Annotated in this window: 62 protein-coding genes, 1 pseudogene and 1 riboswitch (1 of these 64 only partly in view); of the genes and pseudogenes, 27 read left to right on the top strand and 36 right to left on the bottom strand. The window is 72.9% G+C overall.

Annotated elements, in window-relative coordinates; all coding sequences use genetic code 11:
* From FB454_RS30885 to FB454_RS30875, 3 genes are all read left to right on the top strand, one after another.
* Nucleotides 1-1,135, top strand: the 3' portion of a protein-coding gene (locus FB454_RS30885) for a DUF2786 domain-containing protein (protein ID WP_071096985.1). Its footprint begins 56 nt before the window's first position; only the last 1,135 of its 1,191 coding nucleotides appear in the window; the start codon falls outside the window, past its left edge; the stop codon is at nt 1,133-1,135.
* Between the two features lie 101 nt (nt 1,136-1,236).
* Nucleotides 1,237-1,599, top strand: coding sequence for a YciI family protein (locus FB454_RS30880; protein WP_232236732.1), 363 nt, complete (start codon nt 1,237-1,239; stop codon nt 1,597-1,599).
* Complete coding sequence (locus tag FB454_RS30875; protein ID WP_013283790.1) at nt 1,596-2,855, top strand: RNA polymerase sigma factor; 1,260 nt, start codon at nt 1,596-1,598, stop codon at nt 2,853-2,855. Before FB454_RS30880 ends, FB454_RS30875 begins: the two co-directional genes overlap by 4 nt.
* 10 nt (nt 2,856-2,865) lie before the next feature.
* On the opposite strand, the gene FB454_RS30870 is transcribed toward FB454_RS30875, so the two are convergent.
* The 9 genes from FB454_RS30870 to FB454_RS30830 form a co-directional block, all read right to left on the bottom strand.
* Nucleotides 2,866-3,309: a hypothetical protein gene (locus tag FB454_RS30870; RefSeq protein WP_013283789.1), complete on the bottom strand. Its 444-nt coding sequence runs from the start codon at nt 3,307-3,309 to the stop codon at nt 2,866-2,868.
* A 15-nt stretch (nt 3,310-3,324) separates the two neighbouring features.
* On the bottom strand, nt 3,325-3,804 hold the full coding sequence (locus FB454_RS30865; protein WP_013283788.1) for an EndoU domain-containing protein: 480 nt from the start codon (nt 3,802-3,804) through the stop codon (nt 3,325-3,327).
* 36 nt (nt 3,805-3,840) lie between these two features.
* Complete coding sequence (locus FB454_RS30860; RefSeq protein WP_145755372.1) at nt 3,841-4,335, bottom strand: WXG100-like domain-containing protein; 495 nt, start codon at nt 4,333-4,335, stop codon at nt 3,841-3,843.
* A gap of 2 nt (nt 4,336-4,337) precedes the next feature.
* Nucleotides 4,338-4,661 carry a hypothetical protein gene (locus tag FB454_RS30855; RefSeq protein WP_013473788.1) on the bottom strand — a complete coding sequence of 108 codons (324 nt, stop codon included), beginning with the start codon at nt 4,659-4,661 and terminating at the stop codon, nt 4,338-4,340.
* Nucleotides 4,661-5,077 carry a YbaB/EbfC family nucleoid-associated protein gene (locus FB454_RS30850; RefSeq protein WP_145755371.1) on the bottom strand — a complete coding sequence of 139 codons (417 nt, stop codon included), beginning with the start codon at nt 5,075-5,077 and terminating at the stop codon, nt 4,661-4,663. Before FB454_RS30850 ends, FB454_RS30855 begins: the two co-directional genes overlap by 1 nt.
* A 175-nt stretch (nt 5,078-5,252) precedes the next feature.
* Entirely contained in the window at nt 5,253-5,426 is a 174-nt protein-coding gene (locus FB454_RS30845) for a CsbD family protein (protein WP_013283784.1), read from the bottom strand.
* 67 nt (nt 5,427-5,493) lie between these two features.
* The gene (locus FB454_RS30840; RefSeq protein WP_145824010.1) at nt 5,494-7,749 is read right to left on the bottom strand and encodes a heavy metal translocating P-type ATPase; all 2,256 of its coding nucleotides are present in this window, start codon (nt 7,747-7,749) and stop codon (nt 5,494-5,496) included.
* A 17-nt stretch (nt 7,750-7,766) separates the two neighbouring features.
* A complete protein-coding gene (locus FB454_RS30835; RefSeq protein WP_013283782.1) occupies nt 7,767-8,747 on the bottom strand; it encodes a hypothetical protein in 981 nt (326 codons plus the stop codon).
* Nucleotides 8,748-8,783: 36 nt separating this feature from the next.
* Entirely contained in the window at nt 8,784-8,990 is a 207-nt protein-coding gene (locus tag FB454_RS30830; protein WP_013283781.1) for a heavy-metal-associated domain-containing protein, read from the bottom strand.
* A gap of 80 nt (nt 8,991-9,070) precedes the next feature.
* On the opposite strand from FB454_RS30830, the gene FB454_RS30825 reads away from it, so the two are divergent.
* The 4 genes from FB454_RS30825 (at nt 9,071) to FB454_RS30810 (ending at nt 12,461) form a co-directional block, all read left to right on the top strand.
* Entirely contained in the window at nt 9,071-9,370 is a 300-nt protein-coding gene (locus FB454_RS30825) for a metal-sensitive transcriptional regulator (RefSeq protein ID WP_013283780.1), read from the top strand.
* Nucleotides 9,371-9,496: 126 nt separating this feature from the next.
* Nucleotides 9,497-9,706 (top strand): SHOCT domain-containing protein, encoded by a 210-nt coding sequence (locus FB454_RS30820; protein ID WP_013283779.1) that lies wholly within the window; start codon nt 9,497-9,499, stop codon nt 9,704-9,706.
* 162 nt (nt 9,707-9,868) lie between these two features.
* Complete coding sequence (locus FB454_RS30815; protein ID WP_013283778.1) at nt 9,869-11,143, top strand: YibE/F family protein; 1,275 nt, start codon at nt 9,869-9,871, stop codon at nt 11,141-11,143.
* 154 nt (nt 11,144-11,297) lie between these two features.
* Nucleotides 11,298-11,428: riboswitch (cyclic di-AMP (ydaO/yuaA leader) on the top strand.
* Nucleotides 11,429-11,432: 4 nt separating this feature from the next.
* On the top strand, nt 11,433-12,461 hold the full coding sequence (locus FB454_RS30810) for a coiled-coil domain-containing protein (protein ID WP_013283777.1): 1,029 nt from the start codon (nt 11,433-11,435) through the stop codon (nt 12,459-12,461).
* Nucleotides 12,462-12,520: 59 nt separating this feature from the next.
* On the opposite strand, the gene FB454_RS30805 is transcribed toward FB454_RS30810, so the two are convergent.
* On the bottom strand, nt 12,521-13,174 hold the full coding sequence (locus tag FB454_RS30805) for a carbonic anhydrase (RefSeq protein ID WP_013283776.1): 654 nt from the start codon (nt 13,172-13,174) through the stop codon (nt 12,521-12,523).
* A 167-nt stretch (nt 13,175-13,341) separates the two neighbouring features.
* Here FB454_RS30805 and FB454_RS30800 point away from each other — a divergent pair, with 167 nt between their 5' ends.
* Nucleotides 13,342-13,683: a helix-turn-helix transcriptional regulator gene (locus tag FB454_RS30800; RefSeq protein WP_013283775.1), complete on the top strand. Its 342-nt coding sequence runs from the start codon at nt 13,342-13,344 to the stop codon at nt 13,681-13,683.
* Nucleotides 13,684-13,739: 56 nt separating this feature from the next.
* The gene (gene mycP, locus FB454_RS30795) at nt 13,740-14,978 is read left to right on the top strand and encodes a type VII secretion-associated serine protease mycosin (RefSeq protein ID WP_235437571.1); all 1,239 of its coding nucleotides are present in this window, start codon (nt 13,740-13,742) and stop codon (nt 14,976-14,978) included.
* A 61-nt stretch (nt 14,979-15,039) separates the two neighbouring features.
* Here the strand turns inward: mycP and FB454_RS30790 are convergent, their stop codons facing one another.
* The 7 genes from FB454_RS30790 to FB454_RS30760 all read right to left on the bottom strand — a co-directional run bounded on the left by FB454_RS30790 (nt 15,040) and on the right by FB454_RS30760 (nt 21,677).
* Nucleotides 15,040-15,321: a WXG100 family type VII secretion target gene (locus FB454_RS30790; RefSeq protein WP_013283773.1), complete on the bottom strand. Its 282-nt coding sequence runs from the start codon at nt 15,319-15,321 to the stop codon at nt 15,040-15,042.
* A 28-nt stretch (nt 15,322-15,349) separates the two neighbouring features.
* The gene (locus tag FB454_RS30785; RefSeq protein ID WP_013283772.1) at nt 15,350-15,658 is read right to left on the bottom strand and encodes a WXG100 family type VII secretion target; all 309 of its coding nucleotides are present in this window, start codon (nt 15,656-15,658) and stop codon (nt 15,350-15,352) included.
* Between the two features lie 214 nt (nt 15,659-15,872).
* A complete protein-coding gene (locus FB454_RS30780) occupies nt 15,873-16,142 on the bottom strand; it encodes a hypothetical protein (RefSeq protein WP_013283771.1) in 270 nt (89 codons plus the stop codon).
* Between the two features lie 12 nt (nt 16,143-16,154).
* Nucleotides 16,155-16,883, bottom strand: a complete 729-nt coding sequence (locus FB454_RS30775; RefSeq protein ID WP_013283770.1) for a hypothetical protein — start codon at nt 16,881-16,883, stop codon at nt 16,155-16,157.
* Between the two features lie 31 nt (nt 16,884-16,914).
* Nucleotides 16,915-17,208, bottom strand: a complete 294-nt coding sequence (locus FB454_RS30770; protein WP_013283769.1) for a hypothetical protein — start codon at nt 17,206-17,208, stop codon at nt 16,915-16,917.
* A gap of 18 nt (nt 17,209-17,226) precedes the next feature.
* Nucleotides 17,227-17,637: a YbaB/EbfC family nucleoid-associated protein gene (locus tag FB454_RS30765; protein WP_013283768.1), complete on the bottom strand. Its 411-nt coding sequence runs from the start codon at nt 17,635-17,637 to the stop codon at nt 17,227-17,229.
* Between the two features lie 74 nt (nt 17,638-17,711).
* Nucleotides 17,712-21,677, bottom strand: coding sequence for a type VII secretion protein EccC (locus FB454_RS30760; RefSeq protein ID WP_013283767.1), 3,966 nt, complete (start codon nt 21,675-21,677; stop codon nt 17,712-17,714).
* Nucleotides 21,678-21,846: 169 nt separating this feature from the next.
* Between FB454_RS30760 and eccD the strand changes: the two genes are divergently transcribed.
* Entirely contained in the window at nt 21,847-23,244 is a 1,398-nt protein-coding gene (gene eccD, locus FB454_RS30755) for a type VII secretion integral membrane protein EccD (RefSeq protein ID WP_013283766.1), read from the top strand.
* Here the strand turns inward: eccD and FB454_RS30750 are convergent.
* Nucleotides 23,228-24,400, bottom strand: coding sequence for a type VII secretion protein EccE (locus tag FB454_RS30750; protein ID WP_013283765.1), 1,173 nt, complete (start codon nt 24,398-24,400; stop codon nt 23,228-23,230). The two genes, eccD and FB454_RS30750, sit on opposite strands and share 17 nt — an antisense overlap.
* A 162-nt stretch (nt 24,401-24,562) precedes the next feature.
* On the opposite strand from FB454_RS30750, the gene eccB reads away from it, so the two are divergent.
* The 8 genes from eccB (at nt 24,563) to FB454_RS30710 (ending at nt 31,065) form a co-directional block, all read left to right on the top strand.
* Nucleotides 24,563-26,032: a type VII secretion protein EccB gene (gene eccB, locus FB454_RS30745; RefSeq protein WP_013283764.1), complete on the top strand. Its 1,470-nt coding sequence runs from the start codon at nt 24,563-24,565 to the stop codon at nt 26,030-26,032.
* Nucleotides 26,033-26,148: 116 nt separating this feature from the next.
* A complete protein-coding gene (locus FB454_RS30740) occupies nt 26,149-26,520 on the top strand; it encodes a hypothetical protein (RefSeq protein ID WP_013283763.1) in 372 nt (123 codons plus the stop codon).
* Nucleotides 26,513-27,799, top strand: a complete 1,287-nt coding sequence (locus FB454_RS30735) for a WXG100 family type VII secretion target (RefSeq protein ID WP_013283762.1) — start codon at nt 26,513-26,515, stop codon at nt 27,797-27,799. Before FB454_RS30740 ends, FB454_RS30735 begins: the two co-directional genes overlap by 8 nt.
* A gap of 160 nt (nt 27,800-27,959) precedes the next feature.
* Nucleotides 27,960-28,367 (top strand): hypothetical protein, encoded by a 408-nt coding sequence (locus FB454_RS30730; RefSeq protein WP_145824009.1) that lies wholly within the window; start codon nt 27,960-27,962, stop codon nt 28,365-28,367.
* 157 nt (nt 28,368-28,524) lie between these two features.
* Nucleotides 28,525-29,358, top strand: a complete 834-nt coding sequence (locus tag FB454_RS30725; protein WP_013283760.1) for a hypothetical protein — start codon at nt 28,525-28,527, stop codon at nt 29,356-29,358.
* Between the two features lie 170 nt (nt 29,359-29,528).
* The gene (locus tag FB454_RS30720; RefSeq protein ID WP_013283759.1) at nt 29,529-29,864 is read left to right on the top strand and encodes a YkvA family protein; all 336 of its coding nucleotides are present in this window, start codon (nt 29,529-29,531) and stop codon (nt 29,862-29,864) included.
* 29 nt (nt 29,865-29,893) lie between these two features.
* Nucleotides 29,894-30,307, top strand: a complete 414-nt coding sequence (locus tag FB454_RS30715) for a pyridoxamine 5'-phosphate oxidase family protein (RefSeq protein WP_030272890.1) — start codon at nt 29,894-29,896, stop codon at nt 30,305-30,307.
* Between the two features lie 146 nt (nt 30,308-30,453).
* Nucleotides 30,454-31,065 carry a C39 family peptidase gene (locus FB454_RS30710; RefSeq protein WP_145824008.1) on the top strand — a complete coding sequence of 204 codons (612 nt, stop codon included), beginning with the start codon at nt 30,454-30,456 and terminating at the stop codon, nt 31,063-31,065.
* A 98-nt stretch (nt 31,066-31,163) separates the two neighbouring features.
* On the opposite strand, the gene FB454_RS30705 is transcribed toward FB454_RS30710, so the two are convergent.
* The gene (locus FB454_RS30705; protein WP_013283756.1) at nt 31,164-31,346 is read right to left on the bottom strand and encodes an antitoxin; all 183 of its coding nucleotides are present in this window, start codon (nt 31,344-31,346) and stop codon (nt 31,164-31,166) included.
* A 130-nt stretch (nt 31,347-31,476) separates the two neighbouring features.
* Here FB454_RS30705 and FB454_RS30700 point away from each other — a divergent pair, with 130 nt between their 5' ends.
* Nucleotides 31,477-32,628 carry an AI-2E family transporter gene (locus FB454_RS30700; protein ID WP_071096997.1) on the top strand — a complete coding sequence of 384 codons (1,152 nt, stop codon included), beginning with the start codon at nt 31,477-31,479 and terminating at the stop codon, nt 32,626-32,628.
* A 12-nt stretch (nt 32,629-32,640) separates the two neighbouring features.
* Here FB454_RS30700 and FB454_RS30695 read toward each other — a convergent pair whose 3' ends face one another.
* Nucleotides 32,641-33,294 (bottom strand): dienelactone hydrolase family protein, encoded by a 654-nt coding sequence (locus FB454_RS30695; protein ID WP_030272895.1) that lies wholly within the window; start codon nt 33,292-33,294, stop codon nt 32,641-32,643.
* 409 nt (nt 33,295-33,703) lie between these two features.
* Between FB454_RS30695 and FB454_RS30690 the strand changes: the two genes are divergently transcribed.
* From FB454_RS30690 to FB454_RS30680, 3 genes are all read left to right on the top strand, one after another.
* A complete protein-coding gene (locus FB454_RS30690; protein ID WP_013283752.1) occupies nt 33,704-34,096 on the top strand; it encodes a MerR family transcriptional regulator in 393 nt (130 codons plus the stop codon).
* Nucleotides 34,066-34,413: a thioredoxin gene (trxA, locus tag FB454_RS30685; protein ID WP_013283751.1), complete on the top strand. Its 348-nt coding sequence runs from the start codon at nt 34,066-34,068 to the stop codon at nt 34,411-34,413. The genes FB454_RS30690 and trxA overlap by 31 nt, the downstream gene beginning before the upstream one ends.
* A gap of 101 nt (nt 34,414-34,514) precedes the next feature.
* Nucleotides 34,515-34,694 (top strand): hypothetical protein, encoded by a 180-nt coding sequence (locus tag FB454_RS30680; RefSeq protein WP_071097001.1) that lies wholly within the window; start codon nt 34,515-34,517, stop codon nt 34,692-34,694.
* A gap of 42 nt (nt 34,695-34,736) precedes the next feature.
* Here FB454_RS30680 and FB454_RS30675 read toward each other — a convergent pair whose 3' ends face one another.
* The 6 genes from FB454_RS30675 to FB454_RS30650 are packed head-to-tail and all read right to left on the bottom strand — an operon-like array spanning nt 34,737 to nt 40,801.
* The gene (locus tag FB454_RS30675; RefSeq protein WP_013473772.1) at nt 34,737-37,109 is read right to left on the bottom strand and encodes a glycoside hydrolase family 65 protein; all 2,373 of its coding nucleotides are present in this window, start codon (nt 37,107-37,109) and stop codon (nt 34,737-34,739) included.
* Complete coding sequence (locus FB454_RS30670) at nt 37,106-37,858, bottom strand: beta-phosphoglucomutase family hydrolase (protein ID WP_013283748.1); 753 nt, start codon at nt 37,856-37,858, stop codon at nt 37,106-37,108. The genes FB454_RS30675 and FB454_RS30670 overlap by 4 nt, the downstream gene beginning before the upstream one ends.
* A 47-nt stretch (nt 37,859-37,905) precedes the next feature.
* A complete protein-coding gene (locus FB454_RS30665) occupies nt 37,906-38,373 on the bottom strand; it encodes a DUF4442 domain-containing protein (RefSeq protein ID WP_013283747.1) in 468 nt (155 codons plus the stop codon).
* 48 nt (nt 38,374-38,421) lie between these two features.
* Nucleotides 38,422-39,486, bottom strand: a complete 1,065-nt coding sequence (locus tag FB454_RS30660; protein ID WP_013283746.1) for an ABC transporter permease — start codon at nt 39,484-39,486, stop codon at nt 38,422-38,424.
* Nucleotides 39,483-40,391: an ABC transporter ATP-binding protein gene (locus FB454_RS30655; protein WP_013283745.1), complete on the bottom strand. Its 909-nt coding sequence runs from the start codon at nt 40,389-40,391 to the stop codon at nt 39,483-39,485. The genes FB454_RS30660 and FB454_RS30655 overlap by 4 nt, the downstream gene beginning before the upstream one ends.
* Complete coding sequence (locus FB454_RS30650) at nt 40,388-40,801, bottom strand: GntR family transcriptional regulator (protein ID WP_013283744.1); 414 nt, start codon at nt 40,799-40,801, stop codon at nt 40,388-40,390. Before FB454_RS30650 ends, FB454_RS30655 begins: the two co-directional genes overlap by 4 nt.
* A gap of 109 nt (nt 40,802-40,910) precedes the next feature.
* Between FB454_RS30650 and FB454_RS30645 the strand changes: the two genes are divergently transcribed.
* Nucleotides 40,911-41,435, top strand: coding sequence for a hypothetical protein (locus FB454_RS30645; protein ID WP_013283743.1), 525 nt, complete (start codon nt 40,911-40,913; stop codon nt 41,433-41,435).
* Between the two features lie 84 nt (nt 41,436-41,519).
* On the opposite strand, the gene FB454_RS30640 is transcribed toward FB454_RS30645, so the two are convergent.
* Nucleotides 41,520-42,476 (bottom strand): sulfotransferase family protein, encoded by a 957-nt coding sequence (locus tag FB454_RS30640; RefSeq protein ID WP_083791300.1) that lies wholly within the window; start codon nt 42,474-42,476, stop codon nt 41,520-41,522.
* Here FB454_RS30640 and FB454_RS35565 point away from each other — a divergent pair.
* Together FB454_RS35565 and FB454_RS35560 are read left to right on the top strand one after the other, a co-directional pair.
* Nucleotides 42,475-43,179, top strand: a pseudogene (locus FB454_RS35565) (nucleoside/nucleotide kinase family protein); the annotation flags it as partial. The gene FB454_RS30640 and the pseudogene FB454_RS35565 overlap by 2 nt on opposite strands.
* A gap of 27 nt (nt 43,180-43,206) precedes the next feature.
* Nucleotides 43,207-43,587, top strand: a complete 381-nt coding sequence (locus tag FB454_RS35560) for a YybH family protein (protein ID WP_357237007.1) — start codon at nt 43,207-43,209, stop codon at nt 43,585-43,587.
* 12 nt (nt 43,588-43,599) lie between these two features.
* On the opposite strand, the gene FB454_RS30630 is transcribed toward FB454_RS35560, so the two are convergent.
* Genes FB454_RS30630 through FB454_RS30620 form a run of 3 tightly spaced genes read right to left on the bottom strand, consistent with a single transcriptional unit; the run spans nt 43,600 to nt 45,487 of the window.
* The gene (locus tag FB454_RS30630) at nt 43,600-44,511 is read right to left on the bottom strand and encodes an aminoglycoside phosphotransferase family protein (protein WP_145824006.1); all 912 of its coding nucleotides are present in this window, start codon (nt 44,509-44,511) and stop codon (nt 43,600-43,602) included.
* Nucleotides 44,508-44,696, bottom strand: a complete 189-nt coding sequence (locus FB454_RS30625; RefSeq protein WP_145824005.1) for a DUF397 domain-containing protein — start codon at nt 44,694-44,696, stop codon at nt 44,508-44,510. Before FB454_RS30625 ends, FB454_RS30630 begins: the two co-directional genes overlap by 4 nt.
* Entirely contained in the window at nt 44,687-45,487 is an 801-nt protein-coding gene (locus FB454_RS30620; protein WP_091332031.1) for a helix-turn-helix domain-containing protein, read from the bottom strand. Before FB454_RS30620 ends, FB454_RS30625 begins: the two co-directional genes overlap by 10 nt.
* A 157-nt stretch (nt 45,488-45,644) precedes the next feature.
* Between FB454_RS30620 and FB454_RS30615 the strand changes: the two genes are divergently transcribed.
* Entirely contained in the window at nt 45,645-45,914 is a 270-nt protein-coding gene (locus tag FB454_RS30615; protein ID WP_013283737.1) for a hypothetical protein, read from the top strand.
* Nucleotides 45,911-46,258, top strand: a complete 348-nt coding sequence (locus tag FB454_RS30610; RefSeq protein WP_145824004.1) for a hypothetical protein — start codon at nt 45,911-45,913, stop codon at nt 46,256-46,258. The genes FB454_RS30615 and FB454_RS30610 overlap by 4 nt, the downstream gene beginning before the upstream one ends.
* A 47-nt stretch (nt 46,259-46,305) precedes the next feature.
* On the opposite strand, the gene FB454_RS30605 is transcribed toward FB454_RS30610, so the two are convergent.
* From FB454_RS30605 to FB454_RS30580, 6 genes are all read right to left on the bottom strand, one after another.
* Nucleotides 46,306-47,619: an ABC transporter ATP-binding protein gene (locus tag FB454_RS30605; protein WP_145755364.1), complete on the bottom strand. Its 1,314-nt coding sequence runs from the start codon at nt 47,617-47,619 to the stop codon at nt 46,306-46,308.
* A gap of 157 nt (nt 47,620-47,776) precedes the next feature.
* A complete protein-coding gene (locus FB454_RS30600; RefSeq protein WP_013283734.1) occupies nt 47,777-49,960 on the bottom strand; it encodes a bifunctional glycosyltransferase/CDP-glycerol:glycerophosphate glycerophosphotransferase in 2,184 nt (727 codons plus the stop codon).
* Between the two features lie 16 nt (nt 49,961-49,976).
* A complete protein-coding gene (locus FB454_RS30595; protein WP_091330323.1) occupies nt 49,977-51,878 on the bottom strand; it encodes a DUF5941 domain-containing protein in 1,902 nt (633 codons plus the stop codon).
* Nucleotides 51,875-52,618 carry an ABC transporter ATP-binding protein gene (locus FB454_RS30590; protein WP_013283732.1) on the bottom strand — a complete coding sequence of 248 codons (744 nt, stop codon included), beginning with the start codon at nt 52,616-52,618 and terminating at the stop codon, nt 51,875-51,877. The genes FB454_RS30595 and FB454_RS30590 overlap by 4 nt, the downstream gene beginning before the upstream one ends.
* Nucleotides 52,619-53,446, bottom strand: a complete 828-nt coding sequence (locus tag FB454_RS30585; protein ID WP_013473754.1) for an ABC transporter permease — start codon at nt 53,444-53,446, stop codon at nt 52,619-52,621.
* 65 nt (nt 53,447-53,511) lie between these two features.
* A partial coding sequence (locus FB454_RS30580; RefSeq protein WP_186461695.1) for an L-serine ammonia-lyase, iron-sulfur-dependent, subunit alpha occupies nt 53,512-53,736 on the bottom strand: 225 nt, incomplete at its 5' end.

Here is a 53,736-nt window from a genome sequence, read left to right as displayed (position 1 = left end):
CGTACGCGAAGCCGAGCGAGCCCTCGACGGGCTCGTCGTGGCCGACGGCGCGGCGGTGGACGCGGCGCTGCTCGCCCGGCTCACGCGCGACGTGGGCCGGCTCTGGCCGCGGGGCTGGCAGCCCGCCGACCTGGACCGGCTCGCCACCCGGCGGCTCACGCCGCGCGGCGCCCGGCTGCTGCGCGACGTCATGGCCGCGCAGCGGCGCACCCTGCCCGCGCCGGTACCGGCCTGGTTCGACGACCAGCTCACCGACACGGGCGCCCGCTGGGACGACGACGCGGGCTGGCTGGACCGGCGCGCCGACGGGGACCGGATCACCGCGCTGCGGGACGCGGTCGACGCGGCCGTCCTGGTGGCGGGGCTTCCGCCGGTCGCGGCGCTCCGGCCGCCGCCCGGCTCGGCGGGCACCGCACTCGCCGCCGTGACACCGAGCGGTTCCCGGATGCTCGACCGGGTACGCGCACTGCTGGCGAAGGCCGAGTCGACCGGCTACCCGGCCGAGGCGGAGGCGTTCACCGCGAAGGCGCAGGAGCTGATGGCCCGGCACAGCATCGACGCGGCGCTGCTCGACGCCGGGGCCGAGCGGTCCGGCGGCCCGGGCGGCGTGCGGATCGGCGTCGACGCCCCGTACGCGGCCGCGAAGGCACTGCTGATCCAGGAGGTGGCGGCGGCGAACCGGTGCGAGTCGGTCTGGTCCGACGACCTGGGCTTCGCCACAGTGCTCGGTTTCCCGGCCGACCTGGCGGCGGTCGAACTGCTGCACACCTCGCTGCTCGTGCAGGCCACCGCCGCGATGCTGCGCGGCCGGGGCGAGCGCGGCAGGGCCGGCGGGCGGCGCACCAAGGGCTACGACGAGTCGTTCCTCAACGCGTTCGCGCTGCGCATCGGCGACCGGCTGCGGGAGGCGAGCGCGGCGGCGGCCGAGGAACTCGACGACGACCGGCTGCTGCCGGTGCTCGCGGCCCGCTCGGATGCCGTCCGGGAACGCGTCGACCAGCTCTTTCCGGGCACCACCCGGCACCGCCTCCAGGTGCGTGACGAGCAGGGCTGGGTCTCCGGCACCAGCGCCGCCGACCGGGCCTCGCTCGACCCGGGCCGCCCGGCACGCCGTCCGCTGCGCGGGGGCCGCTGACCTTTCCCGGGGGATGATGTCGGATCGGGCGGACCGGCTCCGACCCGTCTGCGAGGCGCCACCGCCGGTGGCCCGCACCCGAGGAGTGCACCGTGAAGTACATGCTGCTGATCTGGAACCGGCCCGGCTTCGTGGAGGAGCTGTCCGAGGCGGAACGCACAGCCGTCTTCGGTGAGGTCGACGAGATCATGAAGGAGCTGACCGAGTCCGGCGAGCTGGTCGGCGGCGAGGCGCTCGCTCACCCCTCGCAGACCCGTACGGCCCGTCCGGCCGCCAGTGGCGGCGTCGAGGTCACCGACGGGCCGTTCATGGAGAGCAAGGAGCAGTTCGCCGGCTACCTGACTGTCGACTGCGAGACCCCGGAGCGGGCCGCCGAGATCGCCGCGCGCTGGCCTGACGTACGGCACGGTTTCGGCGTACTGGAGGTGCGCGCGGTGATGGAACAGGCCGGGACGGAGATGTGACAGCAACTGTGGTCGAGGACCTGCTGCGTACGCTCGCGCCGCAGGTCCTCGGCGTGCTCGTCCGCCGCCACGGCCAGTTCTACGCCTGCGAGGACGCCGTGCAGGAGGCGCTGCTCGCCGCCGCCGTGCAGTGGCCGGAACAGGGCTTGCCGGACCGTCCCCGCTCCTGGCTGGTCACAGTCGCCACCCGGCGGCTCACCGACGAGTGGCGCAGCGAGCACGCCCGCCGGGAACGCGAGGTGGCGGTGGCGGTCCGGCAGCCCGCGTACGCGACTGTCGCCCCGCCCGCCGACGAAGATCCGCCCAGCGGGGACGACACGCTGCGGCTGCTGCTCCTCTGCTGCCATCCGGCGTTGCCCGTCAGCGGGCAGGTGGCGCTCACGCTGCGTGCCGTGGGCGGGTTGAGCACCGCCGAGATCGCCCGCGCGTACCTGGTGCCGGAGGCGACGATGAGCCAGCGGATCCGCAGGGCGAAGCAGCGGATCGAGGCGTCCGGTGCGCGTTTCACGCTGCCGTCCCCGGCGGACCGGGACGAACGGCTCGCTGCCGTGCTGCGGGTGCTCTACCTGGTCTTCAACGAGGGTTACACCGCGTCCAGCGGGGAGGCGCTGCACCGGGCCGAGCTGACCGGAGAGGCGATCCGGCTGACCCGGGAGCTGCGCCGGCTGCTCCCGGACGACGGCGAGGTGGCCGGGTTGCTGGCGCTGATGCTGCTCACCGACGCGCACCGGGCCGCCCGTACCGGGCCGGACGGTGAGCTGGTGCCGCTGGCGGAGCAGGACCGCAGCCGATGGGACCGGGACGCCGTCGCCGAGGGGGTGGCGTTGGTGACCGAGGCGCTCACCTGGTCGGCGCCGGGGCCGTACCAGGTGCAGGCGGCCATCGCCGCGGTCCACGCGGAGGCGCCCGCCGCCGAGGACACCGACTGGCGGCAGATCGTCGCGCTCTACCGGGTGCTCGCGCGGGTCGCGCCGAACCCGATGGTCACGCTCAACCAGGCCGTCGCCGTGGCCATGGTGGACGGTCCGCGTGCCGGGCTGTCGCTGCTGGCCACGCTCGACGCCGACGACCGGACCGCGGGCCACCACCGGCTCGCCGCCGTCCGCGCGCATCTGCTCGACATGGCCGGTGACCGTACGGAGGCCCGGGCCGCGTACCTGGCCGCCGCACGGGCCACCACGAGCCTGCCGGAGCGGCGTTATCTGGAGGTACGCGCCGCGCGCCTGGCCGGCGACAGCGGAGACCGGCCGGGCTGACCGGCGCGGATCAGAACAACCGTCCCCGGTACGGATGCGGCCGGCCCCACCGCTCCTCCCACTGGAGCAGTTCCGCCTGCCATCGCGGCAGGTCGGGCCGGTATTCGCGGATCAGTTCACGGTTCTCCGGGCGGCCGGCCAGGAACCGCCAGTAGGACTCGACCGCCTCGCGGGTCTCGTCCAGCGAGTAGCGGCCCCGCTCGTCCGCGACCCACTCGTTGACGAACTCGACGCCGGTGGGGGCGAAACTGACCTCGTACTTGTCGCTGTCCCACCCCTCGTCGAGCGGACGGCCGTTCGCCACGTCGTCGATCATCTGCAGGGCGTCCAGGCAGGCCGAGTAGGAGACGGAGACGTCGGTGATCAGCCACGCGCCGAGAGCCCGATAGCGCTGATCGGTCACGTTGAACAGCGGGAGCCGGTACTCATCGACGGAGAAACTGATGAACGCCAACGGAAGTCCTCTGGATCATGGGATGACGACCGGCCATCCGTGGGTGAAGCCGCCCGAGCCATTGTAGAAACCCTCGATCACCAGGCCCTTGTGAGTGCCACGCCACATGCTGGTGCCGGGTACCGGCTTCGCATTCTGGAAGGCGCCGGTGATGGCGTTGTCGACCTGGGCCGGCGTCCAGTCGTCGGGGAAGAACGAGCTTTCCCCGCCGTTGCCCTTCTTCGGCTTCCAGGCCCCGTGCGGAGGGTTCAGCGTCGGATCGAAGAACTCCGGTTTGGCGGTGTAGGCCCCGGTCTTGGGATCCTTGACGACACTGCCGGGCTGAAGCCGGCGACCGGGGAAGTCCTCACCGCCGGGCCGGTAGTGGTAGCCCGACCCCTTGGGCATGCCCGGCTTCACGTGGCCGCCCATCACGTGCTCGGTGAAGTGCGGGTTCATCCGGTCGGGCCGGTTACGCGTCTTCGTCCGCTTGAGAAAGCGCAAGGCGGCGCGCATCAACCGGCCGCCTGCTCTACCCCCGCCCATGTCACCTCACCCGTCGACGAGTTTCCAGAGGGCTTCCTGGACGAGGTTGCCGACGATGGTCCGGGCCAGCGCATGGAAGATCGGGATCTCCAGCAGCGAGGCGCCGAAGGTGACAGCCGCGGTGGCGATCGCCTGCGCGATCTGTATGGCCAGGATGACCAGTTGCACGATGACGGCGACCTTGAGGGCGAGCACGATCGCGCCGCAGATGATCAGCCCGGTCCCGGTCAGCACGGCTGCGGTGACGCCGTCGCGCAGGCTGTCGGCCGGGCTGTCCTCCTTGTTCCACCAGGTCTGGAACGCGGTGATGTCCTGGCCGGTGTGCTGGGTCCAGACCGTCGCCGCACCGGTGTTCGCCTCGGTGACCACGCCGGAGAGGGTGCCGGAGAACCCGATCCAGGCGTTGCCCATCTCGAAGAGTTTGGTCTCGTCCGCCTCGGGCCAGGTGTAGCCGAGTACGCCGAGCAGCGACCGCAGCTCGCCGGGTAGCTCCATGCCCATGCTCAGCCTCCCAGCTTCCGCCGCAGGCCGTCGAGGTTGCGGGTGATGGCCGCCTCGGTCTCGGCGTAGCGGACGGCCATCCTGCCGAGGTCGGCGCCGGCGGCGGCGATCTCGTCGAGCGCGCTGTCGAAGCACTCGAACGCGAACGCGGAGACCTCGTCGTGGGCGGCGCCGATCAGTGAGCCGATGTCGTCGGCCCCCCAGGGACGGCCGAAGCCGGCCAGCTCGGCCCGGAAGGCGGTCAACGCCGCACCGAACCGGGTGGCGACGCCGTCCAGCGCCGATCCGGAGGCACCCAGCCGCTCCGGATCGACCTCGACCGGCATCAGCGCCCGTCCTGGCGGGCGAGCCGGTCCTGGGCCTGCATCAGAGCGTCGGTGAACATGCTGAACTGGCGCCCCGCGTCGGCCTGGATGCGGCGCAGTTGCTCACCGAGCGAGCCCAGGTCGACCTCGCCGGGGGCGGTGGCGGCCTGCTCCCGCAGGTCGGCGAGCGCCGCGTTGACCGCAGCTTCGATCTCCTCGGCGAGGGCCTCGCTGGCCATCCGCATCACACGGGGGTCGAGCGTCAGCCCGGTGACCTGTCCGGGTGGGCCGACGGTGACCCGGATCAGGCCGTCTGCGGCCTCACCGACGCCTTCCGGCGGTGCCACCTGCTCGCCCGCATCGGTCTGCCGCTGGAGCGCGGCCATGGTTTCGGACAGCACCCGGCCGAAGCCGGACGGGTCGGCGGGATCGGCCATCGAGGAGCTCCTCCGCATTCGAGGTCGCCTCGCATCCTATGCACCGGAGCCGATCCCGGTGGTCCCGCCGGATCGATGTGGACGGTGGCATCCGCCACTCGGGATCGTCACCGTCCGTACACAGCACTCCGGGCCGGCCCGTGGGCCGACCCGGTGGCGTGTGTGCGTCGCGTACTCAGCTCTTGAAGGCGTCCTTGATCTTCTCGCCGGCCTGCTTGAGCTTGGCGCCCGCCTGGTCGTTGCGGCCCTCGGCCTCGAGGCGCTCGTTGTCGGTCGCCCGGCCGACGCCCTCCTTGACCTTGCCCGCGGTGTCCTGGGAAGCGTTGTCGATCTTGTCGTCCAGACCCATGATGACCTCCACTGATGCGGTTGCCTGACGACAACTGGTTACCCCGTCGGCCGTCGGCTCAATCCCCTCACCCGATCGGGCGGAAGCTCCGCAGCCGCAGGCTGTTGCCCACCACGAACACCGACGAGAACGCCATGGCCGCCCCGGCGAGCATCGGGTTGAGCAGTCCGGCCGCCGCCAGCGGCAGCGCCGCGACGTTGTAGGCGAACGCCCAGAACAGGTTGCCCTTGATGATCGCCAGCGTCCGCCGGGAGAGCCGGATGGCGTCCGCGGCGGCCATCAGGTCGCCCCGGACCAGCGTCAGGTCGGCCGCCTCGATGGCCGCGTCCGTGCCGGTGCCCATGGCCAGCCCGAGATCGGCCCGGGCCAGCGCGGCGGCGTCGTTCACCCCGTCGCCGACCATGGCGACCACGCGGCCCTCCCGCTGGAGCCGCTCGACCACGTCGACCTTGTCGGCGGGCAGCACCTCCGCGATCACCTCGTCGATGCCGACCTCGGCCGCCACCGCCTTCGCCACAGTGGTGTTGTCGCCGGTGAGCAGCACCGGCTTCAGGCCCAGCTCACGCAGCCGCGCGACAGCAGCCCGGCTGGTCGGCTTCACCGCGTCGGCCACCGCGAGCACGCCCCGGGCCCGCCCGTCCCAGCCGGCCAGGATCGCCGTCCGCCCGGCGGCCTCCGCGCCGGTCGCGGCCCGCTCGACCTCCTCGGGTACGTCGAGACCCCGCTCCCGCAGCAGCCGGGCCCGGCCGACCACCACGGTCCGGCCGTCGACGGTGCCGGTCACGCCCAGCCCTTCGGCGTTGGCGAACTCGCCGACCGGAGGCAGCGGTCCGGCCTCGGCCGCGGCTTCGGCGACGGCCCGCGCGATCGGGTGCTCGGAGGCGGCCTCCAGCGCACCGGCCACCCGGAGCAGTTCGTCGGCGTCCTCGCCGTCGGCGGGCAGCACCTCGGCCAGCGCCATCCGGCCGGTGGTGACGGTACCGGTCTTGTCCAGCACCACTGTGTCGACCCGGCGGGTGGACTCCAGCACCTCCGGCCCCTTGATCAGCACGCCGAGCTGCGCGCCCCGCCCGGTGCCGACGAGCAGCGCGGTCGGGGTGGCCAGGCCGAGCGCGCACGGGCAGGCGATGATCAGGACGGCCACCGCGGCGGTGAACGCGGCGGTCGGCCCGGAGCCGGTGCCGAGCCACCAGCCGAGCGTGCCGGCGGCCAGCGCGATCACGATCGGCACGAAGACGCCGGAGATCCGGTCGGCGAGCCGCTGCACCGCCGCCTTGCCGGTCTGTGCCTGCTCCACGAGTCGCGCCATCTGGGCGAGCTGGGTGTCCCCGCCGACCCGGGTGGCGCGGACCACCAGGCGGCCGCCCGCGTTCACCGTGGCGCCGACCACGGCGTCGCCCTGGCCCACCTCGACCGGCACCGACTCGCCGGTGAGCATGCTGGCGTCGACTGCGGACGTGCCCTCCTCGACCACACCGTCCGTGGCGATCTTCTCGCCGGGCCGGACCACGAACCGGTCCCCGACCGCGAGCCGGCCGACCGGGATCCGGGTCTCCTGCCCGTCGCGCAGCACCGCCACGTCCTTGGCGCCGAGTTCGAGCAGGGCGCGCAGCGCCGACCCGGCGGTGCGCTTGGAGCGCGCCTCGAAGTACCGCCCGGCCAGGATGAACACGGTCACCCCGGCGGCGGCCTCCAGGTAGATGTTGCCGGCACCGTCGCCGCGGGTGATGTCGAGGCTGAACGGGTGCTTCATCCCGGGCATGCCGGCGTCGCCGAGGAACAGCGCCCAGAGCGACCAGCCGAACGCGGCCAGCGTGCCGAGCGAGACGAGCGTGTCCATGGTCGCCGCGCCGTGCCGCAGGTTGATCAGCGCGGCGCGGTGGAACGGCAGCCCGCCCCAGACCACCACCGGGGCGGCCAGGGTGAGCGAGGCCCACTGCCAGTAGTCGAACTGCCAGGCCGGAACCATGGCGAGCACGATCACCGGCAAGGTGAGCACGGCGGAGACCCAGAGCCGGGTACGCGCGGTGCGCAGCTCGTCCACCGGCTCCCCGGCCGCTGCCGCCTCCGCCTGCTCGGGCGGCGGCGGCACCACAGCGGTGTAGCCGGTCTTCTCGACGGTGGCGATCAGGTCGGCCGGCGCGGTGTCGTCGGCGTACCGGACGGTGGCCTTCTCGGTGGCGTAGTTCACCGTCGCCTCGACGCCGTCCATCCGGTTGAGCTTCTTCTCGATCCGGGCGGCGCAGGACGCGCAGGTCATCCCGCCGATCGCCAGTTCGATCAGGTTCGGCGCGGTGGGCAGCGCCTTTCCCGTGGCAGTCATCGCGGCACCTCCGGCGCTCAACTGTGCCCGTGACCCGGGGTGCCGTGTCCGGCGTCCGGGGTCGGTGCGGTGGTGGGTGCCGGCGCGGTGGGCACCGGCGCGGTCTGGTCGCCGGCCAGGACGGTGAACTCGGCGGTGTGCACCGCGTCGCCGTGCCGGAAGTCCAGGTAGAGACGGTACGCCCCGGCCGAGGGCACCTCGGCGGCGAACGTGATCGCCGGCCCGGCCGGTGTGCGCCCGTCGCCGGGCGTGCCCTCCGGGTGCACGTGCAGGTACGCCAGGTCGCCCTGCCGCAGCGCCACCAGGTGCCCGTACGCGCCGAGGTAGGGCGCGAGGTCGGTGACCGGCCGCCCGTCACGGCTGACGGAGAGCGTGAGCCGGCTGGTGCGGCCCGGCTCCGGCGTGCCGGTCAGGGTGACCGTGTAGCCGTCGACGGTGGTGCTGGTCGCCGGTGCCGGCAGCGGCCGGGCGGTCAGCTCGCCGGGGACCGTGACGTCCAGGCCGAGGGTCAGCGGCTCGCCGCCTTCGGGGGTGAAGTCGGCGAACGCCCGCCAGACGCCGGGGCCGCCGAGCGGTGAGGCGACCCGCCAGGTGCCGTCGCCGGTCATCTCCGGATGGACGTGCCGGAACCCGGAGAGGTCCCGGCGGGCGACGATCAGGTGCATGCGCTTGTCGTGGGCCACCTCGAAGCGGGTGACCGGCGCGCCGTCCGGGCCGGTGATCCGGAAGGCGAACTGCCCGGCCGGGGCGCCGGCGGGCTGGAACGTGTAGCCGCGCTCGGAGACGAGCAGCCCGCCGGGCAGGTGCGCGGAGGCGCCGCCCGCCTGGCTCTCGTCACCGTGGCCGGTGTCGCCGGCCCCGTGGTCGCTGTCGGTGTCGTCGTGTCGGGTCTCGGCGGCCGGGGCGACGGGATCGGTCAGGTTGCCGATCCCGTACGCCGCGCCGAACACCGCCACGAGGCCGAGCGCGAAGCCGCTGAGCTTCGTCGCCGTGTTCATGGTGTCTCCTCGGTTGTCGCGGGTCCGCCGGACCCGTCACACACCGACGAGGTCGTAACCGGCCTCGTCGACCGCCGCGCGGACCGTGTCCACGTCCAGCGGGTTCTGACTGGTGACGGTGACCCGGCCGCCGGCCAGGTCGACCTGGACGTCGGTGACGCCCGGAAGTGCGCTCAGCTCGGTGCTCACCGAGTTGACGCAGTGCCCGCAGGTCATGCCGTTCACCTGGTAGGTGGTCTCCATCTCGCCCTCCGATCTGATACCCCCCAGGGGTACGTCCCGAACGTTAGCATACCCCCGAGGGGTACGCTATCCTCGGTTTCATGACCGCGCCGTCCAGCCCGACCCGGGGCTACACCGCCAGCAAGGACCAACTCCTCGCCCGGCTCCGCCGGATCGAGGGCCAGGTCCGTGGCATCGAGAAGATGGTCGAGGACGACCGTTACTGCATCGACGTGCTGACCCAGATCTCGGCCATCCAGGCGGCGCTGGACAAGGTCGGCCTGGGCCTGCTCGACGGCCACGCCCGGCACTGCATGCACGAGGGCGCCGCCGAGGGCCGGGCCGACGAGATGGCGACCGAGATGATGGCCGCCGTCGGGCGCCTGATGAAGCGCGGCTGAGCGGGGACCTCCGGCCCTCAGGACCAGGGCACATCGACCCGTGCCGACGCGCCCGGGCGGACGTACCGTCGAAGTGGCGGGCAGGCCGGACCGGCGGACCCGCGGCGACGGACGGAGGGCGGCCCGATGATGTGGCAGAGCCCGATGATGGGCTGGATGTGGATCTGGTCCCTGCTGGTGCTCGGGGTGCTGGCGGGGCTCGTCTGGGCGGCCGTGCGGTGGACCGGCCCGCAGTATCTGGGCCCGACGACGGCCCGGCGCATCCTGGACGAGCGGTACGCCCGCGGCGAGATCGACGAGGACGAGTACCGGCGGCGCCGGGCGGGCCTGGCCTGACCCGAGCGGGGCGCGTCACCGGTCGCGCCGCCCGGGAGCGGCCGGCCGGGCTGTCTACCATGGCCGGGCGACGACCCGGACGTGGTCGACACGTCCGCGCCGGCCGGGTGACCAGACCGGTCCGGCGGACCAGGCGTCGCCGCGACCGTTGGGAGAGACGCCATGGGTGCCGACCACACCCGCCCCGCACCCGCCGCGCCGCCGGGCGTACGACGGCTGCTCGTCGCCGTGGTGGTGCCGCTGTTCGCGCTCACAGTGATCGCGGCGCTGGTGCTCTGGCCCGGGCAGGACCGGGAGCCGGTCGGCGGCGCTGACGTCCCCCGCTACCACGGCACCGTGACCCGGGTGGTCACCGAGCCCTGCCCGCCGACCCCGGAGGCCCCGGAGGGCGGGGGTGGCCCCTGCGGCACGGTGACGGTCACCGCCGAGCAGGGCCCGGACGCGGGCCGGCAGGTCGAGACGCCGATCCCGGCCGGGCCGGGCGCACCCCGGGTCGCGGTCGGAGACGAGGTCGTCCTGGTCGAGCTGACCGACCCGGCCGACCCGGCGGTGAAGTCCTACAACATCGCCGAGCACCAGCGCGGCACGCCGCTGATCTGGCTGATGGTGCTGTTCGCCGCCGCGATCGTGGCGTTCGGCCGGTGGCGCGGGCTCGCCGCGCTCGGCGGCCTGGTGGCCAGCTTCGCCATCCTCCTCGGCTTCGTGCTGCCGGGCATCGGCGCCGGCCAGCCGCCGCTGCTGGTCGCGATCGTGGGCGCCGCGTTGATCATGTTCGTGGTGCTCTACCTGACCCACGGGATCACCGCGCAGACGTCGGTCGCGGTGCTCGGCACGCTCGGCAGCCTGGTGGTCACCGGCGTGCTCGGCCTGCTCGCCACGTCCGCCACCCACCTGACCGGCTTCGGCAGCGAGGACGCCACCACGCTGTCCATGTTCCAGGGCGACGTGGACCTGCACGGGCTGCTGCTGGCCGGCATCATCATCGGCTCGCTGGGCGTGCTGGACGACGTCACAGTCACCCAGGCGGCCACCGTCACCGAACTGGCGCACGCCAACCCCGGACTGTCCCGGCGGCAGCTCTACCGGGCGGCGACCCGGGTCGGCCGGGCCCACATCGCATCCACCGTCAACACCATCGTGCTGGCGTACGCGGGCGCCTCGCTGCCGCTGCTGCTCCTCCTGGTTGCCGACTCCCGCCCGGTGAGTGAGATCCTCACCAGCGAGTTCCTCGCCCAGGAGATCGTCCGCAGCGCGGTGGCGACGCTCGGCCTGATCGCCGCCGTACCGCTGACGACCGGACTGGCCGCGATCGTGACCACCGCCGGGCGGCGCTCGCGCGGCGCGGAGCCGGCGCCACCCGCGGCCCGGCCGCCGGCCGGACGCGACGACGCGCTGGAGGCCCTGGGCGGCGGGAAGAGTACGGAGGCCGCATGGTGACACTCCGCAGCGTGACCATCGATTTCAAACGCGACGCTGGTCACGGTGCGCCACGGCGAAATCTCGCTATTGGTCGGCTTCCGGACGTAGATCCTCAGGAGTGCTGTCAGGTAACCTCGCTGCCGGTCACCGCCGAAGGCGCGCACCGGCGCCAGCGGTGCCGCCGCCCAATCGCCTGCGGGCGAACCGGGGAACCAGGTACATGGGGTGAATCCGCGACAGCGGTAGGGGCCACTTCCGTCCCGAACCCGTCAGCTAACCCGGTCGGCGGCCGACGGAAGGGAACACTGTGACGGCACCCCTGCGCCGCTGGCTGACACCCGTGGTGGCCGTGCTGGCCTCGCTGGCCGTGCTGGCCGGGCCGACCCCGGCGACCGCGGCCCCCACCGCGGCGGCCCCCGGCAACCCCTCGGGACACGAGGAGGACGGCGAACCGCCGCTCATCACCGAGGCGATCGACGCCGCCAACCGGGCCTTCCTCCAGGCCAAGGCGAAGCTCGCCAAGTCCCAGGACCGCCAGCGGCGGCTGGCGGCCGAGGTGAAGACGGCACAGGCCGAGCTCGAAGCGCTCAGCCCGCAGGTCAACCAGCTCGCTGCCCAGTCCTACCGGACCGGCCGGATGGGCGCGATGGCCATGCTGCTGGAGAGCAACTCACCCGACTCGTTCGTCCGCCGGGTCAACGCCCTGGACGAGCTGAACCTCCTCAACGCGCAGCGCCTGGCCGCCATCAACGCGGTCAAGACCCGCGCCGAGCAGGCCAAGATCGCGCTCGACGCCGAGGTGCGCGAGCAGGAGAAGCAGAAGAACGCGATGGAGCGCGAGAAGGTGCAGGCCGAGCGCGCGCTGAAGCTCGTCGGCGGTCTCGGCTTCACCGGCGGCCTGGTCTCCGCCACCTCACCGGTCGCCAAGATCGGCCCCGGCCGCACCGCCGACGGCGGGTGGAAGGCGGAGTCGTGCAGCGAGGACGACCCGACCACCTCGGGCTGCGTCACGCCGCGCACGCTGCACGCGTACAAGGAGGTCCGGCGCGCGGGCTTCAAGCGCTTCGTGGGCTGCTACCGGCCCGGCGGGCCGTGGGAGCACCCCAAGGGCAAGGCGTGCGACTGGTCGCTCCAGAACAGCGGCTTCGCGCCCTGGCACAACAACGACACCCGCCGGTACGGCAACGAGGTGGCCGCCTTCCTCATCCGCAACGCCGACCGGCTGGGCATCTACTACGTCATCTGGAACCGGCAGATCTGGTTCCCGGCCACCGGCTGGAGTTCGTACAGCGGACCCTCGAACCACACCGACCACGTCCACATGTCGATGCTCTGACCCGGACACCACGAGAAGGGGCCGCCCTCGGGCGGCCCCTTCTTCGTCGTCCGTGCGTATCAGCCGGCCAGCGCCGGGTCGGCGGGCGCGGCCGGGGCGGGCAGCGGGGCCGGGGCCTGCGCCACGGTCCGCACCTCGCCACCGGCGAGCCGGTACGACATGCCCACCACCGTGCACCGCCCGGCGGCCACCCGCTCGGCCAGCACGGCGGACCGGGCCAGCAGCGTCTCCACGGTCTGCGCGATGTGGACGTCGACGATGCCGTCGAGGTCCTCGACCCCCTGGCGGGCGGCGCGCAACAGGCTCGGCGAGACCGCGTCCACCACAGCGCCCAGGTGCCCGGCCGGGGCGGCGCCGGTCCGGACCCCCTCCCGGGCGGCCTGGACCGCGCCGCAGGAGTCGTGCCCGAGCACCACCACGAGCGGGGTGCCCAGCACGGTGACGGCGTACTCGACGCTGCCGAGCACCTCCGGCCCGGCGGTGTGCCCGGCGGTACGCACCACGAAGAGGTCACCGAGACCGCGGTCGAAGATGATCTCGGCGGCGAGCCGCGAGTCGGAGCAGCCGACGATCACCGCGAACGGGTGCTGGCCGTCGGCCACAGCCGCCCGGTGCCCGGCGTCCTGATTCGGATGCTGCGGGACGCCCGTGACGAACCGGTGATTACCGGCACGCAGTTCGGTCAGTGCCTGCTCCGGGGTGCTCGGCGTCATGTCCCTCACCTCGTCTACCTGGGGAACCACCAGGCCGAACGGCCTCGCGACCCACGGTCACACGCACCTGGGGGCACGTCAAGATTCGTGATACGCATTTCATACTTTCCCGTCGGCGCCCCGCCCCGGACCGCGCCGATTCGGCAGGTGGCGGACGTGGCCATAGCATGACCACCATGGCGACCACACCAGTTGAGGACGGGAGCCGCCGTAACTGGACCTTCCTCACCAACCACGGCCACGTGCTGCTGGCGATCGCGCGCAACCCCACCGCCCGGCTGCGGGACGTGGCCGACGAGGTGGGCGTGACCGAACGGGCGGCCCAGGCCATCGTCGCCGACCTGGAGGCCGGGGGCTACCTGCGTCGTACGCGGGTGGGACGGCGCAACGAGTACACGATCAACCCGAAGGGCCGCTTCCGGCACCCGGCCGAGGCCGACCAGCAGGTCGGCGCGCTACTGGCCCTGTTCGCCGCCGAGTCGGCCGGGGACGCTGCCGCCGACGGGTGACCCGGGCCGGCACCACGTGTGCCCGCGCGGGCCGGCGAGGCGGGTAATCTCACCGCGTGCGCGACAGCTTGCGGCCGGGCGCGACCACGGGACGCGTCCGGGCCGGACACCGGATCAGGTCCGTCCTCTCCGGAGCGGCGGTGACCGCCCTGCTCGGCGGCGCGCTGGCGGTGCCCGCGCCCGCGCAGGCCGCCCCGAAGTGCGGCCCGGCCGGCGGCCCCGCGCCCACCGAGGTTCCGTGGGCGCTGAGCCGCCTCGACCCGGCCGCCGCGTGGCGGATCGGCAAGGGCGCGGGGGTCACCGTCGCGGTGATCGACTCCGGGGTCTCGCCCGCCCATCCCCTGCTACGCGGGCGGGTGCTGCCGGGTGAGGACTTCAACCAGCTCGTCCGCCTCAAGGGGCAGTGCGACCTGGTCGGCCACGGCACCATGGTCGCGGGCATCATCGCCGGCCGGGAGGGCACCGGCTCGCCCTACACCGGCATCGCGCCGGAGGCGAAGATCCTGCCGCTGCGGGTGCTGGCCGAGAACAAGGAGAACTTCGACCCGGACGTGCCGGCCGAGATCGGCAAGGCGATCCGCTGGGCTGTCGACCACGACGCCGACGTGATCAACCTGTCCCTGGTCACGCTCGACGACCCGGCGCTGAAGTCCGCGGTGCAGTACGCGCTCAGTAAGGACGTGGTAGTCGTCGCCTCCGCCGGCAACCGGCAGGAGAACCGGGAGGACCGGCCGGCCTATCCGGCGGCGTACGACGGTGTCGTCGCCGTCGCCGGCATCGACGAGCAGGGCGGGCACGTCGGCAGCTCGGTCAGCGGGGACTATGTGGACATCGCCGGCCCCGGCCTGAACATCGTCGGGCCCGCTCCGCAGGGATCGGGCTACCGGGCCGAGCCGCAGGGCGGGACGAGCTTCGCCACCGCGTACGTCTCCGGGGTGGCCGCGCTGGTGCGGGCCGCACACCCGGACATCAGCGCCGACGAGGTCGCCTACCGGCTGACCCGTACCGCCGACAACCCGCCCGACGGGCACAACGCCGAGGTCGGCTTCGGGATGGTCAACCCGTACCGGGCGGTCACCAGCCTGCTGGGCACCCGGGAGGACCCGCCGCTGGGCGCGATGCCGCCACCGGCGCCGCCCGCCGACCCGCTGGCCTGGCAGCGCACCGTCGCGATCTGGGTCGCTGTCGTCGGCGCGCTGCTGGCCGGCGTCCTGCTGACGTTGCGCCCCATCCTGGTACGCGGACGGCGGCGCGGGTGGCGTCCCGGCCGCCGCGACGTCCCGCAGGACGCCTGACAACACACGACGGCTCCGCCCGGCACGAGCCGGAGCGGAGCCGCTGTGGACCGGTCGGGGGTCAGTTGCCCCAGACCTTGGAGTTGCTCATCTCCGTGGTCATGTAGTTCTCGCGCGCGATGCCCACGGCACCGCCGATCTCGTTCAGGACCTTGTTGATGTCCCGCACGGCGGCGTCCCACTGGGCCTGGTGCTGCTGGTAGGCGGCCCGGTCCTGGCCCTCCCACTCGAGCTTGGTCAGCATCGCCCGCAGCGTGTCGAGCTTCTCGTCGATGGTCCGCGAGATGGCCTGCATCTGCTGGTTGCTGCTCTCCAGAACAGCGTAATCAACCTTGATGCTCATCGATTCCTCCTCTGCCTGTCTTCGCGGATCACGGGTTGAGAGCAGCGTGGAACTTGTCCAGCATCTGCTGCTGCTCTTCGTCGTTGACCTGGTGCGTGGTGCCGGACTTGTCGAGCAGGTCCGCGATGTTGTCCATCGCGGTCAGCAGCTTCGTAGTGTCCTCGTTCCAGCGAGTCATCAGGCTCTGGAAGCCCGTGGACGCCTGGCCCTTCCAGGCCATCGCCAGGTCGTCGACCACGTTCCACAGCTTCTTGAGCTCGCCGTCGACGTCGCTGCGCGTGGACCGCACGTCACTCGCGGCGGTGTGCAGAGTCGCTGCACTGACCTCGAACGCCATGCTTCACACCCTTCCGTCATCTTGTGGCGGCGGTTCCGCCGCGCCCTCCCCCGCGGCAAGGCGTACACACCCCACCGACGGACACTTCATCCGAACCGTAGCGGACGATGTCCAACCCGCGCAGCCCTGCCGTCCCATGGTCGTATTCCGACATCCCACTGTCGACAGACGCGATCCGCGGCCCTCAGTACGAGGTGGACGGTCGAGGCCGAGGTCACGACCGCTCGCGCGAGGATTTGACGATCGTCGACACGCCGAAGACCAGCACCGCGACCAGCAGCACCACCACGGCCCACAGCATCGGCTTCTCGAAAGCGCGCTGGAACGACAGCACCAGCAGTGCCGCGCAGGTGCTCAGCGACACCACCTCGGCGGCCCGCCGCAGCCGCGCCGAGCGGGTCAGCGCGGCGAACAGCATCAGGACCACGAAGACCGGAATGGTCAGCAGGACGTACAGCAACAACGAGAAGAGCAGGGTTTCCATGCGTCGCTCCCGTCACCCGTAGAACTTGGCGTCCCGCACCCAGTCGATCTTGATGTCCTTGATGTCCGGGTCCGAGCCGGTCGGCGCCCAGCCGGGGCGGGAGTCCGCGGTGAAGGTGAACCGGTTGTCGGTGTGGAAGGCGGCCAGCAGCGCGTGCAGCAGCGCGCTGATCTCACCGAAGACCAGGACCAGGACGGCGGCGGTGGCGGTCAGACCGACGATGCCGATGGCCTGCGCCAGCGCGGTGGTGGCGGGGAAGAACTGGAGCGCGATCGAGGCGATCACCGCGACCAGGATCGGCATGAGCGCCTGGGCCAGGCCGGAGATCGCGTCGTTGTACGCGTCCCGGGCCGCGGTGAGCGTGTCCCGGTTGGCGGCGAACGCCTCGGCCAACGAGTTGATCTCCGCCCCGAGCTTGCGGAGGAACAGGTCGAACGCGTCCCGGTCGTCGAAGTCCCACTCCGCCGCGTCCGGCGGAACCGCCGCCATGGCCGCGCCGAACTGGTCCGCGCCGAGCAGGCGGGCCGCCTCGTCCCACTTCTTGATCGACTCGTTGACCTGCTGGTTGTCGAACGACTCCAGGTAGAGGATCGCGCCGATCAACGCCGCCGAGGCGACGATCCAGACCAGGTTGCCCTTGGCGACGGCCGCCGCCGACCGGACCGGAGCCGTGGTCTCGGCGACCGTCACGGTGCCGGTCACCGTCCCCGAGGCGTTGGCGATGAGGATCTCCGGCGGCATCAGGCGTCCTTCCCGTGGCGGGCCCGGCCGGTCACTTGACCACCCAGGGCTGATCCGACCTCTCCCAGTTCTTCGCGCTCTGTTCGAGCTGCGCGGCGGCCTTGCGCAGATGCTCCACGCCGGTGCGGACGTTGTCCAGGTGCCCGTCCACAGCCGCGTTGTGCCGCTCGACCGCGCCGGTGCCGAACCAGCTCAGCGCGCCGCTGGGCAGCTTCACCTCGCCCAGCAACGTCTCGACGTTGCGGAGGTATTGGATCGGGCCGTCCGGGGCGTCGAGCATCCGGCCCGCCTTCCGGATCGCGTCGACGTCGACCGTGTTCGGCATCGTCGGCCTTCCTCTCGCTCAGCGCCGCAGGTTGCGGGTCGGGTCGGACACGTCCACCCCGAACTGACGGAACCAGTCCTCCGGGGTCAGCGTGCCGTCCTGCGCACGGCGGACCATCTCGGAGTCGCCGAGCATCTCGCTCAGCATCTCGCGCTGCCGCTCCTCGAAGGCCGCGTAGGCCGCGTCGATCGCCGCCTGCATCGCCTCGGACAGGGAGAAGCTGTCCAGCCGCATCGCCCGCGCGTTCAGCTCGATGTCGCCGACCTTCATGCCGCCGTCGACAGTCACCCGCACCAGCCCGTCCGGGCTCTCCCCGGTCACCCGCAGCTCGGCGCGCTGCCGCTGGAGATCGGCCAGCCGGCGCTGCTGTTCCTGCGCCTGCCGCAGCAGGCCCTCCATGGCCGCACCGAAACCCGACGGGCTGCTCACGTGCGCGCCCCTCTCCACTCGCGACGATCGATCGGGCCGACGCTACCGGACCGGGCCGCCCGGCGTCCGTCCCGTCAGGCCGGCTCCGTCCACGCGGTCTGGATCAGCTGCTGGCCGTCGCGGCGACGGACGAGCGTGCCCCGGCCCGGCGGCTGCGGCGTCGGCCGCAGGTTGCCGAAGACCGCACCCTCCTCCCGGCTGCCGGACATCAGCAGGCCGGGCGAGTCCAGCTCGCGCAGCCGTTGCAGCACCGGCTCGTACAGCGCACGGGCCACACCGCCGACCCGGCGCGTGATGATCAGGTGCAGGCCGATGTCCCGCGCCTGCGGCAGCAGCTCGTGCAGCGCGCTCAGCGGGTTGCTGCCACCGGAGGCGACCAGGTCGTAGTCGTCCACCAGGATGTACAGGTCCGGACCCTTCCACCAGCTCCGGTCACGCAGCTGGGCGGTGGTAACGTCCGGGCCGGGCAGCCGGTTCTGCAACGCGCTGCGGATCGAGCCGAGTCCCTGGCTGAACACCTGGTTCGACGGCGCGTAGTCGAGCAGGTGGTCACCCTCGACCGCGCCCAGCAGACCACGCCGGTAGTCGGCGATGACCAGCCGCGCCTGGGCCGGGGTGTACCGCTCGGCGATCCCCCGGGCGATCAGCCGCAGCAGGTTCGTCTTGCCGCACTCGGCGTCGCCGAACACGGTCAGGTGCGGCTCGCCCGCCAGGTCCAGGTAGACCGGGGCGAGCGCCGACTCGTTGACGCCGATCGGAATGCCCGGGGCGGACCGGTCGACCACCTTCGCCAGCTCGGTGACCGCCAGCTTGCGCGGCAGCAGCCGGACCTTCGGCGCCGGCTGTCCCGGCCAGTTCGCCGCGACGTGACCGGCGAGCGCCACCGACGCCTCGGTCAGGTCCTCGATGTCGCGCTTGCCGTCGATCCGGGAGATCGCGGTCAGGAAGTGCAGCTTGTCCCGGGTCAGACCGCGACCGGGCGCGCCCACCGGCACGTTCTGCGCGGCCCGCCTGTCGATCTCCGACTCCGACGGGTCACCGAGCCGCAGCTCCAGCTTGGTGCCGAGCAGGTCCCGCATGTTGATCCGGATCTCCGCCCAGCGCACCGCCGTGATCACCACGTGGACGCCGAAGCCGAGGCCCCGGTTCGCCAGGTTGGTGATCGTCTGCTCCAGCTCCTCGTACTCCTGGCGCAGCGTGTTCCAGCCGTCCACGACGAGGAAGACGTCACCGAACGGGTCGTCGGCGAACTCACCGGCCGCCCGGCGGCGCCGGTAGCTCGCCACCGAGTCGATGCCGTGCTGGGTGAACCGGTTCTCCCGCTCGTCGATCACGGCGACCACCTCGGCCACCGTCCGCCGGACCGCCTCGACGTCCCGCCGGCCCGCCACACCCGAGGTGTGTGGCAGCCCGTCCAGGCTGCGCAACGCGCCACCGCCGAAGTCGAGGCAGAAGAACTGCACCTCGCGCGGCGTGTGGGTGAGCGCCAGCGAGGCCAGCATCGAGCGCAGCATGGTGCTCTTGCCGCTCAGCGACGCCCCGACGATCACCACGTTGCCGCCGGCCCCGGCCAGGTCGACCATCATCGGGTCGCGGCGCTGCTCGTACGGGCGGTCCACGATGCCGACCGGCACGGCGAGCCGGCCGCGGCCCGGCCAGTCGGCGGTGGTCAGGCCGTACGTCGGGTGCACGCTCAGCTTGGGCAGCAGCTCGGCCAGCCCGGACGGCTCGGCCAGCGGCGGCAGCCACACCTGGTGCGCCGGCTTGCCGCGGCCCTTGAGCTGGTCGATCAGCACGTCCAGCATCGCCACGGCCTTGCCGTCGCCGCTCTGCTCCGGCTCCGGGGCGGCCTCCGCCGGGCTCGGCGCCGCCGGCACCGGCACGTAGTCGATGCCGTACGGGACGATCCGGCGTTGCACCTGCGCCCGGGTGGAGCGCTGCACCTGCCCCGGCGCCCGGTACGGGCCGGACACGTACGCGGCGCGGAACCGCAGCATGGTCGCGGTGTCGGTCTTCAGGTAGCCGTGACCGGGCGCGCTGGGCAGCTCGTACGCGTCCGGCACGCCGAGCACGATCCGGCTCTCCACAGCCGAGAACGTGCGCAGACCGATCCGGTACGACAGGTGCGTGTCCAGGCCGCGCAGCTTGCCCTCCTCCAGCCGCTGCGAGGCGAGCAGCAGGTGCACGCCGAGCGACCGGCCGAGGCGGCCGATCATCACGAACAGGTCGATGAAGTCCGGCTTGGCGGCGAGCAGCTCGGAGAACTCGTCACAGATGATCAGCAGGCTGGGCATCGGCTCCAGCGGCTCACCGGCGGCCCGCGCCTTCTCGTAGTCGTACCGCGAGACGTAGTTGCCCGCCGCCCGCAGCACCTCCTGCCGGCGGTTCATCTCACCGGCCAGCGCGTCCCGCATGCGGTCGACCAGCGGCAGCTCGTCGGAGAGGTTGGTGATCACCGCGCTGGTGTGCGGCAACGCGTCCAGCGACGCGAAGGTGGCGCCGCCCTTGAAGTCGACGAGAACGAAGTTCAGTTCCTCCGACGAGTGCGTCACCGCGAGCGCCGCGACCACCGTCCGCAGCAGCTCGCTCTTGCCGGAACCGGTCGCGCCGATGACCAGGCCGTGCGGGCCCATGCCCTCGTGCGCGGACTCCTTGAAGTCCAGCTCCACCACGTTGCCGTCCGGTCCCAGGCCGAGCGGGATGCGCAGCCGGTCGCGGTGGCTGCGCGGACGCCAGGTCTGCCGGGTGTCCACCGTGGCCGCGTCGCCGACACCGAGCAGGTCGGGCAGCTCCATGCTGCGGGCCAGCGGCTCCTCGGTGCTCGCGCCCTGCTGCTGGGAGAGCCGGAACGGGGCGATCTGCCGGGCCAGCCCCTCGGCCGCGCTCAGGGAGAGCCGGTCCGGGCGGCCGAGCCGCGACGTGGCGGTGCCGCGGACCAGGTCGAGGCCGGTGCCGTCCCCGGCGTCCAGGCAGAGCAGCCAGCGCCCGGCGTCACGCGGGACCGCGCCGGACAGGTCGAACACGGTCGTGCCGAGCAGGCCCGGCCCGGTCAGCGCGCAGGTCGCCGAGACCTCGCCGCCGTCGAGCACCACCACCACGTGCGGCGCGGTGGTCAGCGGCTTCGCCTCGGGCGAGAACCGGGGCCGCCCGCCCAGGTCCTGGGCCAGCGCGGTCTCCGCCTCGTCCAGCGCGGCGAACACCATCCGGCGCGCGCCGGCCGCGTCCGTACGCCCCGGGTGCTGGGCGTGCGGCAGCCACTTCACCCAGTCCCAGGCCGCCTGCCGGTCCGGCGCGGCGACCACGACCACCAGGAGGTCCTCCGGGGCGTGGAACGTGACGAGCTGGCCCAGCGCGGCCCGGGTCAGGTCGAGCACCGGCTCCCGGTCGCCGCGCAGCGCGATCCGGCTGAACGCGCGCAGCGACAGCGCGGTCGGCAGGTCCGGCACGCTGGAGTGGGCCCGGACGAACCGGCGCAGCGCGATCGCGCTCATCGGTTCCAGGTCCTCCACCGGCTTGGTCTCCGGCGGCACGATCTCCACCGCCAGCCGCTGCGGGCCGAGCGCGATCCGTACCTCGCCGAAGTCGTCCTCGGTGATCCGCCGCTCCCAGAGCCGGCGCGAGGCGGCGATCGACCAGAGCGCGTCCGGCTCCGGGTGCCGCCAGGTCATCGCGGCGCGCTGCTGCTCGGCCGCCCGCCGGGTGCGCTTGCGCATCTGCGCGAGGTAGCGCATGTAGTCGCGCCGCTGGGCGTTCAGCTCGGCCTTGTCGTTGCCGCCGTTGCCGAGCGTGCCGATCGCCATGCCCAACATGGACACACCGAACAGGCCACCGGCGACGTACGTCATCATGCCGCCGCCCCGGCCGGCGTAGAGGAACGCCATCGCGCCGACGCCGCAGAGCATCGGCAGGATCATCAGCACCTGACCCATGCCCTTGGCCTGCGGCTCCGGCAGCTCGGGCGGGGACTCCAGCAGCACCTCGCCGCGCGGCAGCGCGGGCCCCGGTTGACGCGGAAGTCGGCGGAACACCACCGTACTCACGGCTCTCCCCTCCCCAGAAGCGGCCCTGATCGTGGTCTGCCACCGCCGGTGAGCGTCGGGTGGGCAACCTGTGCGACCGCCATCGTAGGTAATCTCCCGGTGGCGTCGTGGACCCGTGGGGGCGGCGCCGACGGCCCAGCGGATCGTATGCGAGCACGAGGAGGCCACTGTGGCGACGAAGACGGCGACCGGTGGGCTGAGCCGGATCACCATCGTGGCGCCGCGTACCAGGATGGATCTGGCGCTGCCGTCCGACGTGCCGCTCGCCGACCTGCTGCCCACGCTGCTGCGGTACGCGGGCGAGGACCTGGCCGACGAGGGCGTGCGGCACGGCGGCTGGGCCCTGTCCCGGCTCGGCGGTCAGCCGTTCGACGGCGGCCGGACCGCCGCGCAGCTCGGCGTCCGCGACGGCGAGGTGCTCTACTTCAACCCGCGTGCCGCGACCGCCCCCGAGATCGTCTTCGACGACGTGGTGGACGCGGTCGCCACCTCCACCACCCAGCGGGCGGGCGCCTGGCAGGTCGGCACCACACGGGTGTTCGCGGTCCTGCTGGCCGCCTCGGCGCTCGCCGCGGGCGCGGTGGCGACGCTGCTCACCGGCCCACCGCAGCTACCCGGCGCGGCCGCCGCGTTCGTGGTCGCGGTGGCGCTGCTGGTCGGCGCCGCGGTGCTGTCCCGCGCCGCCGGCGACAGCCGCACCGGCGCGGTGCTGGCCCTGGTCGGGATCGGGTACGCGGGCGCCGGCGGCCTGCTGGTGCTCGCCGGTGAGCGGACGCTCGGCGAGCTGGCCGGTCCGCACGTCCTGCTCGCCGGCACCGCTGTGGTGGTCTTCGGCGCGATCGCCGCGCTCGCCGTCGGCGACCGCCTGCCGCTCTTCCTCGGCGCGGTGGGCGTGGGCGCGGCGGTCGGCCTCGGCGCGGTGCTCAGCCTGGCCTTCGACATCGGCGCGGCGGCGGCTGCGGCGGTGGTGTCGACAGTCGCGTTCGGCGCGCTGCCCGCCCTGCCGATGCTCGCCTACCGCCTGGCCCGGCTGCCGGTGCCGTCCATCCCCACCGGCCCGGACGACCTCAAGACCGACACCGAGTCGGTGGACGGGCCGTCGGTGCTGCGCAACAGCGAGCGCGCCGACGCGTTCCTCACCGGTCTGCTCTGGACCGTCTCGCTGCTGGTGCTCGGCGGCGAGGTGGTGCTGGCCGAGAACGGCCGGCTCCCGGCGGTCCTGCTCTGCCTGGTGCTGGCGCTGCTGTCGCTGCTGCGGGCGCGCCCGTTCCTCAGCCGCGCCCAACGCACGCCGGTGCTGCTGTCCGGCACCGTCGGCCTGGGGCTGGTCGCCGCCGCCACGTTCGCCGCCGGCTCGCTGGCGGTACGCCTCGGGCTGATCCTGGGCGGCCTGGCCGTGCTGGCCGTGATCAGCCTGGTCTACGGCCTGACCGTGGCCGGCAAGCGGATCTCCCCGGTCTGGGGCCGGACCCTGGACATCGTCGAGATCCTGCTCATCATCGCGCTGGTGCCGCTGGCCGTCTGGGTCTGCGGCGCGTACGGCTGGATCGTCAACCTTCGACCGTGACGGTCCCCATCGCGGTGCCGACCGGCGCGGTGGCGTAGACGCCGGGGCCGTGCTGGCCGTCCAGCGGGCGGGCCGGCACGCCCGCGCGCCGCGCCATCTCGCGGACCGCCTTCACCAGCGCCTCGGCGTGCCCGTCCATGGCTGCCACCCGCAGCAGCGGCGGCACCCGCCGGCCGCCCGGGAGCACCACGGCGGCGACCGTGTGCGAGGGCGCGGAGGTGGCGGTGACCGCGTCGACCAGCGCGCCGAGTGAGCCGTTGGGGCGTACCCGCAGGGCCAGGCAGCGCTGCGTCCAGCCGCCCCCGCGCAGGCTGGTCCACGTCTCCACCGGGGACTCCGGTGCCAGGTCGAGCCCGGCCCCGGACACCACCGCCGCGTGCAGCTCGTTCCGGTCGAGCACCCGGTGACCGAGGCCGGCGGCGTTGAGCGCCTTGCCGAGCCGGCCCACCCCGGCCGCCACCGTGCGGTGCACGCCGCGCAGGCCGCCGCCCCGGCTCACCGCCTCGGCCCGCGCGTCGGACACCGACAGGCGCAGCGCCACCCACACGGTCCGGTACGCGGACGGCGGCGCGCCGGGCGCCGGGTACCAGACCAGGGTGTGCGAGACGACCTGGGTCTGGGTGACCGGGCCGGAGAAGTCGGCGAGCACCGCGAGCACGCGGTCCACCACCGCCGCCTCGATCGAGCCGGCGGGCGCGCCGGGCCGGCCGGTCAGCGCCAGCGCGGCGAACCAGCCCCGGTCGTCCTGCCCGATGCCGAGCCGGGTGCCGCGCTCGGTCAGCTCCACCACTGTCAGCTCCGGGGCGAGCGCGGCCAGTCTCGGGTCACCACCGGGCGCCGCGCCCCGGGCGCGGTCGCGGCGCCGGCGCAGCCGGCGGCGGAGCATCAGGTCCTCGTACCACCAGCGGCCGCCCCGGCGCGCGAACGCCGCGGCCACCGCCAGCAGCGCCAGGACGGCGACCACCGCGAGCAGCCACGCCGGGCCGGCGGTGGCGAACCAGACCGCGAGCGCCGCGCACTCCACCACCACGAGCTGCCCGACCACGACCGGGCCGAGGCGTCCCCGGCGGCGCTTGTCGGCCGGGGTGACCGGCCGGTCCGGCGGTACGGCGGGAGTGGTGGCGGTACGACCGGGTGGCGCCTGGAGCTGCGTCATCGGTGTGCGTCCCTTCTGGACATCCTGGGCATCCGCCGGGCGGGTGCGGTCGTTCGGTCGGCGGACGGGGTCCGGCGCACCCCCGACGGCCCCTTATCGTAGGGAAGCCCGCGGCGCTGTTCGGACCTGTCGCCGCGGACCCACCCCCGCCGGAGGTTAGTCATGCGGACCCGCCGCGATCAGGTGCAGGCGTACCGCTTCGTCACCCGCCGCATCGTCTCGGCGCTGCTCTCCGGTGATCCGGAGACAAACGACCTGCCGATGCGCCGCCTCGGCATGGCGGTGTTCGGCAGCGTCATCGCGGCCGCAGTGGTGCTCGGCGGCGTGGGCGCGTACGGCCAGCTCACCAGCAACTCCGCGCCGCTGGAGCCGAACACGCTGGTGATCGAGCGGGAGACCGGCGCGACGTACTACTTCGGCGAGGACAAGGTGCTGCGCCCGACGCTCAACTACGCCTCGGCGCGGCTGATCGTCAACGACGCCGCGGCGCAGCCGCGCACCATGTCCCAGGCGTCGATCAAGGACCGTCCACGCGGGCGGCTGGTCGGCATCGTCGGCGCCCCGGACGACCTGCCGGATCGCAAATCGCTGGTCGGGCTCCCCTGGTCGGTGTGCGACGTGCCGGACCCGAACGACCCGCAGCGCTCCACCACCCACCTGGTGATCGACCGCGCGCTGCCCGGCGGCACGGCGCTCACCGACCGGGCCGTGGTGGTGCGGACCGGCGACGCGCGTTACCTGCTCACCGGTGGTTCCCGGCTGCGGGTGGCCGGTGACGAGCAGGCGCTGGTGGCGTTGAAGATGGCCGGCGCGACGAACCTGACCGTCGGGCAGCAACTGCTGAACGCGGTGCCGGCCGGGCCGGTGCTGCGCAAGCCGGCGATCGCCGGGGACGGCGGCGCGAGCGGGCTCACAGTGGCCGACCGGCCGGCCCGGATCGGCCAGGTCTACCAGGCCGCCGGCCAGTACTACGTGCTCACCCGGCAGGGCCTGGCGACAGTCCGCGAGGTCACCGCGCTGCTGCTGCTCGGCGGGGGTGGCGAGGTGACGCAGATCACTCCGGATGAGGCGGGCCGGCTCCTCACCGACCAGCGGCTGGACGCGGACGGCCTGCCGGCCCGGCTGCCGACGCTGCACGAGGTCCGTCCGGGACGGACGGTGCTCTGCGCCACCTACCGGCCCGGCCCGGCCGGTCAGCCGCCGACCACCACGCTGGAGGTCTTCGACTCCCCGCCGGCCGAGCTGACCTCGGCGACCGCGATGCCCGCGCGGCAGGGCGCCCGGGACGCGGTACGCACCGCCGAGAGCGTGCTGCTGCCCGGCGGCAAGGGCGTGCTGGTGCAGGCCACGGCCGGGGAGAGCGGCAAGGCGGCGGCCGGTTCGACTGTCTACCTGATCACCGCGCAGGGCATCCGCTATCCGCTCGGCACCGCCGGGGGCGACGCGAAGAGCGCGCTCGGGTACGGCGACGTGACGCCGCTCGCCGTACCCGCCTCGCTGCTGGCGCTGGTGCCGACCGGACCGACGCTGTCCCGCGAGGATGCGATGACCTACTTCGATGCGTCGACGCCTCCGGGGGCCACCGCGACACCGTCGGCCGGTGGCGCGGAGGCGCAGGTCCAGGGCGGTTGACAGGCCCTGCCGCAATCCGAAGTGGAGGATCTCCGTCACGGGTCGCCCGGGTTGGCTCGCTTCGACTAACCTGAGTACGGCGAACGGTTATCGACGATGACTACGGGGATGCAGCCATGACGGGGCGCACGACAGTAGACGTACTGTCCTTGGAGGACTTTCACCAGCGGCTCGAGCGGCGTCTGCACGAGGCGGAGTCGGTGTTGCGCAAGCTCAACACCCAGATGCAGTGCCGCCCGCCGGCCCTCGGCACGTTCACCGACGCGACCGACAACGCACGTCGCTACTCCGAGACCCACCAGAGCTACGTCAACCACGTCGACCGGCTGCGCCGGGCGATCCTGGCCGCCCGCGAGGCGACCCACAAGATCATGACGAACTACAAGACCGCCGAGGCCCGCAACGCCGCCGCCGCGGCCGACATCGCCGCCGCCCTCTCCGGGCTGAACGAGGCGATGAAGCAGCCGAAGGAGGACCCGCGTGTCTGAGTACACCCGGCGCTACGAGCACGTCAGTCACGAGGAGCTCTACCAGGGCGTCAACGCCGGCGACCCGAAGCAGATCGAGGCGCTCAGCGCCCAGTGGACCTCCCTCAAGGGCACGCTCGACGATCTCGGCCGCGACCTGACCGCCGACCTGGAGGCGCTGGCGAAGACCTGGACCGGCGACGCCGCGCGGGAGTTCCACCGCCGGCTGGACATGGTCGTCCGCTACTCCGGCAACCTCGCCGAGGGCATGACGGGTATCCGACAGGGCCTCGACATGATGTCCAGCGAGCTGCGGGCCGCGCAGTCCAAGGCGGAGAGCCCGGAGAAGACCGACGACAACGACAAGCTGCTCTCCGGCGCCGGCAAGGGCTTCCTGATCGGCGGCGCACCCGGCGCGGTGATCGGCGGGATCGTCGGCCACCAGCAGGACAAGGCCGAGCAGGAGAAGGCGCACCAGCGGATGGTGCAGGTCGTGGCCAAGCTCGCCGAGGGCTACGACTTCTCGGCGTACGGCCGGATCGTCGTACCGGACCCGCCGGAGACCGAGCTGCCCGGCCACACCGGCAACGGTGACCCGACGCTGCAGAACGGCCCGTCGGTGAAGACGCCGTCGTCCGGCCCGAGCCTGGGCAGCTTCGGCCCGGGCGCCAACGCCACCGCCACCACGTCGGGCGTGCACCACACGGCCCCGACCGGCGGCACGCCGGGCGAGGGCACACCGGGTGCGGGCACTCCGGGCGGCCAGCCGGGCGCGGGCGCTCCGGGTTCGGTGCCGACCGGCGGCACCGTCGACCCGACCGGCACCTCGCTGGCCGGCGCCGCTCCGCTGACCAGCACCGCGGGCGGTCCGACGATCGGCGGCGGCCCGGGCTTCGGTCCCGGCGGCGCCGGACCGACGACGATGAGCGCCGGCGGACCGGGTGGCGGGCTCTACGGCGCCCCCGGTGTGCTGAGCACCGGCTCGCTCGCGGGCACCGGCGCCAACTCGGCGTCCTCGGCCCGCTTCGGCGGCATGTCCGGCGCGGAGAACCGCTCGGCGGCCGGCACGGGCCGGCTCACCTCCGGCCGTGGCCTCGTGGTCGACGCCGGGAGCAAGTCCGCCGAGCGCACCGGCGGCGCCACCGGGCGGCCCGCGATGGCCGGCCGCAGCGGCGTGCTGGGTGGGCGCGGCGGCCACGGCGACGACGAGTCCGACGGCCGGCTGACCTGGCTCACCGAGGACGAGATGGTCTGGGGCGACGGAGACGCCGCTCCGCCGCCGGTGCTCGGCGGCAACTGACCCCGGCATCCACGAGACGGCGCGGCACCTCGGCAGGGGCGCCGCGCCGTCGCACGTCCGGCCCGCGTGGGTCTCCGTCCACACCGACCCGTGGGGTGGCTCACGTAAACCGCAAGATCCTTGAGCTGCGGGATCGTCCGTCGACCGATAGGTTGAACAGGTGCTGCCCGTAGCGTTCGCCTCGTCCACCTGGACGGCGACGCTGCGCCGGATCGCCCGCACGGCTGTGGCCGGCCTGGTGCTGATCGCCGGCCTCCAGGGCATCACCGCCGCACCCGCCCACGCCGCCGCGGCCTCGCACGCCACAGTCGCCTCGCATGCCGTCGTCACTGAGCACGTCGCGGCGATCGAGCACGTCGCGACGCGGCAGGCGGTCACGGCCGGCGCCGCGGAACTCACGGCGGCCGACGCCACGACCGCCGCCCTGCGGACCACCGGCCCCGGCACCGGCCCGGCCGTCACCGAAGGCCTTTCCGCCGACTCCGCCGGGCGCGTTCCCGGCGTCGAGGTCGCCGCCGCCGACCCCGGCCGGGCGCACATCGCCCGTCGCGGTCCGCCGCGCGCCTGACCGGGCACCCTTCCGGTACGCCCCGGCGCGGTCCCACGGGCCGCACGCCTCGCGCCCTGCCGCGCGTCCCGTCGCGTCCGAGTCACGACGCGCACCCGCCCGGATGTCCGGGCCACAACCGTCGATCGTCCTACGTTCCACCCACGAGGTGCTGGTAATGCAGACCGTCTTCTCCTCCGTCCTGCCCGACATGCCCGCGGCCGCCGTGATCTGGCTGGTCCTGCTCGCCGTGGCCGCGACAGTGGTCGCCGCGCTGATCGTCCGCCCGTCCCGGTTCCGTTCGGAACTGGTCGACCGGATCAGTGACGCCGCCCGCCCGAGCAGCATCGAACGCGCCGAGCGCGCCCGCGTACGGGACCAGGAGAGGATCCGCTACGCCGACGAGGTGGCAGTGGCCGCCTCCCGTGCGACGGCGACCGCCGAGCGGAGCCGCGCCGAGTGGCTGACCGCCCAGGAGGAGGCCGAGGCTGCCTGGCAGGCGTACCAGGCGGCCGAGGAGGACGTCCGGCGCCTGACCGCCGCCGCGGCGCTGCCGCTGCCCCGGACCGCCCGGACCCCGGCCGAGTACGCGGACCGGGAGCGCTGGCTGCACCGGGCCGCGATGGACGCCCAGTGGCGCGACGAGATCACGGTGCGGCAGCTCAGCGACATCCTCGGCGGCAACGGCTGGGATCCGAGCCGGCACCCGGTGGAGCAGGAACTGCTGCTGCGCCGGCTCGTCCGGGACAACATGGCGGCACGGCACCGGGCCGCCGCGCAGCGGGAGCAGGCCGCCTGGCAGACCGCCGAGCTGGCCGCGGCGGCGGCGCAGAGCCTGCGCGACGAGGCGTTCGCGGCGCTGCACCCGGTCGCCGAGCCGCAGACGGAACTCTCCATCGTCGGGTTCGCCGGGCCCGAGGCCACCCGGGAACTGCCGACCGGAACGGCGAGCCCCGAGGTCACCCGCGAGCTGCCGCCCGTGGCTCGCGGCCGGGCGGCCGTCGCGGCCTGAAAACCCGTCACCGGCAGCGGCCTGAAAGCCCGTCACCGGCAGCGGCCCGACAGGCCGTCGCCCGGCAGCGGCCCGACAGGTCGCCGCCCGGTGCGGGCGCCGAAGGCGAGCGCCCCCGCGGCGGGGACGACCGCCGCGCGTGGCGGGCTCGGCTCGGCTAGCGTGGTGGCGTGTCCCGTGAAGCCTGGGTGCTGGTCGTCCTCGCCGCCGTCCTCGCGGCGGCCATGCTGGCCGGGGCGGTGCTGCTCGCCATCCGGGTGGTCCGCACCCGCCGCATGCTCGGCGCGCTCGGCGCCGGTGGCAAGGTCGCGTTCTACGGCGCGCTGATCTACACGATCCTGCCGGTGGACCTGCTTCCCGACCCGATCTACCTGGACGACATGGGCGTGCTGGCCGGCGCACTGTTCTACCTGGGCCGGCTGGTCGCCAAGCACCGCGCCGAGCAGCGGGCCGCCGGGGAATCCCCGGTGGCGACGTTGCCGCCCGGCGCGGCGCCCCGCCGCTGAGACGTCACCGCACGGAACGAGGAGACGACATGGCGGCACGGCATCGGTTGGATCCGAGCGACGAACGGGTGGCCCGCTTCTTCGCGGATCGGCACCTCGCCACGCTCACCACACCGCGTGCCGACGGCACCCCGCACGTCGTACCCGTGGGGGTGACCTTCGACCCCGCCACCCGGCTGGCCCGGGTGATCACCTCAGCCGGGTCGGCCAAGGCCCGGCACGTCGCGGCGGGCGGGCCGGACGGCGTCCCGGTCGCGGTGTGCCAGGTCGACGGCCGCTGGTGGCTGACCGTGGAGGGCCGGGCGGTGCTGCGCCGCGACCCGGAGTCGGTGGCCGAGGCCGAGCGCCGGTACGCCGAGCGCTATCGCACGCCGCGTCCGAATCCGGAGCGGGTGGTCATCGAGATCGCGGTGACAGGGCTGCTGGGAAGCCTGCCCGGCTGAGGCGTCTGTCCGGTTCCGCGGTGGCTCCGGTCACGCCCGGAAATGGGCTGCCGAGGCAGGGCGGTTGAACTCTCCGTACGCCGAGCGCCACTCCTGGTGCCGCGTCTCCCGCACGGAGCCGTCGACCCCCGAATGGAGCCTCGACCATGAACCCGATCATCCGTAAGTGTGTGCTGTCCGTCGCCGGTCTGGCCGCGGCCGGCGGTGCCGTCGCCGGTCCGGCCGCCGCCGCCCACGCCGCCCCGGTCAAGGGCAAGGGTGACCGCGCCGCCGACTACGAGTACCAGGCACAGCCGAACTTCTTCTACTGCGGTCCCGCCTCGACCCGGATCGCGCTGTCGGCCGAGGGCAAGGACGTGAGCCAGGACGAGCTGGCCGCCAAGCTCGGTACCACCGAGAACGGCACCGACTCGGCCATCGACATCACCCGGGTCCTGAACGAGTACACAGGTGGCAAGTACCGGACCACCGAGATCCGCGAGGACGTGGCCACCCGGGAGCAGGTGGACCGCCTGCGCACGGACATCCGTACCGCTGTGGACGACGACCGGCCCGTGGTGGCGAACATCCTGGGCGGCGCCCGGGACGTCGACGGGGTGGAGCACAGCTACCCCGGCCACTACGTGACAGTCGTGCGGTACGAGGGCGACGGCGACCGGGTGCTGATCGCGGACCCGGCCCGGCCGGACGTGCCGACGTACTGGATGGACGTGACCGAGCTGGCCAACTGGATCGCCGGCCGCGGTTACAGCTCCTGACGGACGGGCCGGTCTCCCCTGTGGAGGCCGGCCCGACACGACGGCGGCCACGCTCCCCACAGGGGGGTGGCCGCCGTCGTGTCCGAAGCGGGTGTACGTCAGCGACCGGTGTCGCCTTCGCCGGTGCGCTGCTGCGCCATGTCGACGCCCTTGTCGATCTGGTTGTCGTACTTGCCGCCGGTGCGCTTGTCCGCAGCGTCACCCGCCTTCTCGATGCCCTGGTCGACCTGCTTGTCGTGCTTGTCCGCGAAGTCCTTGGCCTTGTCCATGAAGTCGCTCATGTCGGATCTCCCTTCGATACGTTGAATGCCTTCCCTAAGGCCGGGGGTACAAACGCCGGGTGGGCGGTTGCGGCCCTGGTGTCGGATCGGCTCGCGTCGGGTACCAACGGCCTCGATCGAGGAGGGCGACGTGGACGACGACGCTGGTATACCCGGGCGGGCACCGACCGCCGGACCGCGGCAGACCTGGGCCGGACTGCCCTGGCCGGTACGGACGGCGGTCACCTGGAGCGCCTGCCTGCTGGTGGTGACGGCCGGGCTGTGGCTGCTGGGGCAGATCGCCGTGCTGCTCGCGCCGCTTGCGGTGGCGCTGGCCGGCACGCTCTTCCTCGCCGCGCTGCTCGACCCGGTCCTGGTACGCCTGCGCCGGCTGCGGGTGCCGGCCGGGGTCGCCGCGCTGCTGAGCATCCTGCTGCTGCTCGGCATCCTGGGCGGTGCCGGCGTCCTGGTCTGGAACCTCACGGCGAGCCAGTTCGGCGAGCTGAGCCAGCAGCTCGACGAGGGGTTGCAGCGCACCCGGGACTTCGTCACGTCCAGCCTGCCGGTCACCGACCAGCAGCTCGACCGGCTCGTGGAGCAGATCCGGCAGGGCCTGAGCAGCGGTGCGCCCGACCCGGTCGCCGGGGCACGCAAGGTCGCCGAGGTCGCGGGCGCGGTGCTGCTCGCCCTGGTGCTGCTGTTCTTCCTGCTCAAGGACGGCCGCTCGATGTGGCGCTGGGTGCTGCGCCGGCTGACCGGCCCGCGCCGGGAGCTGACCGCCGAGGCGGGACGGGCCGGCTGGCGGACGCTCGGCGCGTACAGCCGGGGCACGATGATCATCGCGGCCATCGACGCCATCGGCATCGGGCTGGCCCTGGTCGTGTTGCGTGTCCCGCTGGCCCTGCCGCTCGCCCTGATCACGTTCCTCGGCGGGTTCGTACCGATCATCGGCGCCACGGTGGCCGGTGCGGTGGCGGTACTCGTCGCGCTCGCCGCGAACGGCCCCACCACCGCGCTGCTGACGCTGGCCGCGGTGATCGCCGTGCAGCAGATCGAGGGCAACCTGCTGGAACCACTGGTCATGCGGCGGCAGGTGCAGCTGCACCCGGCGGTCATCCTGGTGGTGGTCACCGCCGGCACGCTCGTGGCCGGGGTCGCCGGGGCGTTCGTGTCGGTGCCGATCGCGGCGGTGCTGTGGCGGGTGCTGGACACCGTGCAGCGGCACCGCGCCGCCGAGCGGAACGGCACCGGCGTTCCCGCACCGACCGCCGACCCGGGCCGCGCCGCCGAGGCAGCGGGCTGATTCCGCCGCCGGTCAGGCGGGGTGCGGCTGGCGCAGGTGCGTGGTGAACCACGTACCTGCCTGGTCGGCCACCTGCTCCAGCGTGCCGGGCTCCTCGAACAGGTGCGTGGCACCGGGCACGATCCGCAGCTCGGCCACCTCGCCCAGCGCGTCCCGGGCCTGCTCGTTGAGCACGATCACCTGCTCGTCCAGGCCGCCGACGAGCAGCAGCGTCGGTGCGCGTACCGCAGTCAGTGAGCTGCCGGCCAGATCGGGCCGGCCGCCGCGGGAGACCACAGCGCCCACCCGGTCCGGCCGGGCCGCGGCGGCGACCAGCGCGGCGGCGGCGCCGGTGCTGGCGCCGAACAGCCCGATCGGGAGCCTCCCCAGTTCCGGGTCGGAGCCCATCCAGTCGACGATCCCGGCGAGGCGCTCGGCCAGCATGCCGATGTCGAAGCGCAGCTCGGCGGTGATCTCGTCCCGGGCCTCCTCGTCGGCGGCCAGCAGGTCGACGAGCATCGTGCCGAGCCCGCGCTCGTTGAGTGCACGCCCGACGGCCATGTTGCGCGGGCTGTGCCGCGAGCTGCCGCTCCCGTGCGCGAACAGCACCACCCCACCGGCTCCCGCCGGCACCACCACGTCCCCGACGAGTCCGCCGTCCACCACAGGCACCGAAACCTCACGCATTCCCCTCACCGCCCCTCCCGCTCTCTCTCCCCCTCCCCCCACGCATACCCCCCACCCCGACGATCATGAAGTTGACGGCCCAGAAAGCGCTCCCCCACCCCGCCAACTTCATGATCAATCCCACCGGGGAAGGCCCCGGGGCAGATCTTGGTACGGAACGGCCCCTGGAGGGGCCATTCCGTACCAAGATCCACAAGGGCAGCACCCCAACCCCGCACCCCGCCCCGGACAGGGTTGATCATGAAGTTGGCGGCAGATTCCGAGATCGAAAACGCCGCCAACTTCATGATCGACGGGGACAGCGGGGAAGCCCGGGGGACAGCGGGGGGGAAAGCGCACGCGTGCGGGTTGCGTTGACGTCGGCGGCAAGGTTTAGCGTCAACCTGGCAGTGAGGGACGGGGGCGGCGGATGCGGATCGGGGAGCTGGCGCAGCGGGCCGGTACGAGCACCCGCACCCTGCGCTACTACGAGGCCCACGGGCTGGTCCGGCCGAACCGGTCCGCCAACGGGTACCGGGTCTACGACGAGGCGGAACTACGTGTCGTCCGTGAGATCCGCTCCCTGCTGGCGATCGGCTTCGGCCTGGACGACATCCGCCCGTTCGTCGCCTGCCTGCGCGCCGGAAACGACTCCGGTGACGTCTGCCCCGATTCGGTGGCGGTGCTGCGGCGCAAGCTCGCCGAGGTGGACGACTACCTCGACCGGCTGGGTGACGTCCGCCGCCGGCTGCACGACCAGCTCGCCCACGCGATCGCCCAACGGGAGGAAACATGCCTCAGGACACGGGGACCGGCCGGCTGAACCCGGTCACCGACGACACCTTCGCGGCCACAGTGCTGGCCGCCGACCGGCCGGTGGTGGTGGACTTCTGGGCCGAGTGGTGCCCGCCGTGCCGGGTGGTGTCGAAGCACCTGGCCGAGCTGGCCGAGGAGTTCGGCGACGCGCTGCGCTTCGTCACTCTCAACACCGACGAGAACCCGGCCACCGCACGCGCCCACCGGATCATGTCCGCGCCGACCATGCTGGTGTTCCGGGGCGGTGAGGTGGTCGGCTCGATCGTCGGCTCCCGCCCCAAGGACCACCTGCGGCGCAGCTTCGCCCAGCACGTGGACGGCTGAGCCCTCGCCTGGACGGCTGAGCCCTCGCCTGGACGGTTGAGCCGCCGCCGGGCGGGAACGCGCCGGGTGACCACGGACCCCGACCGATCGCGAGGATCGTCATGGCGAAACAGGACAGGTCCCGGGAACAGGAACTCACCGACCAGGAACGCCGTAAGCAGGAGCTGAAGGACTCGCCGGACTGGGCCGACCGCGCCTCGACGGCGCGCACGTCCGACGATCCGCGGGCCACGGCGCCGCGCGACGCCGGCGGGCGTCCGTCCAACGGCCGCCAGTTCTGAGGTACGCGTACCGAGCGGTCCCGCCCTTCGTGGCGGGGCCGCTCACTCCATGCGTTCGGGCAGGTGCATCAGCGGCGCGCGGCCCTGCGGCTGCTCCGGTTGCGGCCCCCTCGGGTGTGTCGGCGGCACCGCCACGGTGACCGGCTGCGCGGAGGTGACCTGCAGCGGCTCGCCGTGGTGCCGCAGCTCCACTACGGTGTCCGGGCCGCCGTTGCGCAGCGAGTACGTCGTCTGGTGCGGCCGGACGTCGACCCGCAGCCGCATCCCGTGCCACTGGAGCGAGAACTCCAGGCGGCTGAGGCGGCTGGAGAGCCGGGGCGCGAAGGAGAGCATCCCGTCGTGGTCCCGCAGCCCGCCGAACCCGGCGACGAGCGCGATCCAGGCACCTGCGAGTGATGCCATGTGCACGCCGTCGCGGGTGTTCTCGTTGAGGTCGTGCAGGTCCATCAGCGCGGCCTCGCGCAGGTAACGGTGGGCCAGTTCGAGGTAGCCGACCTCGGCCGCCAGCACCGCCTGGGTGCAGGCGCTCAGCGACGAGTCGCGTACGGTGCGCCGCTCGTAGTAGACGAAGTTGCGCAGTTTCTCTGCGGCGCTGAACGCGTCGCCCCGCCAGTGCATGGCGAGCACCAGGTCAGCCTGCTTGACGACCTGCTTGCGGTAGAGGTCGAAGTACGGGTAGTGCAGCAGCAGCGGGTATTTCTCCGGCGGCGTGTGCTCGAAGTCCCACTCCTGGAAGCGGGTGAATCCCTCCACCTGCTCGTGCACCTCGGTCTCCGCGTCGTACGGGACGTGCATGTCGTTCGCGGCGTCCCGCCAGGCGGCGGCCTCCTCCTCGGTGACGCCGAGGTCGAGCGCCTGGTCCCGGTAGCGCATCGCGCAGTCCGCGGCGGTACGCAGGTTCCGCTGCGCCATCAGGTTGGTGTAGACGTTGTCGTTCTTCACCGCCGTGTACTCGTCCGGGCCGGTCACGCCGTCGATGTGGAACCGTCCGGCGCGGTCGTGGTGGCCGAGCGAACGCCACAGCCGGGCGGTCTCGATCAGCAGTTCCAGCCCGATCTCCCGTTCCAGCGCCTCGTCGCCGGTGACCAGCACGTAGCGGCGCAGCGCGTCGGCGACGTCGGCGGCGATGTGGAACGCGGCGGTGCCGGCGGGCCAGTACGCCGACGACTCCGGCCCTTCGATGGTGCGCCACGGGAAGGCGGCGCCTTCGAGGTTCAGCGTTCGGGCGCGTTCCTGGGCCTGCGCCAGCGTGTCGTACCGCCACTGCAACGCGTCCCGCACCGCGCCGGGCTGCGTGTACGTGAGCACCGGCAGCACGAACATCTCGGTGTCCCAGAACGCGTGGCCGTCGTACCCCGGGCCGGTGAGGCCCTTGGCCGAGATCGGCCGCCGTTCCGCGCGGGCGCCGGCCTGGAGGACGTGGAAGAGGCCGAACCGGACGGCCTGCTGCACCTCGGGGTCGCCTTCGACGCGCACGTCGGCGGCGTCCCAGAACGCGTCCAGGTATTCGCGCTGGGCCCGGCGCAGCCCGTCCCAGCCGTCGAGCCGGGCCGCTGCGAGCGCCGCGCCGACCTGGTCGCGCAGCGCCGGGAGGGAGCGGCGGCTGGACCAGCCGTACGTGAGGTACTTGACCACCCGCAGCGTCTGGCCGGGCTTGAGCACGCAGCCGATGGTGGTGCGGACCCAGTCCTCGTACCCCTCGCTCTCGATCGTGGTGCGTTCGGGCCCGTCCACGTCGTGGCCCATCGCGGCGGCGACCCGCAGGCCGCTGACCTTGGTGCGGTGGATGAGCTGGCCGCCGTCGTCGGTGGTCAGCTCCTCCTCGGCCTGCAACGGCGACTCCAGGACGGCGGCGACCCGCGGGTCGCGGCTCTGCGGCGGCAGCGACTCGTTGGCGACCAGCTCGGACTGGAGGATCAGCCGCAGCGGCCCGTCGACCGGCTCGACCTCGTAGTGGATGGCCGCCACCGAGCGCTGGGTGAACGACACGAGCCGGGTGGTGCGGACCTTGACCTCGCGGCCGGCCGGGGAGCGCCAGTGCAGTTCCCGCTGGAGCGTGCCGGCGCGCATGTCGAGGACCCGCTCGTGGGCGAGCAGTTCGCCGTAGCGCACGTCGAGCGGCTCGTCGTCGACGAGCAGCCGGATCAGCTTGCCGTTCGTGACGTTGACGATGGTCTGCCCGGATTCGGGGAATCCGAAGCCGGCTTCCGCGTAGGGCAGCGGGCGCAGCTCGTAGAACGAGTTCAGGTAGGTGCCGGGCAGCCCGTGCGGCTCGCCCTCGTCGAGGTTGCCGCGCAGCCCGATGTGCCCGTTGGACAGCGCGAACACCGACTCGGACTGGGCCAGCACGTCCATGTCGAGCTGCATCTCCCGGACGTGCCAGGGCTCGACCGGGTACGCCCGTTCCCGGATCACGCGGCCGGCTCCGGGGCGAGCAGGTCGGCGAGGTCGGTGACCACCACGTCGGCGCCGTGCGCCAGCAGCTCGTCGGCCTGGCCGACCCGGTCGACGCCCACCACGTACCCGAATCCGCCGGCCCGCCCGGCGGCGACGCCGGCGAGGGCGTCCTCGAAGACGGCGGCCTGCGACGGTCCGACGCCGAGCAGCCGGGCGCCTTCCAGGAACGTGTCCGGGTGCGGTTTGCCGCGTAGCCCGTGCGCGCGGGCGACCACGCCGTCCACCCGTGCCTCCAGCCAGCGGTCCAGTCCGGCGGCGTGCACCACGGCGGCGCAGTTGGCGCTGGCCGAGACGACAGCGCGGCGCAGTCCGGCCGTGGTGGCCGCCTCCAGGTAGCGCACCGAGCCCTCGTACACCTCGACGCCGTCGTGCTCGATCCGCTGGAGCAGGACGACGTTCTTGCGGTTGCCGAGGCCGTTGACGGTGTCCGCCTCGGGCGGGTCGTCCGGCGATCCCTCGGGCAGCGTGATGCCGCGCGAGGCCAGGAATGTGCGCACCCCGTCGGCGCGCGGTCTGCCGTCCACGTACCGGTTGTAGTCCGGTCCGCTGTCGAACGGGTGGAACGGCTCGCCGGTTTCGGCCGACCGGCGTCGCAGGTACGCGTCGAACGTCTCCGCCCAGGCGGCGTTGTGCACCTTGGCGGTCTGCGTCAGCACACCGTCCAGATCGAAGAGACAAGCGTTCACGTGCGCGGGGAGGCCCAGCATCGCTTGAATCTATCCAGCCCTCGCCCCGGGCAAACCCCGTTCGGGGCTCAGCGGTTCGGGCGGAGCGTCCAGATCACTGTGAGCGAGGAGGTGAGCGTGCCGTCCTCGGTGTGGACCTCCACCTCGACCGGGAACTCCGGCCGCCGCCCGGCGTCCAGCTCCGCAAGCACCTCGGCGGGTACGCCGCCGAGCCGCGCGGTCGCCAGCACCGGCCCCACCGCCACCTTGCGGTAGCGGATGGTCGCGGTCACGGCCAGGGGTACGGCCCGGTCGAGCGCCTGCCCGAACGCGGCCAGGACAACCGCGCCCGAGGCGGTCTCCCCCAGCGTGAACATGGCTCCGGCGTGCGGGCCGCCCACGTGGTTGTGGTGCGCCGGGTCGTCGGGGAGCCGGACCACGGCCCGGACTCCGCCCTCGGCCTCGGGCGCCACCTCGACGAACTCGATTCCGAGCGTGCGGGCGAACGGCACGGCGTCGAGGAGACCGGCCGCCACCTGGCGAGAGTCGATGCTCATGCCCGAACGCTACTCGCCAGTAACAACACCGGCAAGGCCGATCCCTGTTCAGCCCGCGCTCAGGTCGGTACGGCGGACGATCCACCAGACGACGAGGAGCGCCAGCGCGGTCAGGCCCAGATAGCCGCCGGCGACGATCAGGTGGAACTCGGGGATCCGGCTGCCCGGCTGGTACTGGAGGTGCTGCTGAAGGTTGTGCTCGACGAAGCAGGCGAGCGTCCGGCCGGTGCCGTTGTCGGGCGGGCAGAGGCGTTGCAGCTCGACCCCGGTGAGCTCACGCCCGGAGGCGTCGAACGCGCCGGACGGCCCGTCGATCCCGTAGTCGATCATGCCGCCCTTGACGACCAGGGCGTTGTCGCGCAGCACACCCACGCCCGGCCCGCCGATGACGCGGTGCGCGGTCAGCGGCTCCATCAGCGTGGGGTAGCGCCACCGGACGAGATAGGTCAGGCCGACGAAGCCGACGATCACGCCGAACACGGCCGGGAGCGTGCGCTTGATCGCGGCGCCGAGCGCGACACCGACCGCGAACCAGCAGAGGCTGATCACCGCCGGAAGCATCGCGGTGTTGAGGAACGGCCCGTACTCGAACAGGCTCACCGGTGCGACCCGGGCCTGGAGTCGCTCCAGGTGGTCGCTGACACCGGCGACGGCCGAGGTCACCGCCGCCACGAACAGGCCGAGCAGGGCCAGCCGGGTCCAGAGCCACCGCTGCGGGGAGACGTCCTGGCTCCAGGCCAGCAGCAGGGTGCGCTGCTCGTGTTCCCTGGTCAGCACCGGGACGCCGACGAACACACCGATCAGCAGCGGCATCCACTGCACCACCTGCGACAGCACGGCCAGCGTCAGGACCAGGCCGGATGAGCCACCGAGCCGCCGGCCCTGCGGCGACTCCTCCGCGCAGAACGTCTCGTGACACTGGTGCCACAGGCTCGTCAGCTCCACCGACAGGTAGGTCATCCAGCCCACCAGGACCGCGGCCAGGACCAGCGTGCCGATCACCGTCCAGCGGTGCTGACGCCAGGTCAGCCAGAGCAGACCGCGTACGCCCCCGGCGTACCCGGGGTCGCTCCGGCGGTTCGGGGGTGCGGACAGCTGGCCGACCGGGCTCATGCGGCTGCCTCCCGCTCGTGCGGCGCGGCGGCCGACGCTCTGAGATGGGTCAGGATCAGCTCGTCCAGGGTGATGGGCTGGGCGGTCCAGCCGGGTGCCACGACGGCGTGGGCCGCCGGTGTCGCCGGCCGCCGGAGGACGAAGGTGGACTGGCGGCCGGTGTGCTGCGCCTGGACGACCGTGCCCGGCCCGGGTGGCTGGTCGGCGCGGGGCCCGGTCAGCCGGACGTGGCTGTCGAGGAGTTCCTCGACGTCGCCGGCGAGGACGGGCCGGCCGGCGTCGAGCAGCAGCAGGTGGTCACCGACGCCGCTCAGCTCGGCGACGATGTGGGTCGACAGCATGACAGTCATGTCGTCGTCGGCGACCTCCGCCAGCAGCTCGCCTGTCACCTCGACGCGGGCCAGCGGATCCAGGTTCGCGAGGGGTTCGTCCAGCAGCAGCACCGCGGGGCGGGAGCCGAGCGCGACCGCCAGCGCGACCTGCGCCCGCTGCCCGCCGGACAGCTTGCCGCAGCGGCGGTCCAGCGGGACGGCGAAGCGGTCGAGCCATGACAGCGCCCGCCGCTGGTCCCACACCCGGTTCGTCGAGCGGCCGAAGCGGAGCATGTCCGACACGGTGAAGTCGCGGTAGAGCGGCTTGTCCTGGGCCAGGATCGCCACCCGGCTGCCACCGTCGGCGGACCCGCCCCGCACCACCTGCCGGCCGTGCACCGACACCGTGCCGCCGGTGGCCGCCAGGGTGCCGGCGATGATGCTCAGCAGCGTCGACTTGCCCGCGCCGTTCGCGCCGACCAGCGCGACGACCCGGTTGGCGGGCAGCGCGAACGAGCACTCCCGCAGCGCCCACACGGCGCCGTAGCGCCGGCTCAGGTCACGCGCCTCGACGGCGACCGGCTCGCCGCTCACGCCGCGCCCTCCGCGTTGTCTCTCCTCGCGGGTGCCGCGTTCGCCGCGATCACGGAGGCGAGCAGCGCCTGGACGTCCTCGTCCTCCAGACCGGCCTCCCGGGCCTGGCCGAGCCACCGGGCCAGGCTGCCGCGCAGGCGGGCCATGACGTGGGGATCGGCGTGCCCGAGCGTCCCGCTGACGAACGTGCCCGCGCCCTGCCTCGCCTCCACCAGGCCGGACAGCTCCAGCTCCCGGTAGGCCTTGAGCACAGTGGTCGGGTTGACGGTGCACGCGGTCACCACGCTGCGCACGGTGGGGAGCTGGTCCCCGGGCCGCAGCGTCCCGATCCGCAGCGCCTCACGGACCTGCCGCACCAGCTGGGCGTACGCGGGGACGCTGCTGGACCGGTCGACATGAAAGTTGATCACCCTGGTGACCCTCCGTCAGATTGTTATGGTTAAGTAGAACACCAGTTAAGCGACATGGCAACGACCGGACGGCGTTTCGGAGGCTGCCGACTCCGGGTAGCGAGTGGCCATGAACCGCGATCTCGCGCGCGGGCTGACGGTGGCGTGGGCGCTGCCGGAGTTCCGCGACGGGCTGCGTCACCTCGTCGACCTCGACGAGGTGACGGTGCTGCTGGCCGCGCTGTCCCTTCCGGACCGCGACCGCGAGGTCGAGCGCAGCGCCCTGGGCCTGCTGCGGTCCGGGCTCGACAGCACCGAGGTCCGGGAGGCGGTGTTGCTGCTGCTGGAGCGGGACACCGTACGCCGGCCGCTCGTCGCCGCGGCGGTGGAGCCGCTCGCCAACCGGCCCGGCCTGGTCACCGCCGTCACGTCCGCGACCGAGGACCCCGGGGTACGCCACGAGGTACGGGCGATGCTGGACAGCGCCGGCGTACGCGAGCTGATCTGGCGGGCGGTCGACGATCAGGTTGGCGACAACCGGTTCGGGCTGATCCGCCGGGCGGCGGTGCTGTTCGTCAGGCACCCGAGCGCACGGCGCCTGGGGTGGGCGCTCCGCCGGCACGGCGTGCTCCGCGAACTGCGCCACAGGGCGTGACACCTGATCTGCGGTTGCCCGGTCGTGTCACCTCCGAGATCTTCGGGCCCTACTGTCCCGGCTCCTGCTGAGGTCGCTCGGCCGTCACTCGTATCCCATCGCGGGGATGATCTCGCCCAGTTCCCGCTCGACGTACGCGCGGGTGTCGGCGTCGAACTGGTCGTCGCGGTGCGCGAGCTTGTCCGCCTGGAACGTCGACGCGGTGACGGCGTCCTCGACGCCGAGCCGTTCGAACAGGGCCCGCCGCTGCCCGGGCCAGTCGGCCGCCAGGTCCTCCGCCTTCACCTCGACGTATCGCCGGCTCGTCAGGTCGGCCGCGTTCCTCCAGGCCAGCCACCTGTCGTAGACCGGCAGCAGGTAGGCCAGCGCACCGTCGACCGTGGACGGAGCCCACGGCTGGGCCAGGTGGGAGGCGAGCACCGAGATCGGGTGACGCTTGATGTGCACGATCGTCGCCTCGGGCACCAGTTCCCAGAGGAAGTCCAGGTAGAAGAGGTTGAACGGCGTCTTCTCGCACCAGGTCGGCTTGCCCGCGTCGGCCGCCGCCCCGCCGAACAGGGTGTCGACCAGGCCCCGCAGGACGCCGATCAGTTCGCTCCGGTCACGGAAGTACCTCGGGACGACCCGCCGTCGGCTGGCCGGCCCGAACGGCCCGGCGGGCCGGTCGCCGTCGCCGAAGCCCTCCGCGGGCGCGGGCTCCTCGAAGGCGTGCGCGATCACCTGCGGCCAGAGCCGGTGTACGGCGTCCCGATAGCGCCGCTCGCCGACCAGCTCGGGCACGGTCTTGCCACGGTCGTCACGCCGGCCGGGCGCGCGTACGGTGAGGAAGTCGCTCAGCCGGTGCAGGGCGTCCTCACCGACGATGGGGTCGTACCGGTCGGTGAGCGCGTCGGCCAGATCCCGCAGGCCGCCCGGTTCGACGAGGAACTTGGTCTCCATGGGGATCCGGTGGATCAGCGGATGCTGGCCGATGACGTCGGCGATCCGCGACGTGCCCGAACGGCCCGTGCCCGCGACGAAGACCGGTGAGGGGGACGGCATGGACGGCAGTCAAACTCCCGGCCCGGCGCAGGGGCAATCCAATTATCCCCGCCGCGATCAGCTGATCGCTCTCCTGGCCGACGCGGTCGGGTCCGTCACAGTGGCGCACCCGACGCGGGTCGCCGTCGACGGGCCGCCCGCCGCCGGAAAGACCACGCTCGCCGACGAGTTGGCCGCCGTCCTGCGCGCCCGCGGCCGGTACGTCATCCGGGCGACAGTCGACGACTTCCTCTTCCCCCGGCATCGGCGCTACCGACGGGATGAGTTCTCGGCGCAGGGCTGCTACGTCGACACCCACGACCACGGGACGCTGAAGCGGGTGCTGCTCGATCCGCTCGGCCCGGGCGGCGATCGACGCTTCCGGCGCACGGCCTACGACCACGCCACCGACGCGGTGCTGTCCCCGCCGCTCACCACCGCTCCCGCCGACGCCGTGCTGGTGTTCGACGGCGTCTTCCTCCTGCGCCCGGAACTGCTCGACCGGTGGGAGCTGCGGGTGCTCGTGTCGACCGCGCCGGACCGTACCGTGGAGCGTGCGGTGGTCCGGGAGAGCCCGGTGTCGTCCCGGGCCGACGTCGAACGGCGCTGGCGGGAGCGTTACCTGCCCGCCCAGCGGCTCTACTTCGCCACGGCCCGCCCGGCCGAGCACGCCCACGTCGTCGTGCACAACGACGATCCCCGGCAGCCGATCTGGGAGACCCGGACCCACCCGGATGGCAGGCTGGCGACCATGGACAGGAATCGGGTGGCCGCCTGGATCGCGGCGTACGAGCAGGCGTGGCGCACACCGGGAACGGCGGCGCTCGGCACGATGTTCACCTCCGACGCGAGCTACCGGCAGGGGCCGTACCGGGATCCGGTCGTCGGCCTGCCCGCCATCACCCGCATGTGGGACAGCGAGCGCGACGGACCCGACGAGGTCTTCGAGATGACATCGGAGATCGTTGCGGTCGACGGCGACACCGCTGTGGCACGGGTGCAGGTCCGGTACGGCGACCCCGTCCACCAGGAGTGGCGCGATCTCTGGATCATGCGGTTCGCCGAGGACGGCAGGTGCCTGTCGTTCGAGGAGTGGCCGTTCGCGCCGGAGAAGCGGGCCGCCGCCGGGTGAGAGACCGGCCGTCTAGTCTGCGGATATCTCCCCGAGAACGCGTTGCGCCTCGGCCGACTCCTCCGCGTCCTCGGGGTCGTCGACGGTGCGGGAGTAGGTGGACAGCGTCTTCCAGAGCGCCCAGCCACGTCCGCGCGCCCAGGTCGCGTCGTCCACCGACAGTCGCTCGCGGAATGCCGCCCGGCCCTCGACGCTCAGCAACGTCCAGGCGATCGCCAGGTCGCAGGCCGGGTCACCGACGCCGCATGTCCCGAAGTCGATGACGGCCGCCAGCCGGCCGTGCGCGAGCAGCAGGTTTCCCGAGGCGATGTCGCCGTGGAACCAGCGGTCCACCCCGTCCCAGCGGGCGCCGACCGCCCGCGCCCAGATCTCGCGTACCAGCGCGGCATCGACGCGGCCGTCCAGCGCCAGGAGCGCATGCTCGACCTTCTTGTCGTACGTGCGCAGCGTGCCGCCCCGGAACCAGTTGTGGACGCCCGGCTGCGGACCACCGGCGGCGTCAACGTCCTGCAGGGCCGCGAGGAATCCGGCCAGGTCGAGGGCGAACCGCACCGGGTCGGCGATCCGGTCCACGGCCGCGGTCTCGCCGTCGAGCCAGCGGTAGATCGACCACGGATACGGGTAGCCCGCACCCGGCTCGCCCTTCGCCAGCGGCGCGGGGATGGGCAGCGGCAGCCGATCGGCGAGGGCCGGGAGCCACAGGTGTTCCTTGTCGACGGCCAGGGCGTACTCGGCAGCGCTGGGCAGGCGCACCAGCAGCTCGGGGCCGAGGTGGAAGGTCCAGTTGTCCCAGCCACCCTTGGCGACCGGTTCGATCCGGAGGTCGGCCAGGTACGGGAACTGGTCGGCTACCAGGCGACGCACCTGCTCCACGCCGACGGCGGTGCGCCGTGGCGGGGGACCGAGATCCGGTACGTCACTCACGCCCGTTTGGTGTACGCGACGAACGCCGCCCAGCTCGACGGCGTGAACGTCAGCGCCGGCCCCTGCCGGTCCTTGCTGTCCCGCACCCCCACCACACCGGGCAGGTTGTCCGCCACCTCGACGCAGTCGCCGGAGTTGCCGCTGCTGCGGGTGCTCTTGCGCCAGATCGCGCCGGTCAACTCCATCGTTTCGCCGCCTCCGTGATCGCCGCCAGGGTCGCCCCGTGCGGCATAGCTTCCGCGCGCACCGACTCCCAGGTTTGCCGAAGTGATTTTACGTCCGCGTGCCGCTCCACAATCGTGCCGTGCAACTGGTTGTCCAGGTAGCCCACGTCGTCACCGTCAGCGGGGGTCGCGAGCACGAAAGCACCGTTGAGCCCTGGATAGGCACCGACCGTTTCCGGCACCAGGTGCAGGTGCACGCGAGGCCGCCGACCCACCTCGACCAGATGCGCCAGCTGCTCCCGCATCACCTTGGGGCCGCCGACGGCGCGAGTGAGCACCGAATGGTCGAGCACTGCCACGAACTGCGGCGGAGCCGGGCGGTCCAGCACCACCTGCCGCGCCATCCGTGCGGCCACCTGCTGCTCCATAGCATCACCGACAAGTGGGCTAGCGCCCTCGTGCAGCGCGCGGGCGTACTCCTCGGTCTGCAACAGGCCGGGCACCACCAGCGGTTGGAAGCTACGCAGTGAGGCAGCTTCCTGCTCGATGCTCACCCACTCGCGGAACCACGGCATCAGCGCCTCCTGCATCAGCGCGTCCCGGATCCGCACCAGCAGGCCGCCGCCGTTCAGCACCTCGTCGCAGCGCTCGGTGAACTCGGCGCGCGGCGCCCGGCGGCACTGCTCGACGGCCGCCACCAGCGACGCCGAATAGCTCACCCGCTCACCCAGCGCCTCCTGGGTCAGCCCGGCATCGGTGCGTAACCGGCGCAGCTCGCCGGCGAACAGTTCCCACAACGGCACACGGATCATCTGCACACCTCTGCACACGGCTGCACACGGAAATCGGCCGGTCGGACGGCCAGGAAGGTGGGGGTGGAACGCCTTCCGACCCTAGCGGCGCGGTGACGAGACTGTCACGCAGTGGAGCCGAATTCGTCCGGTTCCCGCTACCGAGAGGAGTTGCGCCGTGCGACTGCGCTGGTTCCGCTGCCGGGGTGCGTCGGCACCGACACTGCCCCACCGGGTACGGGGCGACAACCTGCCGGAGTGGATGCGGCAGCCGACGCGTCCACTGCCGACGATGGGCCCGGGCCGGGTCGGCAACCTCACCCCGGCCCAGCAGTGGCGGGCGAACGGCGGTCGCTGGTCCGTACCGGAGCAGCGCGGGAACGGCGGCGGCCATCGGTCCGCCCCGGAGAGGCGCCCGGGAGACGGCCACCACGAGGAGCGCCGGTGATCAGCCACCAGCTCGGGCAGCCGCCGGACGGGCCCGGGCCGGATCGCCCCCGGCCGTACCCGTTGCACGCCACCCCGCACACGCCGCTGCGTCCGATGTGGTGTTGCCGGGCCTGCGGCCAGCCGTGGCCGTGCCCGATGGCCCGCCTGCTGCTGCGCAGCGAGTACGAGGACAACCGGATCGGGTTGTCCATCTACCTGTGCGGGCTGCTGTACGAGGCCACGCGCGACCTCTACCGGCTGAACCCGAACGACGCGCCGGCCCCGGCCGACATGTTCGCCCGCTTCGTCGGCTGGGGCCCGTACCGCCGTCACCGGCCCGTCCCTCCGGGCGGCGACTGTTAATAAGGGGCCCTTCCTCTACCGGAGGCGTTAATAGGGTGCCCCTCCTTTCACCGCCAGCCGACGTCGATGCGGTCGCCTCGCTCGTCGAAGAAGTGCAGCGCGTCCATCCGCACCTGCACGGCGAGCGGGTGCCCGGGCGACACCTGCGGGTACGGCGCGAGCCGTACCGCCAGTTCCGCCGGACGACGGTGGTGGCGGCCCGGGTCGGGCAGCACGCTCGTGCGGTTGCCACCGCCCCCGCCCGCCTCCGTGGCCGGGGCGGACGACTCCGCCGCGCGGCCGGTGAGCCGCTGCATCACCTGGTTGAACCGGCGCAGGCCGCGCTGGCCCGGTGCGGCCTGCTCGACCGGCGTGCCCATCTCGTCGACGACGATCGCGGTGGCGCCGATGTCGAGGAACGCGAGCGACTCGTGACCGTGGTGCTCCAGGTAGCGGATACGCCCGTGCAGCACGTCACCGGCGGTGTCCGGGGCGACCGGGGTGAGCGCCTCGGCGCGCATGCCGACCACGATCCGCTCACCGTGGTAGTGCGCCACCGCACGGCTGCGGATGTCGTCCCAGGGCAGGTAGAGCGACTGCTCGCCGAGGTTCAGCGCGACGTACCGGTCGAGGTGGACGTAGACCGACGCCTCCAGCAGGTTCATCCGGGGGCTGCCCAGGAACGCGGCGACGTAGAGCGTCGCGGGACGGCCGTACACCTGGGTGGGGGTGCCCACGTCCTGGAGCACGCCCTTGCGCATGATGGCGACGCGGTCGGCCATGGTGAGCGCCTCGGCCTGGTCGTGGGTGACGTAGATGGTGGTGACGCCCAGCTCGCGGGTGAGGCCGGAGATCTCCGCCCGCAGCTCGGCGCGCAACCCGCTGTCCAGGTTGGAAAGTGGCTCGTCCATGAGGAACAGGCCGGGCCGGCGCACTATCGCCCGCCCCATGGCGACCCGCTGCCGCTGGCCACCGGAGAGCTGGCTGGGCTTGCGCCCGAGCACGTCGCCGATGCCGAGCGCGCTCGCCACGTCCTGGATCCGCTCACCGCGCGGGCCGGGCTCGACGCCGCTCAGGCGCAGCGGGAAGCCGATGTTGTCGCCGACCGTCATGTGCGGATAGAGCGCGAAGTCCTGGAAGACCATGGCGATCTTCCGGTCCCGCGGTGGCAGGTCGTTCGCCAGCTCACCACCGAGCATGATGGCGCCGGAGGACGGATCCTCCAGTCCGGCCACCATGCGCAGCACTGTCGATTTCCCGCAGCCCGACGGGCCGAGCAGCACCATGAACTCGCCGTCGTTGACGTCCAGATTGATGGTGTCGACCGCGACTGTTCCGTCCGGGAACACCTTGGTGACATCCTTGAGCGCGACGGTCGCCACCGCCACCTCCCCAGCTACTCGCCCCAAACCCGGGAATGACTGTGACCAGGATCATCTGATTCGCACATCGGGTAAACGTGCCATGTTCAGCTCGTGACAGTCCTATTAACCGGTATTCGCCGGGCTCCGCAGTTAAGTGACCTGCCGGTAACCACTTTTACGGCGTTTCGCCGAGGAACACGCGGCGCACCACGCGCTCGGCGGCGTGCCCGTCGTCGAGCGCGCAGAACCGCGACCGGAACGCCGTCCGGGCCCGCTCGGCCGCCTCGTCGTCGACCGCGCCGGAACGGAACACGTCGAGCAGGCCGGGGAAGTCCAGCGCGACGGGCCCCGGCGGCTCGGCCAGGAGGTCGAAGTAGACGCCCCGGGCGACCCGGTAGGCGTCCCAGTCCGGCGCGTAGACCACTATCGGCCGGTCCAGCACCGCGTAGTCGAACATCGCCGAGGAATAGTCGGTGACCAGCACGTCCGCCGCCAGGTAGAGGTCCTCCACCCGGTCGTACGCGCTCACGTCCAGCACGCCGTCCGCGGCCGGTCCCCGGGGGTGCCGCTCCCGGTCGTGGAAGTAGTGGCTGCGCATCAGCAGCCGGCCCCGGGGCCCGAGCACGTCGAGCATCCGGTCCGGGTCGAACGGCGGCCGCCACCCGGGCAGGTGCTCGCGGTGCGTCGGCGCGTAGAGCACCACGTACTCGTCGGGTGCGATGCCCAGCGCGGCGCGGACCTGGCCGCGGTCCTCGGCGGTGGCCAGCGCCAGCCGGTCGTTGCGCGGGTAGCCGACCTCCAGCGTGGTGTAGTCCGCCGGGTACGCCCGCTCCCACATCTGCGTGGAGAAGCTGTTCGAGGTGATGCTGTAGTCCCAGCGGTCGACGCGGCGCAGCAGGCCGGCGAAGTTCATCCCCATCGCGCCCACCGGGTAGCGCTGCTGGTCCAGGCCCATCACCTTCACGGGCGTGCCGTGGTGGGTCTGCACGTGCACCGAGCCGGGGCGCTTGCGGACGAAGTCCGGGAAGTTGACGTTGTTGACGAGCCAGCGGGCGCGGGCCAGCACGCGGTGGTACTCGCGGCTGCCGGCCACCACGTACTCGACACCTGGTGGCAACGTGGCCACCCGGTCGCGGCGGACGATCCACACGCCGCGCACCTGCGGGGCGAGCCGTCGGGCCGCCTCGTAGATCGCCGCCGGATTGCACGAGTAGCCCCGGTACCAGTAGGCCGCGTACACGGCGAGCGTCGGGTCGATCGGCCGGTGCAGCTCGGCCCGGTAGTACTCGCCCAGTGCCAGGTCACGGGCCCGCCGGGCGGTACGCCGCACCACCGGCGTCACTCGCCGCCGCGCCCGCCGCGCGGTACGCCGGGCCGTCTCCCCCGCCTGGTGCGCCTCGCGCAACGCGCTGAACGTCCGCCAGCGCCCGGCCGCCACCAGCCGGTGCTTGAGCCCTTCCGGGCCGGGCGGGACCGGGTAGCCCTCGGGCGGCAGGAACCGCACGTAGTCGGCGTGCATCTGGGCGAAGAACGGTGCCCGCAGCTCGGGCGCGATCCGGGCGCCGTTGCCGAGCACCGTGAGGTAGTGCCAGATCATCCGCTCGAAGACGGCCGGTCGCAGCCCGGTCACGTGCCAGCGGTCCATCAGCCCGAACACGCGGTGCCACTGGGCGAAGACCTCGAAGTGCCGGTCCCCCCGGGTCTTCGTGATCGCGCCGGTGCGGCGCTGCCGGTAGTTCAGGCAGATCCGGTCGAGTACGCCGATCCGCCCGGCCGCCATCAGCGCCGGATAGCTGAACGAGACGTCCTCGTACCAGCCCGGCTCGAAACGCAGCCCGCGTTCGAGCAGGAACTCCCGGCGCACCACCCGGTTCCACGCGGTGTGCAGCAGCTTCAGCGTCTCCGGCCGGTCCCGCAGCGTGAACGTCGTCGCGCCGGGCGGGTCGGGGAACACGTCACGCATCGCGCTGCGGGTGCCGATGTTGTTCCAGTGCGCCCGGACGTGATCGACGATCAGCACGTCCGGCGCGGTGTCGCGGAGCCGGTCCGCGACGTGCGGCAGGCAGCCGGGCACCAGCCAGTCGTCCCCGTCGACGAACCACACGTACTCGCCGACGGCCCGGTCCAGCCCGATGTTGCGGGCCGGACCGAGCCCGACGTTCTCGGCGAGGCGTACCGGGCGGACCCGGGGGTCGCGCAGCGCGTACTCGGCCAGGATCTCGCCGCTGTCGTCCGGCGAGGCGTCGTCGACACCGATCACCTCGATGTCGCCGAACGGCTGGCCGAGGATCGAGTCGAGACATTCCCGCAGGTAGCCCTGCACCTTGAAGGCCGGCACGACGAAGCTGATCAAGGTCACCCCGGCCCGCCCTCCGTCAGCCCGGCGAGCGCACACCCCCACGGGCGCGGGCCGGCAGGACCACCCAGGCGAGGACCACGCTCGCGACAAAAACCACGAGAAGGTACGCACCGATTGTAGCTAGAGCGATACTCGCATATCCGGCGATCAGCCCGATTGCCAGCAGCAGCGAACGCCCCGGCCAGCCCAGCGTGGCCGCGTGCAGCGGCGGCGCCGACTGCCGCTTCTCCAGCCGCGCGGTCAGGTCGTAGTGCAGCAGCGTGAGCACCAGGACGTACCCGAAGATCAGCCAGGCCGGGGCCCGGCCCGCCACCCCGACCGCGATGGCGAACAGGTACTCGGCGGCCCGCAACGCGGCCGGCACCAGCCAGTCCAGCGACCCGTCGTGCGGCGCCCGCGACGCCTGCGCGGCCCCCAGCAGCAGCACCAGCGCGAGCACCGGCACGAAGACCGGCAGGTCCCCGCCGCCGTGCACCGCCAGCAGCGCCCACACCAGCGTCCCCGCCGCGCCGAGCGCGCCGAGCACCGCCAGCAGCAGCGGCCGTCGCGCGGTCGGCAGCGTCCGCACCAGCAGGCCGTCGTCACGGTGCAGACCCGCGTCCACAGTGGTCAGCACCGGCACCCGCATCCACCGCGCCCGCAAGGTCCGCAACCCCCCGGTGTACGCGAACGCCAGCGTCCCCCAGACCAGCACCGCGACCAGCGCCACCAGCGGCCCGAACAGCGCGGCGGCGATCGCGATGAGCGCCCACCGTTCACCGATCGGGAACACCACTGTGCGCTTCAGCCAGTACGACACCGAACCGGTGTCCGCCTGCACCCGCGTCGACGCGGCGTTCAGCTTCCCGCCGATGCCGCCCGCGTCGGCGCTCACCACCTTCGGCCGCCGGGCCGCCTCGTCGTGCAGCGCGCCGTACCACGTGTCGGTCATGTGCCGCACTGTCTGCAACGTCATCGCGGCGAGCGCCAGCGCCCAGCCGTACCGGAACCCGGCGTGCGTGGCGCCGAAGCCGAGACCGGCGTAGACCACGTACTCCTTGAACCGGTCGGCCATCGTGTCCAGCCAGCCGCCCCAGGCGCTGAAGTGCCGGGTGTAGCGGGCGAGCTGCCCGTCCACGCAGTCGAGCACGAAACCCAGGTAGAGCAGGACCGCGCCGGCCACCAGCGCGGGCCGTCCACCGGCGCCGAACAGCACCGCCGCGGCCACCGCGAACGCCACCGAGACCATGGTGACCCCGGTCGGGCCGATCCCGATCCGGGCCGCCGCCTTCGTGACGTACGGGGACCAGGTGCTGACGAAGAACGTGGTGAAGAAGTCGTCCCGCTCCTTCACCGACAGCTTCAACTCGGCGCGGTCCTCGTCGACGGCGGCCACCGCCGACTCGGCCGCCACCCGCTGCGCCTCGTCGCCGACCCGGTGCGCCACGAGCAGACGTACCCGATGGGCGAAGATCAGCGTGCCGCGGGCGGCGAGGTCGGCCACGAGCCGGTCCACCGCGTCCAGCGGCCCACCGCCTGCGGCGCGGCGGGCGGCCTCGGCGAGCGCCGGCAGGTCCGCCGCGCCCACCCGCAGCGCGCCGCCGAACACGCCGCTCGCCTCGGCGGCGCCGACCTCGACCACCTGCCCGCGCTCCTCACGCACAGTGGCCTGCCCGGGAGCGGGCGGATCGGTGAGCACCAGCGCCACCGTCGGCCCCACCGGGCTGGTCGCGAGATGCTTGAGTACGGCGGTGTGCGCCACCAGGTCAGCGCCGCTGACCAGCACCGGGCCGGACGCGGCGGCCACCAGATCGGCCAGCTCGGTCAGGTCGGCGGCGATGCGCACGTCGTCCGCCCCGGCCCGCCGCCACTGCGCGGCCAGCCGTTCGGTGAGGTGGCCCGCCGCCGGGTCGGCGGCGAGCACGATCGCGAGCGTCACCGCTTCGCCGCGTCGGCGTAGGCGGCCAGCGCCTCGTCAATCGTCCCGTCGACGATCAGCCGTCCGGCGTCGAGGTAGAGCCCCCGACGGCAGAACCGGGTGAGGTCCTTGTCGTTGTGTGACACCAGCACCAGCGTGCGCCCTTCCGCGAGAAGTCGCTCGATGGTCGCATAGCACTTCGCACGGAACTCCGCGTCCCCGACCGCTGTCACCTCGTCCACAAGCAGCACCGGGTGCGGCAGGTGCGCGATCACCGCGAAACCCAGCCGCACCTTCATCCCCGACGAGTAGTGCCGCACCGACGTGTCGATGGCGCGTTCCACCTGCTCACCGGCGAACGAGACGATCTCGTCGAAGTGCTCCCGCAGGTACGCCGACGACAGCCCGTGCAGCCCGCCCACCAGGTAGAGGTTCTCCCGGCCGGTCAGGTCGCCGGAGAACCCGGCGGACAGTTCGAGCAGCGGCGCCACCCGGCCGTGCACGCGGATCGAGCCCTCGTCCGGGATGAGCACGCCGGCGATCAGCCGCAGCAGTGTGCTCTTGCCGGTGCCGTTGCGGCCCACCACGCCCACCGTCTCGCCCGGCTCGACCCGGAACGACAGGTCACGCAACGGCCAGAACCGGCCCGCGTCCGGGTCGCGGGCACCCCGGTGCACGATCAGCTCCCGCAGCCGCAGCTGACGGCGCCGGTTGCGGACGAACCGGATGCCGAGCCCGTCCGCCTCGATGATCGGGGCCATTCAGAGTTCCTTCAGCACTGCCGGTTCGAGGCGGTGGAACGCCCACCAGCCGAGCGCCAGCACCAGCACACTGCCGGTCACCGTGATCGTGAGCAGCCGGGCATCAGGGAACTCGTCCGGATACCAGACCGCGTGGTGCAGCTGGAAGATCCCGACCAGCGGGTTCAGCTCGTACCCGATCTTGAGCCAGCCCGGCATGCCCGACTCCCGCACCAGGTCGAGCGGGTAGATGATCGGCGTCGCGTAGAACAGCAGCCGGATGACCAGCCGCATCGTGCGTTCGATGTCGCGCATCAGCACGTTGCCCGCCGACAGCAGCAGCGCCAGGCCCACCAGCAGCACGAACTGCACCGCCACCGCCAGCGGCAGCGCGAGCAGGCTCCAGCCGGGGCGGATCTTCCCCTGGCTCGCGTAGATCGCCGCGACGGCGGCCAGGATCGGCAACCCGGCCAGGTACTCGGCGAACCGTCCGGCGACCCGCCCGATCGGGAAGATCGGCCGGGGCAGGTTCATCGTGGTGATCAGCCGGGACTGCCCGGTGAGCGCGTTCGCCGCCTCGGTCAGCGCCGAACTCGCCCACATCCAGGCGAAGATCCCGGTGATCAGGAACAGCGGGTACGACCCGGCCGCCTCGCCGAGGTGCCGCCGGGTCGCGCCGGAATAGAGCACGCCGAAGACGAACCAGTAGATCAGGCCCATGCCGAGCGGCTCGATCAACGACCAGAAGTAGCCCAGCACCGACTGCTGGTACTTCACCGCGAGATCCCGGCGGACCAGGATGCGCAGCGAGGTGCGGGCGGACCAGAGCGCCGCGACGCCTGACGTCACAACGCCATGGTCGCGCTTTTCCGTGCCGGCGCGACGGCCGACAGCGCCGGGTCACCCCAACGGAGTCAGCACTCGATCACGTTGACGGCGAGCCCGCCCCGCGCGGTCTCCTTGTACTTGACCTTCATGTCCGCGCCGGTCTCCCGCATGGTCTTGATGACCTTGTCCAGCGACACGTGGTGCACCCCGTCGCCCCGCAACGCCAGCCGGGCCGCGGTGATCGCCTTGATGCTCGCCACCGCGTTGCGCTCGATGCACGGAATCTGCACCAGGCCACCCACCGGATCGCA

This window comes from Micromonospora sp. CNZ297, from assembly GCF_007827625.1.
Note: the sequence above shows the minus strand (reverse complement) of the source record. Positions and strands in the feature narration are given on the sequence as shown.

Excerpts from the sequence above, each read along its gene's own strand:
- FB454_RS30880 (WP_232236732.1), top strand. The coding sequence starts at position 1,237 with ATGCTGCTGATCTGGAACCGGCCCGGCTTCGTGGAGGAGCTGTCCGAG.
- FB454_RS30865 (WP_013283788.1), bottom strand. The coding sequence starts at position 3,804 with ATGCGCGCCGCCTTGCGCTTTCTCAAGCGGACGAAGACGCGTAACCGG.
- FB454_RS30860 (WP_145755372.1), bottom strand. The coding sequence starts at position 4,335 with ATGGGCATGGAGCTACCCGGCGAGCTGCGGTCGCTGCTCGGCGTACTC.
- FB454_RS30855 (WP_013473788.1), bottom strand. The coding sequence starts at position 4,661 with ATGCCGGTCGAGGTCGATCCGGAGCGGCTGGGTGCCTCCGGATCGGCG.
- FB454_RS30850 (WP_145755371.1), bottom strand. The coding sequence starts at position 5,077 with ATGGCCGATCCCGCCGACCCGTCCGGCTTCGGCCGGGTGCTGTCCGAA.
- FB454_RS30845 (WP_013283784.1), bottom strand. The coding sequence starts at position 5,426 with ATGGGTCTGGACGACAAGATCGACAACGCTTCCCAGGACACCGCGGGC.
- FB454_RS30840 (WP_145824010.1), bottom strand. The coding sequence starts at position 7,749 with ATGACTGCCACGGGAAAGGCGCTGCCCACCGCGCCGAACCTGATCGAA.
- FB454_RS30835 (WP_013283782.1), bottom strand. The coding sequence starts at position 8,747 with ATGAACACGGCGACGAAGCTCAGCGGCTTCGCGCTCGGCCTCGTGGCG.
- FB454_RS30830 (WP_013283781.1), bottom strand. The coding sequence starts at position 8,990 with ATGGAGACCACCTACCAGGTGAACGGCATGACCTGCGGGCACTGCGTC.
- FB454_RS30825 (WP_013283780.1), top strand. The coding sequence starts at position 9,071 with ATGACCGCGCCGTCCAGCCCGACCCGGGGCTACACCGCCAGCAAGGAC.
- FB454_RS30820 (WP_013283779.1), top strand. The coding sequence starts at position 9,497 with ATGATGTGGCAGAGCCCGATGATGGGCTGGATGTGGATCTGGTCCCTG.
- FB454_RS30815 (WP_013283778.1), top strand. The coding sequence starts at position 9,869 with ATGGGTGCCGACCACACCCGCCCCGCACCCGCCGCGCCGCCGGGCGTA.
- FB454_RS30805 (WP_013283776.1), bottom strand. The coding sequence starts at position 13,174 with ATGACGCCGAGCACCCCGGAGCAGGCACTGACCGAACTGCGTGCCGGT.
- FB454_RS30800 (WP_013283775.1), top strand. The coding sequence starts at position 13,342 with ATGACCACCATGGCGACCACACCAGTTGAGGACGGGAGCCGCCGTAAC.
- FB454_RS30790 (WP_013283773.1), bottom strand. The coding sequence starts at position 15,321 with ATGAGCATCAAGGTTGATTACGCTGTTCTGGAGAGCAGCAACCAGCAG.
- FB454_RS30785 (WP_013283772.1), bottom strand. The coding sequence starts at position 15,658 with ATGGCGTTCGAGGTCAGTGCAGCGACTCTGCACACCGCCGCGAGTGAC.
- FB454_RS30780 (WP_013283771.1), bottom strand. The coding sequence starts at position 16,142 with ATGGAAACCCTGCTCTTCTCGTTGTTGCTGTACGTCCTGCTGACCATT.
- FB454_RS30775 (WP_013283770.1), bottom strand. The coding sequence starts at position 16,883 with ATGCCGCCGGAGATCCTCATCGCCAACGCCTCGGGGACGGTGACCGGC.
- FB454_RS30770 (WP_013283769.1), bottom strand. The coding sequence starts at position 17,208 with ATGCCGAACACGGTCGACGTCGACGCGATCCGGAAGGCGGGCCGGATG.
- FB454_RS30750 (WP_013283765.1), bottom strand. The coding sequence starts at position 24,400 with ATGACGCAGCTCCAGGCGCCACCCGGTCGTACCGCCACCACTCCCGCC.
- eccB (WP_013283764.1), top strand. The coding sequence starts at position 24,563 with ATGCGGACCCGCCGCGATCAGGTGCAGGCGTACCGCTTCGTCACCCGC.
- FB454_RS30740 (WP_013283763.1), top strand. The coding sequence starts at position 26,149 with ATGACGGGGCGCACGACAGTAGACGTACTGTCCTTGGAGGACTTTCAC.
- FB454_RS30725 (WP_013283760.1), top strand. The coding sequence starts at position 28,525 with ATGCAGACCGTCTTCTCCTCCGTCCTGCCCGACATGCCCGCGGCCGCC.
- FB454_RS30715 (WP_030272890.1), top strand. The coding sequence starts at position 29,894 with ATGGCGGCACGGCATCGGTTGGATCCGAGCGACGAACGGGTGGCCCGC.
- FB454_RS30710 (WP_145824008.1), top strand. The coding sequence starts at position 30,454 with ATGAACCCGATCATCCGTAAGTGTGTGCTGTCCGTCGCCGGTCTGGCC.
- FB454_RS30705 (WP_013283756.1), bottom strand. The coding sequence starts at position 31,346 with ATGAGCGACTTCATGGACAAGGCCAAGGACTTCGCGGACAAGCACGAC.
- FB454_RS30695 (WP_030272895.1), bottom strand. The coding sequence starts at position 33,294 with ATGCGTGAGGTTTCGGTGCCTGTGGTGGACGGCGGACTCGTCGGGGAC.
- FB454_RS30690 (WP_013283752.1), top strand. The coding sequence starts at position 33,704 with ATGCGGATCGGGGAGCTGGCGCAGCGGGCCGGTACGAGCACCCGCACC.
- trxA (WP_013283751.1), top strand. The coding sequence starts at position 34,066 with ATGCCTCAGGACACGGGGACCGGCCGGCTGAACCCGGTCACCGACGAC.
- FB454_RS30680 (WP_071097001.1), top strand. The coding sequence starts at position 34,515 with ATGGCGAAACAGGACAGGTCCCGGGAACAGGAACTCACCGACCAGGAA.
- FB454_RS30670 (WP_013283748.1), bottom strand. The coding sequence starts at position 37,858 with ATGCTGGGCCTCCCCGCGCACGTGAACGCTTGTCTCTTCGATCTGGAC.
- FB454_RS30665 (WP_013283747.1), bottom strand. The coding sequence starts at position 38,373 with ATGAGCATCGACTCTCGCCAGGTGGCGGCCGGTCTCCTCGACGCCGTG.
- FB454_RS30660 (WP_013283746.1), bottom strand. The coding sequence starts at position 39,486 with ATGAGCCCGGTCGGCCAGCTGTCCGCACCCCCGAACCGCCGGAGCGAC.
- FB454_RS30645 (WP_013283743.1), top strand. The coding sequence starts at position 40,911 with ATGAACCGCGATCTCGCGCGCGGGCTGACGGTGGCGTGGGCGCTGCCG.
- FB454_RS30640 (WP_083791300.1), bottom strand. The coding sequence starts at position 42,476 with ATGCCGTCCCCCTCACCGGTCTTCGTCGCGGGCACGGGCCGTTCGGGC.
- FB454_RS35560 (WP_357237007.1), top strand. The coding sequence starts at position 43,207 with ATGGACAGGAATCGGGTGGCCGCCTGGATCGCGGCGTACGAGCAGGCG.
- FB454_RS30625 (WP_145824005.1), bottom strand. The coding sequence starts at position 44,696 with ATGGAGTTGACCGGCGCGATCTGGCGCAAGAGCACCCGCAGCAGCGGC.
- FB454_RS30620 (WP_091332031.1), bottom strand. The coding sequence starts at position 45,487 with ATGATCCGTGTGCCGTTGTGGGAACTGTTCGCCGGCGAGCTGCGCCGG.
- FB454_RS30590 (WP_013283732.1), bottom strand. The coding sequence starts at position 52,618 with ATGGCCCCGATCATCGAGGCGGACGGGCTCGGCATCCGGTTCGTCCGC.